This is a genomic window from Bradyrhizobium sp. URHC0002 (assembly GCF_054059515.1).
This window is the reverse complement of record NZ_JBSSCF010000001.1, coordinates 6961782-7018592: the sequence shown is the minus strand read 5'-3', so window position 1 is coordinate 7018592 and position 56811 is coordinate 6961782. Positions and strand designations below refer to the sequence as shown.

Here is a 56811-nt window from a genome sequence, read left to right as displayed (position 1 = left end):
AATGGGCGCAGTGGCTATCGCAGGTGTTTGCCGGTAACGGACCGCACAATTTCGATCTCACCATCGTCTCGCACGTCGAGCCGTTCGATCTCGTGAAGATAACCGAGGCCGACTACTATCTCGGCTATAACAACGAAGCCTTCAACGCGCTCTACAAGCAGATTACGGCAACGCCGGCCGAGGCCGAGCGCGCCAAGCTGCTCGGCGACGCGCAGCGCATGCTGGCGACCGACGCGGTGGCCGGCTTCCTGTTCCAGCCGCAATGGATCACCATTGCGAGCAAGAAGCTGAAAGGCGTGTGGAAGGAAGTCCCGCAATTCGAGAACGACTTCTCCGCCTGGTCTTGGGATTAACCGCCTGGGATTAGCGGCGGGTACGACGAGCCCGTCGCTGCTTTGGCCTCCATCGCACGGCTGGTGCCGTGCGGGTGAACCGTGGCACTGCACGAGTTCAGCTGGTCGGTGTCGTCGTGTCGCGGGCGCCGGCGCTGGATCGCAGTGGGCAGCCGCACCCTTGCACCATCCACTTGCACCATCGTCGCTGATCATCCCGACGGAACATGCGAGCAGGCACTGGATCGTGGCCTGCTCCCGCGCTTGTCGATCGGCACGTTGCAATTGTCGATCCTTTGCTCGTCCATCCACTTCCTGCCCATGCGTTCTTTCCCGGTCCGTGACGGCCCGCCGGCGGGCACGGCGATCCCGCCGTTTGGTGCGGTTTGGTCAGGCTGCCTGTCCTGCGCGAAGGCCGGCGAAGCCAGGCACACCGCGAAAAGAAAACTGATCAACCTTCGGTGAATCGGTTCCATGGGTTGTCCTCCAAAAAATCTGGCGGCAGATTAAAAGATTAAACATGTCAGGATTCGCGTAGCCACCCGGAACCTGCAGACAACGTGTCGGTTGCCTCTCATCGCGTCGCGCGTACTTCACGAGAACAGGAGAGACAGATGAAAATGAAACAGCTCATGATTGCTGGTTGCTCCATCTTGGTTTTGAGCACCGGCGCGGCGCTAGCAGGTCCCTGTGACACGAGCCGCGCCGCCAACCTGAAGGATGCAGGCTCGGGACCGGCCAAGACGGGTGACAGCCAGACAACGGGTATGGCCGGCAATACCGGTCAACATCCGCCGACCGGCGCGATGAATCAAAAGACCGGAGACACAGCAGCGTCTGCGCAAGATGCGCAGCGGCAGATGCAGGGCGAGCCGACGGCAGCACAGCAGGCCGAAGGCGCAAAGGCTGGCAGCAAGACCGCAGATAAGGATTGCTGAGGTGTGAAGCTGAGGCGGTGACGAGGTGTCGCCGCTTCGGCCGGTTCTCCGATATCCCGCCGAAGTCTCCATTTGCGACAGACGCTTCGGGAGGCTGACTGAATTCCTGAACCGTGACCGACGTGTCTCATGCGTCGATCCGTCGCTTTGGTCGTTTTGTCCAAGAGCGAAGTGGCCTTGCCCAAGAGGGAAGTTTCCGGCGTCAGATGTGTCGGTATGCCTTCAACGTTTGATGTTCCGTGCTTGCGCTATGTTCGAGGTCAACCTAGTTTTGGTGGCGGCACGAACGTCGTGCCAGCACTGCTTGGGAGAACCCTGATGAGTTGGAAAACTCCGAAGATTGTGGAAGTGCCGGTGGGCATGGAAATCAACATGTACGCCTGCGCGGCGCGTCAATAGACGCGTCGAAACGGTCTGCCCGGCTCCTGCAACAGCTCGTTGCTGTGGGTCGGGCAAGCTGTACGATCCCCTGAAAATTCTCCACTGCCTCCAACAAGAGCAAAGCGTGGATCCTGCCAGAGGGGACAGGAATAGACGGCCGCGGGAAGGCGGTCCGGTCCAGTTCCTCCTTGTCGAACCTGCATTCAAAGCGCTCCGATGGCTCGCCGATGGCCTAAGCATCATGCTAGGGTATGATCTCGGCCGACTCCGCCGGACTTGCCGGTTCAACCCCGTGACCCGCTGAATGCGAATGTCTACGCGCGCAAAGACTTTCCGGGCGGCGGTCATGTTTCTTGCTGCGCTGCTGCCGGCCTGCGTCCATGCCGAGGGCATCGATACCGAGCATCTGTTCGGCTTCATGATCGGCACCGATACCGGCAATGTCGGCGAGCGGGAGTTTCAAAGCGAGACGACCGGACGCTTCGGCAGGAACGGCGGCACTTATCGGGCCGTCGGCCAGGAGTTCGAACTGGAATTTGTGCCAGCCCGGAATTTTCGGGTTGAGATCGGAAGCACGTTTGCGTCGCATCTGATCAGTGGTGTGCCGGGCCTCGACGATCAGCGCCGGCTATCGTGGCAGGGCGGGTCGGTCGATTTTCGCTACCGCTTTCTGGATCGGGAAACGGCGCCATTTGGGCTTACTTTCGCGACAGAAGCGCACGCGCATCGGGTCGATGAGACAACGGCTGACAGGGTCCGGAGTTTCGGAACGGAGTTCAGGTTAGCGTTCGACCGGGAGCTCGTGCCGAACCGCGTCATCGCGGCGTTCAACCTGATCTACGAGCCGGAGTGGACGCGTTTTGTCGGCAGTGGCGTGACGGATCGGGAATCCACTGCAGGGGCGGCGCTTGGGCTCATGGCGCAGTTGCGTCCGGGTTTCCTGTTGGGCGGTGAAGCGCGTTACTTGCGGAAATATGAGGGGATCGGCCTGGAGGAACTTGCAGGGCAGGCGTTGTTTGTCGGTCCAACGGCATACTTCCAATTGTCGAAACGCTCGCGGCTGACCGCAAGCTGGAGCGTCCAGGCGTGGGGGCGCCCGGCGGGGTCAACTGCCAGCCTTGACCTCGTCAATTTCGAACGCCAGCAGGCCCGGCTGGTATTTGGCGTCAACTTTTAGGGCTGCCGGCGCGGCCGGGTTTCCGGCTTTTTCACGGGGTAGTGAAACTTTACGCCGCCCGTTACGGTAGCTTTTTGCGTTAATCTGTTCAGGACCATTCAAGGGATATCAGGGCATGACTCCAATAGATCTGATCGTGACCGTCTGTGCGGTGCTCTCGCCGGCCACCTGCGAGGAAACCCATCTGGTCTTTTCTTCAGACGTTTCGCTACGGCAATGCGTCATGGCTGCGCAGCCGTACATTGCGCAGTGGGTGGGCGAGCATCCAAAATGGACCGCGGTCAAATGGCGTTGCGAATATCCCCGCAACAACCAGAAGGCCTCCGGCGACGCAGTTTGGTCCGCGGGCTGAATAGTCGCCCGGCAGTAGCGGCTACTTGTTGCAGTCCTTCAAATCCTTGTCCGCGATCGAAAACACAGCGTCGGCCTTGATCTCGATGCCGCGAACGAAGCAGTGTTTCGAGCCGCGATAGCCGACCTTGGCGTCATAGCGTCCCGGCTCCACCCCTGTGATGCGCAGGCGCTCGTCGTGATCGACTTCCTTGTCCTTGTCGTTCAGGGTCTGGTTGGGACCCCAGTCGCTCTTTCCGGCCGGGGAAAGCTGAAACTCCGAAATGGTCGCGGTGGTCAGATTCCACAATCGGACGCCTTTCCCCTGCGCGGCCACCTCATTGGCGCTCGCTGACAAGAGTGCCACCAAAGCCAGGGTCCATCGCATCGGGGCAATCCTTTCATCGCGGAATGTTCAGAGCCGTCATTGCTTTATCAGACGTTCTAGATTTCTTGCTTTATCGAAGTTCTTCGCTCGGTCGAGGCCGATTGGGGCGATCAACCTGGCTGAATCGAGATCGGCACCTTCGAAATCGGTATCGATGACGGTGATACCGGTCAAGTCGGCTCCCCCGAGCTGGGCTCCCCTGAGAGAAGCGCCCGTGAGGTCGCCGCGCTTCAGCGTGGCAAACTCAAGATCGACGCGAGACAGGTCGGCGCCGCGTGCGTTCAGCCCTTCCAGATTGGCGGATTTCAGGATTGTGCGCATCAGGCCCATCGATTGGTTGCGCATGTCGGCGCCCAGATTTGCTCCTGCGATCGAAGCTCCGACGAGACTGGCGCCAGTGAGATCGGCAGCGATGCGCGCGCCTGAGAGATCAGCGCCGTCGAGGCGGGCGCGAACCATCTGCGAGGCGAACAGGTTTGCGCCCTTCAGGCTTGCGCCGGTCAGGTCCGCCTCGAGCAGCCATGCCTGGTCGAGGACGGCACGGTCGAGTCTGGCGCCGGCGAGCCTTGTCTTGTTGAGCCGCGCCGCGCGAAAAATTGCGCCGGACAAATCGAGAGCGGAAAGGTCAAGGCCGGACAATCGCTTTCCGGTGAAATCGGCGGGTGCCAAGATGGTTGCCTCGGCCAACACGGCCTCGACCTGTCCGCGCGACATTTCGGCCGACACCATATCGGGCGACGACAGGTCGACGTGACGCATCATGTCCTGCGCCGTTGCCGCCATGGTCGCAAGAAAAAGACCGAGCGCGGCTGTTCCGATCGAGCGTTTCATGGTCAACCTCGCCGATGACGTAACGTAGCACGCACCTCGAGCGCTGCCTACGAGGCGTATCGTGACGGCTTGCTTGTCGAATGGCTCAATTTTCTGCACCGCAACAGCCTGCGCGTTGCATTTCATGGTGCCTCTCACCTCATGGTGCCTCTCACCGCTTGCTAAATAGTCTCCTTTTCAGCGGCGCATTCATGGCATAGCTTCACGCCTGTTAGCGGGAGGAAGACGATGACGCTTGTCGGGTCGATAGGACGGACGGTGGCCGCGCTGGCCGCGCTGGTGACGGTGGCGCACGCCGAAGACGTCAACGACTATCCGACATCGGCGCGCGTCGAATATGTTTTCGGTTGCCTGAAGGCCAATGGCGAGACGCGGCAGGCGATCGAGCAATGCTCGTGCTCGATCGACATTGTCGCATCGCTCGTGCCCTATGCACGCTATGTGACGGCGGAAACCGTGCTCAGCATGTCGCAGGTCCGGGGAAATCTGGGCGGGCAGTTCCGCACATCGGAGCAGGCGGCAAGCGCGCTCAACGAACTCAGGCGGGCCCAGGCCGAAGCGGAAGTGCGCTGTTTCTGAGGCGCTGCACGCAGGCCGGCGTCAAATCCCGGAATCGTCGATCTTCCATTCGCGCTGGTAAACGTGTCCTTCGGTATCCTTTGCCTCGGCGCGGAAAGTTTTCGTGCCGTTCGACACGTAGGTGAACCTGATATTGGGATCTTCCGAAATTGAAATGCCGCCTTCCATCGTCAACACCAGGCTGTCATCCTGCCAAAGCCGCAGTTCATTGACGAAGAAGGCCGGCACATACAGTTGCGTGACCTGGTCCATCTGCAGGCCGGAATTGTTGGGATGCCCGATCATGATCTGGGCCTCGCGCGCGCCGCTGGCGGGGCCTTCACCGGCTTTTGCGAACTGCCGGTAGCGCATCTGGCCGAGCCTGCCTTTGGCCTCGTCGGCGTTCTTGGCGGCAGGCGCCGAACAGCCGCCGGACGCCTTCACATAGGTCTTGACCATGTAAAGCTTGCCGTCGCTGAGTTCGGCCACCGCATGAACATCGGTGTAATTGTTGACGCGGACGCGGGTGGAGATCTCAGACACTTTGGCGTCCGGTCCGAGCTGGAATTTGGCCGCCATCGGCGCGGGGTTCTGGTCGATGACCAGCGTAATGCTCAGCACCTGCCTGATGTCACCGGGCGACAGCTTCGTTCGCAAGGTCACCGGTACGATTGCGGCATCCTCGGCACGGGACGGCATTTCGATGCCGATCACGTCGCCGCCATCGTTCATCGGACGGTTGTTGAAGATGTCCTGAACCAGGCCGGGCCAGGGGTCAGGCGTTGCCGCGAACGTCAGCGGCGCGCCGAACAGCAGCAAGCCAGCGACGACGAACAGGCGGAGAAAATGTCCGGGCATGCACCACCTTCGTTGGGATGGAAGCAACCAACGCAATATAGGGTAATGCGCGCGCTATTCCCATTCAATTTCCGAAAATGCTGCGGTTGCGTTGCGGGTGTTGAAGTCGTCGAACAAGTCCCAGCGGGATCGCTCGGAGCCCGCGGCAGTGGGTGCCGCCGCAATCGGCTCGCCGCGGGCGACGAGCCCGCGTACGTCAGAGGCCAGGGACTGCAGATAGCGGCGCTCGTCGGCGAGGGCAGCCGGCCATCCGCTCACAGGACCGTGACCGGGAACCACGCGTTGCGCGGGGAGCATGCCGAGCTCGTCGAGTGCGCCCAGCCAGCCGCGGATGCTGCCGTCCAGCACGGGCGTGTGGACCAGAAACACCAGATCGCCCGCAAACAGGGTTCCGGTTTTTTCATCAAGCACCGTGAGATCGCAATCGCTATGCGCGGCGGGCCACGCCCGCAAGACGAGCGTTCGTGCACCCAGATCCAGATTGAGCGTGCCGCTGACGAGCAGTGTTGGCGGCACGATGCTGACCTCGTCGATCAGCTGATCGCCCATGGTACGGCGAAATGCGTCGAGATAGAATTGTCCGCGCGTGGCCAGCGCGCGCGGCAGATTCGTGTGGCCGACAAAGGTCGTTCCGTCCTGCACGAAGGCGGCGTTTCCAAAAACATGATCGGGATGGCCGTGCGTATTGATTACGTAGCGGATCGGCTTGCCGGTCCGGGCACGAATGGCCTCCATCAATTGTCGTCCCTCGCGGAGGCTCCCACCCGTATCGATCACGGCGACCGCGTCCTCGCCAACGATGAAACCGACATTGGCAATCGCGCCGTCGTTCTCCCGCGTCATCTGCGCGGTTTGGCCGTTGTGCACGAATACGCCATCCGCAACGGAGCTGACGGGCAACTGCTGTTGCTGCGCGCGCGAGGCTGTCGCCGGTGCGAGCATCGCGAGCGCGGCAAGGATCCATGCGGCATGAGCCATATTTCGGCCTCCGTCTCACCACGAGCGCTATCGGCAACTCCATGCTTCATCGCGGGCTGCGTTTGCATCGCAGCACAGGTAACGAGGCCGCCATGGGGATTATTCCTGTTGCAGGCTCCAATTGACAAGCTTAGCATTTTGCCGGTCTGCGGCTTCAACGGAACTTCATTCGTCCGGGTTGCCGATATTTTTCCGAAATTGGCAACCATGGTGGTCCGGAAGTGCAGCAGCTTTTGAAGACATATGCCGGGCCGAAACGCTGGCTGGCGGTTTCGATACTGACGGTCCTCGCCGTACTCATCGGGCGCGATGTCGCGCGCGCGCAGATCAACGAAACCGGCGATCTGTCGATCGAACTCGTCGATCCCAAGGTGCTGCGCGTCTGCGCCGATCCGCACAATCTGCCGTTCTCCAACGAAAAGGGCGAGGGATTCGAGAACAAGCTCGCCGAATTGTTCGCCGAGAAGCTGCAAAAGAAGCTGGACTACATGTACTTCCCGCAGGCGACCGGCTTCGTTCGGATGACCCTTGGGGCCCATCGTTGCGACGTCATCATGGGCTTCCCGCAAGGCGACGACATGGTTCAGGGCACCAACCCCTATTACCGCACCGCCTATGCGCTGGTCGCCAAGCAGGGCAGCGGCCTCGAAGACGTTGCGACACTGGAAGATGAGCGACTGAAAGGCAAGCATATCGGCATCGTGGCCGGCACGCCGCCCGCCACGAACATGGCGGTCAACGGCTTGATGATGAACGCCAAACCATATCAGTTGATGGTCGATACGCGCATCGACTCGTCGGCAGAGGCCATGATCGGCGACCTGGTGTCGGGCAAGATTGACGCCGGGATTCTGTGGGGACCGATGGCGGGCTTCTACGCGAAGAAGGCGAACCCGCCGCTTCACGTCACGCCTCTCGTGAAGGAAAAGACGGGCCCGCGATTGGCGTTCCGCATCGGCATGGGCGTGCGGGGGGCCGACCAGAACTGGAAGCGGCTGCTCAATCGGCTGATCCAGGAGAACCAGCCCGCCATCAACAAGATACTGCTCGACTTCGGCGTTCCCTTGCTCGACGAGAACGACCGGCCGATCGGCGCGGAGACGGCAACGAAAGTGCCATGAAGGAAACGCTCGCAGGCCTGATCCTTGCGGCATTCACATTCATTGTCTCGACATCGGCGCAGGAAAGGCCTTCTGAGCCCGATGGGTATCGCATGGAAGATTACCGTGCGCCGGTTCCCGCGACCCTTGCCGGCGTGCGTGTTCTGACGACCGAGGAGGCCAGCGCGATCTGGCGAGAAAAGACGGGTGTATTCATCGACGTGTTGCCCCGCGCGCCAAAGCCGCAAAATCTGCCGGAAGGCACGGTCTGGCGCGACAAGCCGCGGCTCAACATTCCCGGCAGCGTGTGGCTGCCCGACACCGGCTACGGAAAGTTGGCGGCTATAACGGAAGACTATTTGCGGCGCGGCCTCGTCCGCGCGACGGCGGGCAACACCGCCGCGCTGGTGGTGGTTTACTGTCAGGCCGATTGCTGGATGTCCTGGAATGCGGCAAAGCGAATCCTGACATACGGCTATTCCAATGTAGCGTGGTATCCCGAAGGAACAGATGGCTGGGAGCGGGCTGGCCTGGACCTCGCCGAGTCGCAGCCAGAACCGCGGGCAGGTGAGGAGACTTCGTCGCGGCGCTAGGGACTATTCTATCTCCTGCTGAATCGTTCGGCCGAGGGCGAACAGACGCTGGTCGATCGCGGTCGGCACCTCGCAGACGAATTTGATGACGCGCTGCCGGTCCTCGAAGATGCGGGTCTGCCAAACGAGCTGATTGCCGAGATCGTCGACCTTCGCCTGATCGGGCGGCGTTGCGCTCTGCAGCGCCTGCAGGGCAAGCGTGTCGGCGCGGATTCTATCGGCCGCCTCTCGCTGCTTGCGGGTGACACGCTCCAGCCCGTTCAGGACCTGGGTACGTTGGGCATTGAGGGAGTCGAACAGGCCGGCAAACAGCAGCTTTCCGCTTCCGGTCTTGTCGGCTGCACCGTTCAGATATTCGGTGATCGCCTTTTGCGCTTCCTCGAGCGGGGTCCGCCTTGCCGCCAGCTTCGTGACCAGCGCGCTGACCTTGGCGTCGTCCTTCCACTTGCCGGAGACGTCGTCGAGGGGAGGCCCTGCCCAGACCGCGGCAAGCGAAATCTCGGGCACCTTGGCCTGGGCGCACGGCCAGTCGGGATAGCGCGGATCGGCGGCATGGGCGAACCTGATCGTCGCCGCAACGGCCAGCCATACTGCGATCGCGGTCCGATATTTCATGTCTCGCCTCCGGCCGGCCCGCGGCGGATCAGGCCGCGCGATGGATCGTAAGCATAAATGGCGCCGACCATGAAGGCGATCGTGCAGCCGCCGACAACCGCGAGCGAGGTCCAGTTCACTTGTCCATACAGCGCAAAACGGATCAGCTCCACGGCATGCGTGAACGGATTGAACAGGCAGACATAGTAGAGCATCGGGCTGCTCTCCAGGATGCGCCACAGCGGATAGAGCGCTGAGGAAGCGAAGAACATCGGAAAGATGACAAAGTTCATCACGCCGGCAAAATTCTCAAGCTGCTTGATGCCGGAGGAGATCAGCATCCCCAACGCGCCGAGCATCAGGCCTGATAGCACCAGCGCCGGCAGCACCGTGAGATAGCCCGCCGGCGGCGGTGCGATATCCCAGAACCAGGCGATCAGCAGGAAGGCATACACCTGAAGCAGCGAGACCGCGGTTCCCGCCAGCAGCTTGCAGGACAAGAGAAACCATCGCGGCAGCGGACTGACCAGCAATGTCCGCATATTGCCCATCTCGCGGTCGTAGACCATGGAGAGCGAGGACTGCATGCCGTTGAAGAGCTGGATCATCGCCATCAGGCCGGGCGCGATGTAGACCTCATACAGGATGTAGGTTTCGTAGGGCGGGATGATGGAGAGGCCGAGCACCTGACGGAAGCCGGCGGCGAAGATGAACAGCCACACCAAAGGCCGCACCAGCGCGGAGATGAAGCGTTCGCGCTGATGGAGGAAGCGAAGCGCCTCGCGCCACACGATGCCGTTCAGGCAGGTGAGATATTCGGCGAACGAGAAGCCGCTACGAATTGGCCTTATGGTTGCGGATGTCACGTTGGGCTCCCGCTCTGTGCGGTGGAGCCGGTCAGCCGCATGAACGCCGTGTTGATGTCGCTGCCGCCGGCATCGGCGATGACCTGCGCGACTTTGCCCTGGGCCAGAACCTGGCCCTGATGCAGGACGACGAGATCATCGTTCGAACCGATCTCGTCGAACAGGTGCGTCGCCCACAACACGCTTATTCCCTGTTCGTTAACGAGCTGGCGGACGTGGTTGAGGATATCGGCGCGCGCCTTGACGTCGAGGCCGACGGTTGCCTCGTCGAGCAGCAGCAGGCGCGGGCGGTGCAGCAGCGCGCGGGCGATCTCCAATCGGCGCATCTGGCCGCCGGAGAGGTCGCGCACCTTGCTGCCGGTGCGGTCGGCAAGGCCGAGGCGCGCCAGCACCTCGCGGCTACGTTCGCGGGCGTCGCGCCTGGCGATGCCGTGCAAGGCGGCGTGATACAGCAGGTTCTGCGTCACCGAGAGGTCGAGATCGAGCGTGCGGGGCTGAAACACCACGCCGAGCAGCCGTAACGCTTCGCCGGGCGCCTGCGCGACATCATGGCCGAAAATGCCGATATGTCCGCGCTGGATTCCGAACAGCCGCGTGATCAGCGAGAACAGCGTGCTCTTGCCGGCGCCGTTCAGGCCAAGCAGCGCCGTGAAGCTTGCCGGTGCGACGGTGAAGCCGATGTCGATCAGCGCCTGTCGGACGCCATAGGAATGGCTGACGCCGTCGATCGACAACGCCGGCATCTCCACGGCTTCGGGCCGGGAAGAGATGTCCCGCTTATCGTGACCGGCGGAAAGTGCGTCAGCAGCCGTCATGGTTGTGCAATCGTGATCCCCCAGGGCAGCTCGCCGACCTGGATCGTCTTGATGACCTTTTGCGCGGCGACGTCGATCACCGAGACGTCGTTCGAAACGCCGTTGGTAACCATCAGATATTTCTCATCCGGGGTGAATGCCAGGTGCCACACCCGCTGCCCCACCAGCAGATACTTGGTGACCTTGTGGCTGGTGGCATCGACGACCGCGACGCGATTGGCAGGGCCGAGTGCGATGAAAGCGGTCTTGCCATCCTTGGTCATGCTGATGCCGACCGGCTGGATGGCTTCGCTCCGCAAGCCTGGAATGTTGAATGTAATCTTGTCGGTCACCACCCGCTTGACCGGATCGATCACCGAAACGGTGCCGCCGATCTCCGACGACACCCACACTTCGGAATTGTCCCGCTTGAACTCGGCGAAGCGCGGGCGCGCGTCGACCAAAACGTTGGCGACGATCTGGCGCGTCGTGGTGTCGATGAAATGCGCCATGTTGGTCGTCTCGGAAGTATTGATCAGGATCTTGCCGTCCGGGCTGATCGCCATGCCCTCTGGCTCGACGCCGACCTGGATGTCGCCGAGGCGGGCGCGCTTTTCGACGTCGATGATCGTCACCGTGTTGTCGTTTTCGTTGGCGACGTAGAGGATCTTGCCGGCCGCATCGAGGGCGAACAGTTCGGGATCCGGCCCCGAGGGCAGGGAATCGACCACCTCCTGTTTCGCAACATCGATCACCTGGATGCTGTCGTCATCGCCGACGGCGACGAACACGAATTTTCCATCCCTCGTGAACTCGATGCCGCGCGGCCGCTGGCCGACCTTGATGGTCTTGGTGACAGTCCAGCTGTTCGTATCGATGACGGTTACGGTGTTGCTCTTCTCGTTGGACACATAAGCGATGAAGGCCGAGGCGGGGACCGCGGTCGCGAGCAGGAAAGCCACTCCGGAAGCCAGGCAATGACGCCACATGCGCAATCCATCCTCCTTCATTGCAGCTTGCATTTGGTTTCGGGCCGATCGACGCCAAGCGTATCGAGCTCGGACACCTGGTGCAAAAATCCCTCCTGCGGCGAAACCGAGACCACCATGCGTCCATCGACCAGCAGGATCGGCTGACGAAGCTGCAGGTTCCAGTCCCGCAGCGTCAGCCGCCGGCCCTTGAACGCCGCAATGGAAAAATCGGGCCCCCTGAGGAAATCCGATACCGCCTTTGGGTTACCGGAATTCGTGCGCGACGCCGCTTCGCCGATCATGCGTGCTGCCGTCCATGCCTGCATGTCCAGCGCCGTCATGTGTCGCGAATTCAGTTTCGCAAACCGGTTCTGGATCTGGATCGCGCCCCACTGGTCCTGCGCGGCGTGCCAACTGGTCGGAACCAGCCCCGCCGAGCCGGCAACCGGCCGCGGATCCCAGGTGCGGTAGGGCAGGTAGGACGCGAACACCTCGCTTTCGTCGGCTGCGACGAGGACGTCGTAGGCCGGCGCCTGCTGGGTGAATACCGGTATTTGCCGCTGGATCAAGGTTACGCCGCTATCGGTACGGCGGGCGCCGCCGGTATCCTCGAAGGTTCGTTCCTGAACGATCTTGGCGCCGAAGCGTGTCGCTGCACGGCGCAAGGCGTCGGCGTACAGCCTGTCCTCGTCATGCGAACCGACGACGAACAGCCAGCGCTTCCATTGCTTCCACACCAGATACTGGGCGAGCGCATCCGCCAGCATCGAGCGCGTCGGCGCGACATGGATCACATTGGCGCGGCAGTCCTGCTCGCGCAACCGGTCGTCGAGGGCGCCGGCATTCAACAGCAGCGTGCCGCGATCGCGAAGCGCGTCGGCCGCCTTCAGCAACTCGTCCGCCGGAAGGTCGGCGATGATGAAGCCGGTGCGCTCGGCGAGTGCTGACGCGGCCTTCGCGACATCCTCACCGTCCTTCAGCCGGACTTCCTCCAGCGTGAAACGTTGATTGAGGAACTTGCCCGTGGTGTTGTTGTCCTCGATGGCAAGGCGCACGCCGGCAAGGCCGTCGTTCTCCGCCGGCACTTCGAGAAGTGACAATTTGGCCTTGACGCCGGCGCGACCGAGATAGCCGATGCCGATCTCGATCGGGTCGGCAGCGAACACGGGGCTGGCCGCGGCGCTCAAGCCGATCGCAACGACCAACCATCGGAACATGGGTTCTCCCTGACAGGTCCTCTCTTGGCCGTATGGCGGACCGTTTGACCTGAACCATGACCGAATTGTTTTGGCTTGCAACCCAATTCTCTGTGGGACGGCTCCACGCCGTTTCAAGCCTTCAGACGCTCCGCGTGCCAGCGCAGATGATCGGACATGAACGTGGAGATAAAATAGTAGCTGTGGTCATAGCCGGGCTGCCGGCGCAAGGTGAGGGGGATCCAGGCTTTCTCGCACGCGGCCTGCAGCAGCTCCGGGCGGAGCTGCTCGGTTAGAAACGGATCGGCATCACCGTAATCGACCAGCAGTTCGGACACTTTGGCACCGTCCTCGATCAACGCCACCGCATCGTGCTTGCGCCATGCTTGCCGCTCGTTGCCGAGATAGCCGCCGAGAGCCTTGATACCCCATGGCACCTGCGAGGGGGCGACAATCGGCGAGAACGCGCTCGCGGCGCGATAGCGATCAGGATGGCGCAGCGCGATCGTCAGCGCGCCGTGACCGCCCATGGAGTGACCAAGAATGGATTGTCGACTGGGGTCGACGGGAAAATTCTCGGCGACCAGTTTCGGCAATTCTTCCGTGACATAGCTCCACATGCGGTAATTGCGGGCGAACGGCTCCTGTGTCGCGTCGACATAGAAGCCGGCGCCAAGTCCGAAGTCGTAGGCATTGGTGGGATCGCCGGGCACGCCGTCACCGCGCGGGCTGGTGTCGGGCGCAACAAAGATCAATCCAAGTGCGGCGCACGCGCTGCGGAATTCGCCCTTTTCCGTCACGTTGGCGTGGGTGCAGGTCAGGCCGGAGAGATACCAGACCACCGGAAGCCTGGCGCCGTCGGCGTGCGGAGGGACAAAGACCGAGAAGGTCATGTCGGTGCGGGTCTCGCGGCTGGCGTGTCGATAGACACCCTGCGTTCCGCCGTATGACGTGTTAAGCGAAACGGTTTGCATGGTCATGATGTTGCTTGTCCTGCGCCGCGCAGCACGATCACGCCACGCCGCTCTCTATTGCGAATCGCACCAGTTCGGCGGACGTGCGTACGCCAAGCTTGTGGCGCATGATCGACGAGGTGTTGGCGACGGTTTTGTAGGAGGAGTGGACCAGCCACGCGATCTCGGAGAGGCTCTTGCCTGCACTGAGCAGGCGCAAGATCTCCATCTCGCGCGCGGTTAGTCGGGAAAGCGGATTTCGGGCGAACGAGGGTCTCGCGAATGCAATGCTTCGCGCCATCGCCGGCGGCAGATACACTCCACCCTTTGCAACTTCATGGATCGCCTCGACAAGATCCTCGGGATCCCCGGCTTTGGAAACATAACCCTTGGCGCCGGTTTCGATGGCACGCGCGGCGAATACCGGATCATCGTTCATGCTGAACATAATGATACGCGCCGCCGCGTCGCGCGCGAGGAGACGCCGTGCCAGTTCATATCCGGAAACCGTCGGAAGGTTAATGTCGAGTACACAGATATCCGGATGCCGTTCGCCGAACACGCGCTCGCCACTCTCCGCGTCGGAGGCCTCCAGTATGTCGATCTCGGGATCGTCCGCGAACAGGGCACGGCACCCCGAAGCAACGATTCGATGATCATCAACGATCAGAACGCGCATTGGCACTGGTCCCGAATACCCGCGTCACTCCCGTTGCACCGCATCAGGCGAAACACCGGCGCAGACTTCGGGGCGATACCTGCCGTCGATGGTCATGCAACCCGGGCAATGTTGCTATACGGTTCGATTAGATAGACGCCTGTTTTATCTGTCAACGCTCCCTCGATGGGGAACTGAAGACGATTTCGCTCCTAGACAAACGTGAGTTCTCTCCTGGACAAAGGCTATGTGGCAAAAACTTTCCTTGCGCGCCCGGATCAACTTGCTGCTCGCGCTCGTCCTCACGCTCGGTCTGGCCATCAATGTCGCGAGGCTTGTGCTCGAGGCCGGGCCTCGCGTCCAGGCCGAAGATCAAAGCGTCATACGGCTGGCGCGTGAGTTTATCGATACGATCGTTGCGGGACTGAATGAGGCGCCGGACGCGGAAGTGCGGCTGAACCAGATTGTTCACGACCTCAACCGGCTTCGGCACGTCAGTATCACGCGGCAGGGTGAAGCGGTCGAGAGATCGGGGGCTGTAGCCAATCCGGACGACAATACCGATTCACGCTCGCCGCCGGCGTGGTTTGTCAGGCTTGTCCACCCCGAAAAGACCACCGTGAACGTGCCGATCTCGATCAAGGGAAAGCAGGGTTCGCTGCTGATCACGTCGCATCCGAACGACGAGATGACCGAGATCTGGGATGGAATTGTCACTCAGCTCCAGGTCGGTACGGTGGTTGCGATCGTTCTCTTCCTCATTACGATCAGGGTCGTGAGCCGGGCGCTTGCGCCGATCCAGACGCTTTCGGAAGCAATGACGAAAATCGAAGCTGGTGGTTATGACACGCGCGTGAAGCCGGATGGCCCACCGGAGCTCGTTGCCATTTGCGACAAGTTGAATCACCTTGCGGCCACCCTGGGCAACGCGGTTGACGACAAGAGGCGTCTGGCGGCGCGCGTCGTCTCGCTGCAGGATGTCGAGCGCAAGGAAATTGCACGTGAGTTGCACGATGAGTTTGGGCCCTATCTCTTTGCTTTGCGAGCGCATGCCAGCGCGCTGACGCGGATCGCAGATCCGAGGGATCCGAACGTGGAGGCCACGCGAAAGCACGGCAGCGCCATACTGGAACAGGTAAATGCCTTGCAGAAATCCAATCGGCGGGTTCTTGAAAAGCTGCGGCCTGCGGGGCTGACGGAGCTCGGTCTTCGCGAAGCGCTTGGCGCGCTCCTGCGTCTATGGGGGGAGTCGCATCCCGACGTCGCCATCGAAACAGCGATCTCGCAGTCGCTGGGCGACACCGGCGAGACAGCCGATTTGACGATCTACCGCACCATTCAGGAAGCTCTGACCAATGTCTTTCGCCACGCTGGCGCCACCTGTGTCAACGTCACCGTTGAACCTGTCGAGCTGCCGTCGGGATTGCCAGGACGAGGCGGCGCATTGGTGCGGGTACGCGACAATGGCGGCGGATTGAGACCGGATCACAAGCTTGGCCTCGGACTCACGGGAATGCGCGAGCGCATTTTGGCGCTGGGTGGCTCGCTCACGATTGCTTCCGGAGATAATGGCGTAACTGTGGAGGCCGTCGTTCCGAGCGACGCGCGTTACTGAGCCGGGAATTTTTCCCGCTCTGTCCGGGACGTTTTGAATGGTGCGCGATCTGATTGACATTCTAAGATCATCCGCAACCAACCGGCGGGGACCAATGCGGCCGGTATGGAATGGGGGATGAAACGGAATGGGCGCTCGATTCCTGTTTATTGGGACACTATCGCTATGTCTCGTTCCCGGGAGTGACAGTGCCCAGGCCCAAACGGCGTCAAGCGATAGCGAGGTCTTGCCGGCCATCGAGGTAACGGCTCCAGCGACGTCAGCCAAAACAACGGCCCGACCAGCACGCGGCAGCACCGCCGCATCTCGAGCCACCCGAAATGTGCGACGGGTTTTTGTCTACCCGACCGCGCCGACACCGGTCGCCGGTACGGGAATTGATGTCGACAAGGTGCCGGCAGCGATCAATGCCGTTGGTGCCGCGCAGATTGCGCGAACCGACTCGCTGAACATTACCGACGCCCTGCAGCAACACGTGCCGGGCCTCATCGTCAGCGACACTACCGGAAATCCATTTATGCCGGGCATACAGTTTCGAGGTTTTGATTCGTCTCCGGTCGCCGGTACTCCTCAGGGACTGGCGGTTTACCAGAACGGCATGCGCATCAACGAAGCGTTCGGCGACACCGTCAACTGGGATTTGATCCCGACCACTGCGATCAAGTCGGTCACAGTCGTAACCAACAACCCCGCCTTCGGTCTCAATGCACTGGGTGGAGCCGCCAACGTGCAGATGAAGAATGGCTTCAATTATCAAGGAGCCGAAATCAACACGATGGGCGGTTCGTTCGGTCGCATCCAGAGTTCGGCACAATATGGCAAGCAGATCGACAATTGGTCGGTCTACGGTGCGCTCGAAGGCGTGCGCGACAACGGATATCGCAATTTTTCGGAATCGGCGATCCGACGCTTCTACGGTGATGTCGGGTACCGGACCGATAGCAGTGAATTCCACCTCAACGTCGGCGTCGCCAAGAACAATTTTGGCGCGTCGGCAGCCGTTCCGGTCGAACTGCTCCAGAAGTATTGGGGGGCCACCTACACGACGCCGCAGACCACCGACAACCGCGTGGCCTATGCCAATCTGACCGGAAAGGTCGAGGTGACGCCGACCTGGACGCTCGACGGTTCTGTGCGCGTTCGTGCCTTCCGGCAGAAGACGGTGGATGGAAACCCGACCGAAGCGGCGCCGTGCGACGGCGATGCGACGCTGCTTTGCTTCAACGAAGAGACCACGCCGGGAGCGCCGGCGAACGGGTTGAATGGAGTCCAGCTTGCAAACCCGTTCCCCACCGGCGCGGTGCTGGGCGAGATCGATCGGACAACCACCCGTTCGACCACGACCGGGGCGACGCTGCAGGCAACCAACACCGACCAGTTGTTCGGGCACAACAACCAGTTCATGGTCGGTACCAGCGTCGATTCCGGCGTCACCCGCTTCGGGGCGAGCGGGGAGCTGGGAACGATCGGCTCAAATTACGTTGTCAGCGGCAGCGGCATCTTCCTTGGACCGTCAGGTATCCCGATTTCAATCGGCCCGGTCTCGCTTCGCGCCACCAACCGCTACACCGGCCTCTATGCGCTCGACACATTCGACGTGACGGACCGCTTCTCAATCTCGGGTGGCGGCCGGTTCAACTATGCAAGCATCAACCTGCAAGACCAGATCGGTACCGATCTCAACGGCAGTCATACGTTCAGCCGCTTCAATCCGATGATTGGCGGTACTTACAAGGTTACGCCTGAAGTGACGGCTTATGCCGGATACTCAGAAGCCAATCGTGCGCCGACCCCGCTGGAGCTCGCATGCGCCGACCCTGCGCGCCCCTGTATCGTCGCGGCATTCCTCGTCGCCGACCCGCCGCTGAAGCAGGTGGTGTCCCGCACCGTCGAAGCGGGCTTCCGCGGCACCAAGGAGCTGAATATCGGCACGCTTGGCTGGAAGATCGGCGGGTTCCGCGCGACCAACGCCGATGACATCCAGGCGATACCAAGTCCAGAGGTGCAGGGTTTCGGATATTTCCAGAACGTCGGCAGAACGCGGCGGCAGGGCATCGAGGCACAGGTGAGCCTGACATCGAAGACGCTGCAACTCTACGCCAACTGGGCTCTCGTCGACGCGCGCTTCCTCGATCCCTTGACGCTCGACTCTCGCAGTCCGTTCGCGGTCGAAGACAAGATCCAGGTCGTGCCGGGCAACCGGATTCCGGCGATCCCGCGCAACCGGGTTAAATTCGGTATCGATTACTCCGTCACCGATGCCTTCAAAGTCGGCGGCGACGCGCTGTTCGTCGCAAGCCAGTATTTTGCCGGCGATGAATCCAATCAGGCAGCGAGGTTGCCCGGGTATTCGGTTTTCAACCTGCACGCCTCGTATCAGATCAACAAGACGTATCAGATCTACGGCCGCGTCGATAATATCCTCGACAACCGCTATGCGACCCACGGGACGTTCTTCAATACCGGGGACGTACCGAATTTCGCCAATGGCGGCGCGGACTTCACCGATCCTCGCACGGTCAGCCCGGCTCGGCCGCGCGCCTTCTACGCGGGCTTGAAAGCCACCTTTTAAGCTCGGATTTAACGCGGGGGAGTGTCTGGCAATGCGCGGCAGAAGCTTGCCGGACGCCCTCGTCCGTCAGGAAGCATCCGGCAACGGATCGGCGCAGTGCGCCTTGTGGATGGCGGAGGGAACGAACCCGAAATGCTTCCGGAACACGCGGCTGAAATGCGACGAGCTCGAAAAGCCCCACGAAAACGCGACATCCGTGATTGTCTTGCCGTGCTGCGTTTCCAGCTCCTGCCGGCAGTGCAGCAGTCTCGCCCGCCAGATGTAATCGCTGACGGTCATGCCCTTGTCGCTGAACAGCATGTGCAGGTAGCGCTTGGTGCAGCCCAAGGCCGCCGAGATCTGGTCGATGCTGAGATCCGGGTCGCGCAAATGTTCGCGAATGAAAGCCTGGGCCCGAATGTACATCGCCTCGGGACCGACGCGATCGAACATCGTGTCGGCCTCGCGCAGCGGCAACAGCAAGAGATCGATCAGCGAATCAGCGACGCCGATGGCGTTGTAGGGCGACAGCTTGTTCGCCTCGTCAAACGCGGTGTGAACGAAGTCGTAGGCGATCCGGCCGGTGCCGTTACGCGCGGAGAGCTTGCACGGCAACATCTTCGCCGTGCGGAAGCCGCGTTCGTGCAGCAATTCCTTCGGCACGATCACGACCTCGTGCCGTGTTAAAGAAGGGCTGACGATCGTATGCGGACAGGAGACGTCATACGCGAGGCAATCGCCGGGCATGATGTCGATGCGCCGGCCGCCCTGCTCGAAATGGGAGATGCCGTAAGTCTGGAACAAAATCTTGACGTAAGGATGTTCGCTCAGTTTTGTGCCGGAGACCGTGTGAGCGATGCGATGCTGGCTCGCCTCGATTTGACACAGCTTCAGCTGCGAGACGGTCGTGTAGTTTATCCGCGCCTCCAGCGAAGAGGCTTCCAGCGGGTCGATATCGAACTGGCCGCAGAGATCCGTCAGTGCATCTGACCAAGTTTGGATCTGCTTCTTTGGCGCCAACCCGGAAGTGCTGAGCGAGCGGACTGTATCGGACATGGTCCAACCACCGATTCGAGAACAGGCCGCGACCTCGGCATAAGCTTCGGTCACAGGACGCTACATTTGATTCAACCTTAGGCAGTCCCAGGGAAATCCCAAAGGAAGTCGCGCAGATTCTTCCCAATATCCCTTTGACAATCCTCCAACTTAGTTTCGGCTGCGTCAAGGGGAACCTAAACCTCGGGGCTCGCGGGTGCTTGTGGGAACAAGCCCACGATTGATGCTTCGCAGCATTCGAGGACGGCTCCCAACGGCTCAAAATTAAAGTTCATTGTGTTTCGCTTTTGAGCAAACGCGGTTCGCTCTTGGGCAAGTTTCCCGTTTCCGAACGGGATAGAAATAGGGACCAAGAATGGAAAATGGGCCGTCTCGGCGGAAACCCAAAACTCTTAATCTGGGAGGAACCACTATGCGCAAGGTGCTATCCGCTGCCTGTCTCGGCGCCATGGCGACATTCGCCGTCGGCGCAGCCTATGCCAACGAAGAGCTAAGCAAGATGGCGCAGAACCCGAAAGATTGGGTGATGCCGGCCGGCGACTACGCAAATACACGCTACTCGAAACTGAACCAGATCACCGCCGCCAATGTCGGCAAGATTCAGGTCGCCTGGACCTTCTCGACCGGCGTGCTGCGCGGCCACGAAGGCGGGCCGCTCATTGTCGGCAACATGATGTACGTCCATACGCCGTTCCCGAACAAGGTCTACGCTCTTGACCTTTCTCAGGAGAACAAGATCGTCTGGAAGTACGAGCCCAAGCAGGATCCGAACGTCATTCCGGTGATGTGCTGCGACACCGTCAATCGCGGCGTGGCCTATGGCGACGGCAAGATCTTCCTGCATCAGGCCGATACCACCCTGGTCGCGCTCGATGCCAAGACCGGGCAGGTGGCGTGGAGCACCAAGAACGGAGATCCGGGCAAGGGCGCCACGGGCACCTCCGCGCCGCTCGTGGTCAAGGACAAGGTCCTGATCGGCATTTCCGGCGGTGAGTTCGGCGTGCAATGTCACGTCACGGCCTATGATCTCAAGACCGGCAAGCAGGCCTGGCGCGCCTTCTCGGAAGGGCCGGACGACCAGATCTTGGTCGATCCCGTCAGCACCACCGAACACGGTAAGCCGGTCGGCAAGGATTCGAGCGTCAAGACCTGGCAGGGCGACCAGTGGAAGATTGGTGGCGGCTGCACATGGGGCTGGATCTCCTATGATCCCAGTTTGAACCTCGTCTACTACGGCTCCGGCAACCCCTCGACCTGGAACCCGAAGCAGCGCCCCGGCGACAACAAGTGGTCGATGACCATCTGGGCGCGTAATGCGGATACCGGCATGGCCAAGTGGGTCTATCAGATGACGCCCCACGACGAATGGGATTATGACGGCGTCAACGAAATGATCCTCAGTGATCAGCAGGTCAATGGCACGGATCGCAAGCTGTTGACCCATTTCGACCGCAACGGTTTGGCTTACACGATGGACCGTGCAACCGGCGAACTCCTGGTCGCCGAGAAGTACGATCCGAAGGTCAACTGGACCAGCGGCGTCGACATGAACAAGAGCTCGCCGACCTACGGCCGTCCCAAGGTGGTCGATCAATATTCGACCGAAAAGGGCGGCGAAGACAAAAACACCAAGGGCATCTGCCCGGCCGCGCTCGGGACCAAGGACGAGCAGCCGGCAGCCTATTCGCCCGATACGCAACTGTTCTACGTGCCGACCAACCACGTCTGCATGGATTACGAACCGTTCAAGGTGAGCTACACCGCGGGCCAGCCCTATGTCGGCGCGACGCTCTCGATGTATCCGCCCCAGGGTGAAAGCCACATGGGCAACTTCATCGCCTGGGACAACAAGACGGGCAAGATCGTCTGGTCGAACAAGGAGCAGTTCTCGGTGTGGTCGGGAGCGCTCGCGACGGCCGGCGGCGTGGTGTTCTACGGAACGCTCGAAGGCTATCTGAAGGCAGTCGATGCCAAGACCGGCAAGGAACTTTACAAGTTCAAGACCCCGTCAGGCATCATCGGCAACGTCACGACTTATGAGCAAGGCGGCAGGCAGTATGTGGCCGTGCTGTCCGGCGTCGGTGGCTGGGCGGGTATCGGCCTTGCCGCAGGTCTGACCGAACCGACCGAAGGTCTCGGCGCAGTCGGTGGCTATGCCGCGCTGAGCAACTACACCGCGCTCGGCGGCACGCTTACGGTGTTCGCGCTGCCGCAGTAAAGCAGGACCACCTCGTCCGGCGCGTGGCTCGTTCCACGCGCCGGTTGATCTAGACCGAACTCGAGGATGAGCTCTTGCGTAGAATATGGTTGATTACCGCCACTCTCGTGCTTGTGGCGCCGGGATTGGTTGCCCACGCTGCTGACGATCCCAAGGCTGTCAAGTCGGAGGATGGCAAGTATCTCGACAAGGAAGGAAACCCGACTTTCAACGTCGCGGCCGACGGGACGGTCGATTGGTACAGCTATTCCGGCTTTCGTCGCTATCACTCGGAATGCCACGTCTGTCATGGCCCCGATGGGATGGGGTCGACCTACGCGCCGGCATTGAAGGATTCGCTGAAGACCATGAGCTACGGCGATTTCCTCGGCGTGGTCGCCAGTGGTCGCAAGAACGTCAATACCGCGCAAGAGAGCGTCATGCCGGCGTTCGGCGATAATCCGAATGTCGCTTGCTACATGGACGACCTCTACGTCTATCTGCGCGCCCGCGCGCATGACGCGGTCGGGCGCGTGCGACCTCCCAAGCGTGAGGAAAAACCCGACGCCTACACTCAGGCGGAGGCAGCCTGCATGGGGACCAAATGATCATGCTGAGCATGCGAGGTGCGCGTCTCGGTAGGTCCGCGCGACTTGAAGAGCAAATTTGGAGTTTAAGATGAAGACCCGCGCCGCTGTCGCATTCGAGGCCAAGAAGCCTCTTGAAATCGTTGAGGTCGATCTGGAAGGCCCGAAGGCCGGTGAAGTCCTCGTCGAGATAAAGGCGACCGGAATCTGTCACACCGACGCCTACACGCTCGATGGCTTCGACAGCGAAGGCATCTTTCCGTCGATCCTCGGTCATGAGGGCGCCGGCATCGTCCGCGAGGTCGGTCCCGGCGTGACCTCGGTCAAGGCCGGCGATCACGTGATTCCGCTCTACACGCCGGAATGCCGCCAGTGCAAAAGCTGCCTGAGCCAGAAGACGAATCTCTGCACCGCCATCCGCGCCACCCAGGGCAAGGGGCTGATGCCCGACGGCACCTCGCGCTTCAGCCATAAAGGCAAGCCGATCTTCCACTACATGGGCTGCTCGACGTTTTCGAACTTTACCGTGCTGCCTGAAATCGCAGTGGCAAAGATTCGCGAGGACGCGCCCTTCGACAAGAGCTGCTACATCGGTTGCGGGGTGACGACGGGCGTTGGCGCGGTGGTCAATACCGCCAAGGTGACACCGGGTGCCAACGTCGTCGTGTTCGGTCTCGGCGGCATCGGGCTCAACGTCATCCAGGGCGCGAAGATGGTGGGCGCCGACAAGATCGTCGGCGTTGACATCAACGATTCCAAGGAGGATTGGGGCCGCCGTTTCGGCATGACGCATTTCGTCAACCCGACCAAAGTCAGCGACATCGTCCAGCATCTGGTCGGGCTCACCGACGGCGGCGCCGACTACACCTTCGACTGCACCGGCAACACCAATGTGATGCGGCAGGCGCTCGAAGCGTGCCACCGCGGCTGGGGCGTCTCGGTCATTATCGGGGTCGCGGAGTCCGGCAAGGAAATCGCCACCCGGCCGTTCCAGCTCGTGACCGGCCGCGTCTGGAAGGGCACGGCATTTGGCGGCGCGCGCGGCCGCACGGATGTGCCGAAAATCGTCGACTGGTACATGAACGGAAAGATCGAAATCGATCCGATGATCACCCACGTTCTCAAGCTGGAGGAGATCAACCAGGGATTCGATCTCATGCATCAAGGCAAGTCGATCCGTTCGGTTGTCGTGTTCTGAAATTAGAGAAACTTAAAACACAAGGAGGATAAGCCCATGCCTGCTCAAATCCATCCATCGGTCGATAGCGGCGTAAAGAAGGGGAGCGGCAGTTTTGCCGGCGGAACCCTTGTCTGCAAGTGCACGGACAGGCCGGTCAAGGTCGCCATCAAGGGCGATGTTGCCCATAACCACGCCTGCGGCTGCACCAAGTGCTGGAAGCCCTCTGGCGCGACCTTCTCCGTCGTCGCCGTGGTCCCGCGCGACAATGTGAAAGTGCTCGAGAACGGCGACAAGCTGCAGGTCGTCGACGCATCGGCGACGATCCAGCGCCATGCCTGCAAGGCCTGCGGTACGCATATGTACGGCCGGATCGAGAACACGGGGCATCCATTCTACGGCCTCGACTTCATCCATCCCGAACTGTTCCAGGAAGCTGGATCAGCAGCTCCGGGGTTTGCCGCGTTCGTGTCGTCCGTGCTGGAGTCCGGGGTTCAACCGGGCGAGATGGACGGAATCAGGGCTCGGCTGAAGGAACTCGGGCTCGAACCCTATGATTGCCTGTCGCCACCCTTGATGGATGCGATCTCGAGCCACGTGGCCAAGGCCAAGGCCAAAGCGGCTTGAACAAGGCGGCCTGAAACGGGTACCGGCCTGATCCTGCCCGATTTCGAACCCGCGCTGATGGCGATCGCCATCAGCGCAGCTGCGCGCCGAGAGCGCCCCGAGGTCGTGCAATTCCCTCATTGATGCCGGTGGGTGAAGCAGCCTGCCGGCTATCGGAGGTGATGTAACCATCCCGAGCCGGCGGCTCTCCGGAGCGACCGGCCCCGTTCACAATTCCCTGTATCGAAGCCCTGCGAGGTCTTTGCTCAATCGCCATGCCGTCCATGGCAGGTTGCGGCGCGTGCACCATCGGCTGCACTTGACCGATCGTCTGATTTTGTATGTTGCGGCGCGATGAACTCTGTCGTGGCAGCCGCAATGCTGAAGGCGGATGTCTTTCGAAGGTGTTGACCCATCGCGCGGTTCCCTTCTATGGACGATACTGACCTGACCGCACAGACGTGACCTCGCAAGGATTCCCACGATGCCGATCGCCACAGATGCCGCATTCATTCTACCTGACGATTTCGCCGGCGCCGCCCTGATGGGGCGGATCTGGCGTCCCGATCTTGCTGGTCCGTCGGTGGTCGCGATCCGCCAGGATGGCGTGTTCGACGTCACCGACGAATTTCCCACCGCCAGCCAGCTTGCCGCCGCCGCCGATCCGGCTCGGGCGCTGCGCGCCGCGCGTGGCGAGCGGGTAGGGACGCTGCAGGATCTGCTCAACAACACGCCGCCCGACACCCGCGATCCGACCAGGCCATGGCTGCTTGCTCCGATCGATCTGCAGGTAATCAAGGCTGCCGGCGTCACGTTCGCCGTATCGATGCTGGAACGGGTGATCGAGGAGCGCGCGCGCGGCAATCCGGATTCGGCGGAGGCGATCCGGGCCGAAGTGATACGGATCGTCGGCACCGACCTGTCGCGGTTGAAGCCGGGCTCGGCCGAAGCGCAGCATGTGAAGGACGTACTGGTTTCCCAGAATGCCTGGAGCCAGTATCTCGAAGTCGGCATCGGACCGGACGCGGAGGTGTTTACCAAGGCTCCGGTCCTGTCGGCGGTGGGCACCTGCGTCGATGCGGGCCTGCATCCGAAATCGACCTGGAACAATCCGGAGCCGGAGGTGGTGCTGGTGGTGACGCGCGATGGCCGTATCGTAGGTGCCACGCTTGGCAACGATGTCAATCTGCGCGACTTCGAGGGACGCTCGGCGCTGCTTTTGTCGAAGGCCAAGGACAACAACGCGTCCTGCGCCATCGGGCCGTTCGTGCGGTTCTTCGATGAAAGCTTCACGCTCGATGACGTCAGGAAGATGGATATCTCACTGGAGGTGAAGGGGCCGGAGGGTTTTGTCCTGCATGGCGCTTCCTCGCTGACCCAGATCAGCCGGGACCCCGCTGACATCGTCGGGCAGACGATCAATGAGAACCATCAATACCCTGATGGTTTCGTGTTGTTCCTGGGCACCATGTTCGCGCCGACCCAGGACCGTTCCGCGAAGGGGCAGGGGTTCACCCACATGGAGGGCGATCTGGTGACGGTCGCCACCCCGAAACTCGGCCGGCTGACCAACCGGATGCGCCATAGCGGCGATTGCGAACCCTGGAAATTCGGCCTGACCGAACTCTTCGCCGCGTTGATGCGCCGCCGGGGGGGCGGCCGAAGCGACAATTAGCCTCGAGCCGCGACAACCAGAAAGCACTTCCGAAATGGCGAAAATCAGGATCGGTCTGGCCGGCTGCGGCTTTGTGTCCGAGCTGCATATGCATGCCTACCGGCGTGTCTACGGCGTGGATGTCGAAGTCAGGGCCGTTGCGGCAAGAGGCGATCATGTCGTCGAGTTTGCCCGCCGCCACCAGATCCCGACGGCGTATCGCAGCTTTCGCGACCTGATCGCCGACGGAGATATCGATGTCGTCGACATCTGCACGCCGCCCAATTTGCACACTTCAATGATCGTCGAGGCGATGCAGGCCGGCAAGCACGTCATCTGCGAAAAGCCGTTCGCCGGCTATTTCGGCCGGGACGGCGACAAGGCGCCGATCGGCAAGCATGTGCCGAAGGCGTCGATGTATGCGCGCGTGCTGGAGGAAATGGAAAATACCCGCACGGCGATCAACCGGACGGGCCGGCTCTTCATGTATGCCGAGGACTGGATCTACGCGCCGGCGGTGACCAAGACCGTCGAGATCCTCAAGGCCACGAAAGACAAAATCCTGTTCATGAAGGGGGAGGAGAGCCACTCCGGCTCGCATGCTGCGCACGCCGCGCAATGGGCGATGACCGGCGGCGGCTCGCTGATCCGGATGGGATGCCATCCGCTTTCGGCGGTGCTCTATCTCAAGCAGGTCGAGGCGAAGGCCCGGGGCGAGGCGATCAGCGTGGCAAGCGTGACGTGCGACGTCGCCAATGTCACGGCGTGCCTGGGTCCGGACGAACGGGCCGTGCTCAAGGCCAATCCCGTCGACGTCGAGGATTGGGGCATGCTCACGGCCACTTTCTCCGACGGTACCAAGGCCACGGTTTTTTCCGGCGACATGATCCTCGGCGGCGTGCGCAACCTGATCGAAACCTATACCAGCAGCGGCTCGCTATTCGCCAACATCACGCCGAATACGCACATGATGAGCTATCAGACCAGCGAGGAGAAGCTGGCAGGCGTCTACATCACCGAAAAGGTCGACCGGAAGACCGGCTGGCAATATGTCTGCATCGAAGAGGAATGGACGCGCGGCTACGTGCAGGAAATCCAGGACTTCATGGAATGCGTCGCCACCGGCCGGCAGCCGCTCTCGGACCTGGCGCTGGCCTATGAGACCATCAAGGTCAACTACGCCGGCTATTGGGCCGCCGAAGAGGGGCGGCGCGTTTTGCTGTGAAGTTGGGTGACTGTTGAATAACACCCATCCGGGCCACATGGTTCGAGACGCGCGGCGTCGCCGCGCTCCTCACCATGAGGATCTGGCAGATTGCGCGATGCAAGACCTCATCCTGAGAAGCGGCGCCAGCCGCGTCTCGAAGGATGAAGCCCCGACAACGCTACACCGCGTAGACCGATGATTTCGGCAGCGGGAACACCGGGTCCTGCGTCCTTATGTTGGTCGGCCAAACCACCGAGATGTGCTCGCCCGCGTTCTGCATCACCACCGGCGTCGAACGCTCGTTCTGGCCGGAGAGCGGCGTACCGGGCCGATAGAATTTCACGCCATAGCCCTGGATCGTGCCGCCCGGCGGGATGTCGACGTCGAGCGCCGCCTTGCGAATGGCCTCGGGATCGAAACCGCCGTACTTCTCCTTGGCGACGGGAAGCACGTTGTTGAGCAGGATCCAGGTCTGGTTGAAGCCCATCGAGCAGTGCGGCGGAACGTCGGTCGCGCCGGTCTTGGCCTTGTAGCGCTCCACCATGATCTTGGTGAGATCGCCGATCCCGGGCGCGAGTTTCGAAGGATCGAGCAGTTGCGCGGGCACCGGATCGATGTTGCAGAAATTGTCGATGTCGGCGGCGAACGTCGCCCGCAACTTGTCGAGCTGGCTGTAGCCCGCGCCGGCACCGAACAGCATCTTGAACTTGAGGCCGCTCTCGCGCGCCTGGCGCAGGAACAGGGTGATATCAGGGTTGTATCCCGCATGTGAGATGACATCCGGCCGGGCTCGCTTGAGCTTGGTCACCAGCACCGAGAGATCGGGGGCGGACGCCGAATAGCCCTCCCTGAGCACGATCTGGAGGCCGGCCTCCTTGGAATATGCCTCGTCGGCGGCGGCGACCCCGACACCATAGGGGCCATCCTCGTGGATCAGCGCGATCTTGACGTCCTTGGGCTCCATCCCGAGTTTCGCCTTGGCATGTTCGGCGATGAAACCCGCGAATGCCTGGCCGTACTGGTCAGAATGGATCTGCGCGCGGAAGACGTATTGCAGGTTCTTGTCCTTGAACACGGCGGTCGAAACCGCGGTCGTAATCCAGAGGATCTTTTTCTGCTGCTCGACCTTGGCTGCGAGCGGGACCGCGTGCGCGCTCGCATAAACGCCGTTGATGATATCGATCTTTTCCTGGTCGATCAGGCGCACGGCCTCATTGATCGCCACGTCGGGCTTGCTCTGGGAATCGGCGGCGACAGAGGCGACCTTGTACTTGCCGCCGACGCCGCCCTTCTCGTTGACGAGATCGATGGCAATCTGCGCGCCGATCGAGGAGGCGACCGACCCGCCCGCAGCAAACGGCCCCGTCAAGTCGTAGATCAGGCCGATGCGCACCGTCTCGGCTTGTGCTTGCGCGCGTGTCCAATCGAGGCTGAATGCGGCGGCGGCTGCCGCAGAAGTCTTCAGCAGCGTTCTGCGTGAAGTCGGCATCGTATCCTCCCACTGAATTATTGTTATCGCCGGGACCGGTTTTTCCGGCTTTCAGGCAAGTATTTGGACAATGCCGAAAGAAGTCAACCTACGGACGCGCTCCATAGGGCGGCCGTGGCTGCCGAAACGTGTAGTCACGCGGGCGAGGGCGGCAGGGCTCACCGACTAAAGTCTGAGAGATTCCTTCGTCCGGCAACCGGCCGACATATCGCGCTATCGGCGCTTGCCGCGCGCCGAAGTGCGGGTGATCCTTATCCTGCCATGGGTTCGCGGCAGGAATTGCGCGCCGCGTACGCTGAGGAATTCCAGCATGGCGCGTGCCGGCGGCAGCAAAATCTTGTCCTTTCGGGAAAGGATGAACCATTGCCTGATAACGGGAAGGCCAACCACGTCGAGCGTGACCAGCCGCCGCTCGTCGAGTTCGGTAGCAACCGTGTGCGCCGAAAGAAATGCAATTCCGAGACCCGCGATCACGGCCTGTTTGATCGTCTCGTTGCTGCTCATGGCCATGCCGATTTTCGGCCGGATTCCCGACGTTTCGAACAGTTGCTCCATCAGGCCGCGCGTGCCCGAACCAGGCTCGCGCGTCAGGAATGTTTCGTCAGCAAGGTCGTTCAGCGCGATGCGGGATTTTCGCACCAGGCGATGACTGGTCGGCGCGATGATGACATGGGGGTGATCGCCGATCGGGTGGACGTCCATGTCGATGTCGGCCGGTGGGCGGCCCATGATCGCGAAATCGAGATCATAGCCGCGTAGCGCTGTGCCGATCTCCTGCCGGTTGCCGATCGAGAGCGTGACATCGATGTTCGGATGGCGTTTCGAAAATCCGGAGATCATGAACGGCACGAAGTATTTTGCGGTGCTGACGGCGCCGATCGAGATGCGGCCCGCGGTCTTTCCCGCCATCATCTCAAGCGAGGTCTCGCAGTCCGCAATCGCCGCTTCGATACGCTCGGACAGCGAGAGCACCTCCCGCCCGGCATCGGTCAACAGCATTCCGTCACTGGTGCGCTGAATCAGCGGCAACCCTGCAAGCTCCTGCAGATTACGGATCTGCAGCGTGACGGCCGGCTGCGTGAGATGCAGGTGTTTGGCGGCGGCAGTAACCGACCGATCGCGGTGAACGGCCGCGAGCGCGCGCAGCTGGCGAATGGTCAATTCCCGCGGAAACCTGCCTGCCATGGGCGCTCATCCAATATAAGAAAAACTTTGCCAAAGCCAAAGATAAGAAAATTTCACTAATTTTGCAAACTGGGTTGTTGTTAGGGCGCGGCGTGTCGAACGGCATGGCGCATTGGAGTGGCTCCGAAGAGGGCGCCAATCGGGGAACGGCCATGGACGCACGCATAACCCTATGCTCGCATCTCGATCATGCAGGGTCGGAGACGCCGACCGGCCCCGCTGTGGCCGCTGTGATCGAGGCGATTGCCGCTGCTGCGATCGGCCTTTCCGATCTCATCGCCGACGGACCGCTGGCCGGCATTACCGGACGAACCCATGGCGTTAATTCCGATGGCGACCATCAGAAGGATATCGACCTCGCCGCCGACGCGATGATGCGCGCAGCGTTACGTGCTACCCCGGTCGCCGCCGTGCTGTCCGAGGAATTGGACCTACCTGAAGTGCTCAACGCCGAGGCGTCGCTCTGCGTCGCGATCGATCCGCTCGACGGATCGGCCAACCTCGAAAACAATATCTCGGTCGGAACCATCTTTTCGATTCGTTCGCGCTGCAACGATATCATCTCCACTTTCTTCGAGCCTGGCACGGCGCAGTGCGCCGCAGGTTTCGTGGTCTACGGCCCCCAGACCACGCTGGTGCTGGCGTTCGACGAGCGGGTCGACATCTTCATTCTGGACAAGCGTAACAGGGAATTCCTGCTGATCGCGCGTCGCGTGAGGATTGCGCCGAACACGCCTGAGTTTGCCATCAACGCGTCGAACCAGCGGCACTGGCATGGGCCGGTGCGGGCCTATATCGACGATTGCCTCGCCGGCACGAGCGGCAACGGTTCGGTCGATTTCAATATGCGCTGGATCGGCTCGCTGGTCGCGGAGACGCTTCGTATTCTGGTTCGCGGCGGCGTGTTCCTGTATCCGGCGGATGCGCGCCCGGGATATCGCGACGGACGTCTTCGCCTGCTTTACGAAGCGCATCCGATGGCGCTCGTGATGGAGTGGGCGGGCGGGGCCGCCTCCACCGGCCGCCGGCGCATTCTCGAACTTTCGGCGAAAACACCACACCAGCGGGTGCCGTTGATCATGGGATCGATGCGCGGCGTTCGCGACGTTGCCGCGATTCACGAAGGGATCGAGCCGATGTTCGACAATAGCGACGCGCCGCTGTTTGCGCGGCGCGGCCTGTTTCGCTGATCGGAAACCAGATGTCACGCAGCTATCCCATCATATCGATCACGGGATCATCCGGCGCCGGCACGACCTCGGTGAAGAAGACGTTTGAAAACATCTTCCGCCGCGAAAAGGTCGCAGCCGCCTATGTCGAGGGCGACGCCTTCCACCGCCACAACCGCATGGAGATGCGTACAAAAATGGCTGAGGAGGCCGAGCGCGGCAACAAGCATTTCAGCCATTTCAGTCCGGAAACAAACCTGTTCGAGGAACTGGAGAAGTTGTTTCGCGACTACGGCGAGTCCGGGACCGGGACTACCCGGCACTATGTCCATGATCATGACGAGGCCAGGCTGTACGGCGCAGATCCGGGCACATTCACTGAATGGACGCCGTTGCCCGAAAATTCGGATCTGCTGTTCTATGAAGGTCTGCATGGCGCTGTCGTGACCGACAAGGTCAATATCGCGCAACATGCCGATCTCAAGATCGGGGTCGTTCCCGTCATCAATCTGGAGTGGATCCAGAAGCTGCATCGCGACCGCAGCGACCGCGGCTACACCGCCGAGGCGGTAACCGATACCATCCTGCGGCGGATGCCGGACTACATCAATTACATCTGCCCGCAATTCACCGAGACCGACATCAACTTCCAGCGTGTACCGACGGTCGATACGTCGAACCCGTTCATTGCGCGCTGGATACCGACGCCCGACGAATCGATGGTGGTGATCCGGCTGAAAAATCCGCGCGGCATCGACTTTCCCTATTTGCTGTCGATGATTCCGAACAGTTTCATGTCGCGAGCCAATTCGATCGTGATCCACGGATCGAAGCTCGATCTCGCGATGCAGCTCATCCTCACCCCGCTGATCCTGCAACTGATGGAACGCAAGAGGCGCATGCTATGACCGATCTCGCTCTGTCCCGTATCGCCACCCAGCCGGTCGTCTCGCATGCGGAAATGGCGAACGCGATCCGCTTTCTGGCCATCGACGCCGTCGAAAACGCGAAGTCGGGCCATCCCGGCATGCCGATGGGGATGGCCGATGTCGCCACCGTGCTGTTTTCGCGCTTCCTCAAATTCGACGCTTCCGATCCAGCGTGGCCGGACCGCGACCGGTTCGTCCTGTCGGCCGGTCACGGCTCGATGCTGCTGTATGCGTTGCTGCATCTGACCGGCTACGCCGGCGTGACGACGGACGAGCTGAAGGCGTTCAGGCAGTGGGGATCGAAAACCCCCGGCCATCCGGAACACGGGCATACGCCCGGCGTGGAGACGACCACGGGGCCGCTGGGGCAGGGGATCGCGACCGCCGTCGGCATGGCGCTGGCGGAGCGCTTGATGAATGCGCGCTTCGGCGACGAGCTTGTCGATCACTGCACCTATGTAATTGCCGGTGACGGCTGCCTGATGGAGGGCCTCAGCCAGGAAGCCATTTCGCTGGCGGGACATCTCAAGCTCGGCCGGTTGATCGTGCTGTATGACGACAATGAAATCTCGATCGACGGATCGACTTCACTGTCATGCTCGGACGACCAGATCGCGCGCTTCAAGGCCTCGGGCTGGTCGGCGACCCGGATCGATGGCCATGACCCCGAGGCGATTGCCGCGGCGATCCGGCATGCCCGGCACGACGGCCGGCCCTCCCTGATTGCCTGCCGCACGGTGATCGGTTTCGGCGCGCCCAACCGACAGGGGACGGAAAAGGCGCATGGCGCGCCGCTCGGTGCGGAGGAAATCGAGAAGACGCGCAGCGCGCTGGACTGGCCGCACGCGCCATTTCAGGTCCCGGGGACCATAACCGATGCCTGGCGCGAAATCGGCGCACAAGGGCATGCGGCACGGCGGGCATGGATCGAGCGCAGCAGACGCCACGGTTCGATGGGACGGTCGTCGTTTCATGACGCGCTGAATCGAAAGCTGCCCTGTGGATATGCCGACGTGATGGCAGAGATACGGACCCGGTTCGGTACTGAACGGCCGAAAATCGCCACCCGGCAAGCGTCGCAATTGGTGATCGACGTGATCGCGGAAGCGCTGCCCAATCTGCTTGGCGGTTCGGCGGACCTGACCCATTCGAACCTGACGCGCGCGAAGTCGCAGCAACCGGTGCGGCCCGATGACTTCGATGGCAGTTATATCCATTACGGCGTCCGCGAGCATGCCATGGCGGCTGCGATGAACGGTATCGCGCTGCATGGCGGCTTCATCCCATATGGCGGAACGTTTCTCAGCTTTGCTGATTACAGCCGCCCTGCGATCAGGCTGGCCGCGTTGATGGCGATCCGCGTCATCCATGTGATGACACATGACTCGATCGGATTAGGGGAGGACGGCCCGACGCATCAGCCGGTCGAGCATCTGGCGTCGCTGCGGGCTATCCCGAACCTGCTGGTATTCCGCCCAGGCGACGCGGTCGAGACGGCGGAGGCGTGGGATTGCGCGTTGCGGGCTGACACAAGTCCTTCGGTGCTGTGCCTGTCGCGACAGGCGCTCCAGACATTCCGCGAAGAGATCAGCGAAACCAATCTGGTCGCGTTCGGCGCCTATGTCGTCGTTGAACCGGAGGACGGCCGCGACGTCACCTTGATCGCAACCGGCTCCGAACTATCGATCGCGCTTGAGGCGGCCAAGCTGCTGGAGAAAGACAACGTCCGCGCCGCGGTCGTCTCGGCGCCGTGCTTCGAGCTGTTTCGCCGGCAATCCCGGGAATACCGCACCGCCGTTCTCGGACGCGTTCCGAGGGTCGGTGTCGAGGCCGCGATCGAGGGCGACTGGGCGCGCTGGCTTGGCGATGGCGGCGAATTCGTCGGCATGACCGGATTCGGCGCCTCCGCGCCAGCGGAAACGCTCTATCGCGAATTCGGTATCACCGCCGATGAGGTCGCAAAGGCCGCGCTGCGCTGCATCGCGCGCTCGCGGATGGCCGCGACCTACGCATGACACCCTTACGCCGATCAATGACACGGAGGCCCGGATGGCGCGAATTACCCTGAGGCAACTGCTGGATCATGCCGCCGAGCACGGCTACGGCGTGCCCGCATTCAACATCAACAATATGGAGCAGGGGCTTGCGATCATGGACGCGGCGGCGGCGGTCGATGCGCCCGTCATTATCCAGGCCTCGCGGGGCGCGCGCTCCTACGCCAACGATATCATGCTGGCGAAGATGATCGATGCGCTGGAGGAGATGCATCCGCATATTCCGCTATGCCTGCATCAGGACCACGGCAACGAGGAGTCGACCTGCGCCACTGCGCTGCAGCACGGCTTCACCTCCGTGATGATGGACGGTTCGCTGAAGGCCGATGCCAAGACCGCGGCAAGCTACGAATACAACGTCGACATCACCCGCCGGGTGGTCGATATGGCGCACTGGATCGGCGCCTCGGTGGAAGGCGAATTGGGCGTGCTCGGCTCGCTGGAACATGGCGGCGGCGAGCAGGAAGACGGCCACGGCGTCGAAGGTGAGGTCAGCCACGACCAGCTGCTGACCGATCCCGACCAGGCTGTTGATTTTGTCCGCGCCACCAAGGTCGATGCGCTGGCGATTGCGATGGGTACGTCGCACGGCGCGTATAAATTCTCACGCAAGCCGGATGGCGACATTCTGGCGATGCGGGTGGTGGAGGAAATCCATCGCCGATTGCCAAACACGCACCTGGTGATGCACGGCTCATCCTCGGTGCCGCAGCCGCTGCAGGATGCGTTCAATGCTTTCGGTGGCGAGATGCCGCAGACCTGGGGGGTGCCGGTCGAGGAAATCGTCCGTGGCATCAGGCATGGCGTCCGCAAGGTCAATATCGACACCGACTGCCGGTTGGCGATGACCGCGGCATTTCGCAAGGTGGCGGTGCAGGCGCGAGGTGAATTCGATCCGCGCAAATTCCTGAAACCGGCGATGGATAGCTTGCGCGACCTCTGCCGCGAGCGTTTCGAGCAGTTCGGCACGGCAGGTCATGCCTCGCAGATCAAGGTCATTCCGTTGGCCGAGATGGCAAAGCGCTACCGCTCGGGCGCGCTCGATCCACGCATGGGAGGAATCGCCGATGCCGCCGAATGAACTGGTGACCGCCTCGATCCCGACCAGTCGCCGCACACCAAAAGAGGAGACCACGATGAACATGCATTCAATGACCGTTCGCGGCAAGGATCGCTACAAGTCCGGCGTCCTCGAATACAAGAAGATGGGCTACTGGGAGCCCGACTACACGCCAAAGGACACCGACATTGTCGCGTTGTTCCGGGTGACGCCGCAGGATGGTGTCGATCCGATCGAGGCGTCCGCGGCAGTGGCCGGCGAATCCTCGACCGCGACATGGACGGTGGTCTGGACCGACCGGTTGACGGCGGCGGAGAAATATCGCGCAAAATGCTTCCGCGTCGATCCCGTGCCGAATTCGCCGGGGCAGTATTTCGCCTACATCGCCTACGATCTCGACCTGTTCGAGCCCGGTTCGATCGCCAATTTGTCGGCCTCGATCATCGGCAACGTGTTCGGCTTCAAGCCGCTGAAGGCGCTGCGCCTCGAGGACATGCGGTTGCCGGTGGCCTATGTGAAGACCTTCCAGGGACCGGCAACCGGCATCGTGGTCGAGCGCGAGCGGATGGACAAGTTCGGCCGCCCGCTGCTCGGCGCCACCGTGAAGCCAAAGCTCGGCCTCTCCGGCCGCAACTATGGACGCGTGGTCTATGAGGCGCTGAAGGGCGGGCTGGACTTCACCAAGGACGACGAGAACATCAACTCACAGCCGTTCATGCACTGGCGGGAGCGGTTCCTCTATTGCATGGAGGCCGTCAACAAGGCGCAGGCCGCTTCCGGCGAGATCAAGGGCACCTATCTCAACGTCACCGCCGGCACCATGGAGGACATGTACGAGCGCGCCGAATTTGCCAAGGAGCTCGGTTCGGTCATCATCATGATCGATCTCGTGATCGGCTACACCGCGATTCAGTCGATGGCCAAATGGGCGCGGCGCAACGACATGATCCTGCATCTGCATCGGGCAGGGCACTCGACCTATACGAGGCAGCGCAGCCACGGCGTCTCGTTCCGCGTCATCGCGAAATGGATGCGGCTCGCCGGTGTCGACCACATCCATGCCGGCACCGTGGTCGGCAAGCTGGAAGGCGATCCCGCGACCACGCGCGGCTATTACGACATTTGCCGCGAGGACTATAACCCGGCGCGGCTGGAGCACGGCGTGTTCTTCGAGCAACACTGGGCGAGCCTCAACAAATTGATGCCGGTGGCGTCGGGCGGCATTCATGCCGGCCAGATGCACCAGCTGCTCGATCATCTCGGCGAAGACGTGATCCTGCAGTTCGGCGGCGGCACCATCGGGCATCCCATGGGCATCCAGGCCGGCGCTACCGCCAACCGCGTGGCGCTGGAAGCGATGATCCTCGCCCGCAATGAAGGCCGCGACTATCTGCACGAAGGCCCCGAAATACTGGCCAAGGCGGCAGAGACCTGCACGCCGTTGAAGGCGGCACTCGAGGTCTGGAAGGACGTCACCTTCAACTATGAATCGACCGACATGCCGGACTACGTCCCGACGCCCTCGGTTGCGATGTAAGGAGAGCAAATCATGCGCATTACCCAAGGCTGCTTCTCGTTCCTGCCCGATCTCACCGACGAGCAGATTTCCCGCCAGGTCCAGTATTGCCTGGAGCAGGGCTGGGCGGTGAACATCGAATTCACCGATGACCCGCACCCCCGCAACAATTTCTGGGAGATGTGGGGCCTGCCGATGTTCGATCTCCGCGACGCCGCCGGCGTGATGATGGAGCTGAATGAATGCCGCAAGGTGTATGGCGAGCAGTATATTCGCCTGTCGGCATTCGATTCCAGCCACGGCTGGGAATCGGTGCGGCTGTCCTTCATCGTCAACCGGCCGAAGGAGGAGCCCGGCTTCCGCCTCGAACGGCATGAAATGGCCGGCCGCAATATCCGCTACACGACCCGATCATGCGCCGCCGATCGCCCCGAGGGCCGGCGCTACGGTTAGGTACGCGATCGATCCGGCAGACGCGTTCTCCCTGAACGTGCCTGCGTCTGCCGGATGCACTGCTCCGTCGCTGCGGACGCGGCGACGGAGTCTTTTCCGAAACAAACGCGTGCAGCGCATTGAGGTTTGGCAGATGGACGTGGATACCACCCCCATGATTGATGCGGTTAATCTGCGCGATGAACTCGAAGCCGTCGGCATCGAGGATATTCTCGCGCAGCTCGACCGCGAACTGATCGGCTTGAGGCCGGTAAAGACGCGTATCCGCGAGATCGCATCGCTCCTTCTGATCGAACGCATCCGCAAGCGCATGGGACTGGCATCGGACGCGCCGACGCTGCACATGTCATTTACGGGAAATCCCGGCACCGGAAAGACCACAGTGGCGCTGCGGATCGCCAGCATCCTGCACAGGCTCGGCTTCGTGCGCCGCGGCCAAGTGGTGTCGGTGACGCGCGACGAGCTGGTCGGGCAATATATCGGTCACACCGCGCCGAAGACCAAGGAAATTCTAAAGAAGGCGATGGGCGGCGTGCTGTTCATCGACGAGGCCTATTATCTGCACCGGCCAGACAACGAGCGCGACTATGGCCAGGAGGCGATCGAAATCCTGCTGCAGGTGATGGAATCGCAGCGTGAGGACCTGGTCGTGATCCTCGCCGGCTACGGCGACCGCATGGAGAAGTTTTTCGCAAGCAATCCCGGCTTCCGCTCGCGGATCGCACACCACATCGATTTTCCGGACTATGCCGGCGATGAGCTGCTCGCCATCGCAGAGCTGATGCTGCGCGACATGAACTATGGATTCACGAAGGAAGCGCGTGCGGAGTTCGTTCGCTACATCGCATTGCGCAAGAACCAGCCGCTGTTCTCCAACGCGCGCTCGATCCGCAACGCATTGGATCGTCTGCGGCTGCGCCAGGCCAATCGCCTCGTCGCCAATCTTGATCATGTCCTGACAGCGGACGACATCAGGTCGATCGAGGCGTCGGACGTGCTGGCGAGCCGCGTGTTCGGGAAGGGTGGAAAATCCACCGAAGCGGGTTAGCGTCAAAAAAGGCGGCAAACGAATGTTCACCGCCCTTTTGTTGCGCCTTGTCATTGCTCCTTGGCTGCCGACGCTTAGGCTACTTGCCTTTGGTGTCGACCTTCTGCTTTTCGTCCTCGTTCATTTTCTTCACCACGGGATCGCGACTGGCTTCGCCGGTGGTCTGAGTTGTGGTGGCCGCCGGGCTTTCGTTTGGCATGGAGGTTTGCCCGGGCGGCGTCGTTGCCGGCCGCGTTGCGGTCGCGCTCGGGGGCGACGTCGTCTGAGCGGTCGCCGCCTGAGCATTCAATAGCAGCACGCTCGACAGTAGCGACACCGCGAGCGCCGTTGCGTTGGGTTTCATCGGTCTGAACTCCTCTCAGACCAAGGAAACGGCCCGTTCGGCCTATCGTTCCCGTTACGCCTCCAATTGCTTGCCGATCGGCAGGGCGCGGATGCGCTTGCCGGTCGCGGCGAAGATCGCGTTGATCAGCGCCGGCGCAAAGGGCGGCACGCCCGGCTCGCCGACGCCGCTGGGCGGCGTGTCGGGGCCGGGAGGTACGATGTAGACGTTCGTCACGCCAGGGGACTCGTCGATCCGGATCACCGGGAAATCGTCGAAATTGCCCTGTTGCACCTTGCCGTCCTTGAAGGTGATCGCGCCATGTTTGGCAAGGCTCATGCCCATGATCGCAGCGCCCTCGATCTGCGACTGGATCCGCTCCGGATTGACGTAGGTTCCGCAATCTATGGCGGTATCGACCCGCGGCACGGTGAGCTTGCCCTTGTCGTCGACGGCCACCTCGACGATGGTCGCGATATAGCTGACGAAGCTGCGATGCGCGGCGATGCCGAGCCCGTGACCCTTGGGGACCGGCCGCCCCCAGCCGCCCTTGTCCGCGACCAGTTCGACGACCTTGCGAAGGCGCGCGGTATCGATCGGATAGCTGTCATAGGGCTCGCCGTAGTTCCAGAGGTCTTTCACGGAATCGAGCTTGACGATCCGCGGAGAGCCGATCAACTCCAGCAGCATGTCCTTTGGATCGCGTTTGGTCGCCAGTGCGAGTTCGGCCACCATCGACTGCACCGCGAAGGCGCGTGGGATGTTCGATACGGAGCGGAACCAGCCGATGCGGGTATGCGCAGCCGCTTCCGGATTCTCGCACTGGACGTTGGCGATCTCGAAGGGCATGTCGACAAGCCCCATGCCGAGTTCAAACGGCGCCTGATGCACCGTCTTGTCGGCAAATGTCGAGGCGATGCTCGGCGCGACGCTGCGATGGCGCCAGGCCGTCACCTTGCCGCTCTTGTCGAGACCGGCCTCGATGCGTTCCACCGAGACGGTGTGCAGGAAGCCGTTGCGAACATCGTCTTCCCGCGTCCATTGCACCTTTACGGGGGCGCCGAGCTCCTTTGAAAGCAGGGCGGCCTCGAGGGCGTAATCGCACTTCGACTTGCGACCGAAGCCGCCGCCGAGCAGGGTGACGTTGACGGTGACATTCTCCTCGGGAATGCCAAGCGTTTTGGCGACGTCCTCGCGCGTTCCACCCGCGCTTTGCACCGGTCCCCAGATCTCCGCCTTGTCGCCCTTGACGTCCGCGACCGCAGCCGGCGGCTCCATGGATACATGGGCCAGATGCGGCAGATAGTACTCACCGACGATCACCTTGTCGGCGCCCTTCAAGGCGGCCTCCACGTCACCTTCCTTGCGGACCACCAGGCCGGGCTTCCGTGCGGCGGCCTCCAGTTCGGCCCGGTAGGCGACCGAGTCGTACTTGCCGTTGGCGCCATCGTCCCAGACGATCTTCAGGGCGTCGCGGCCCTTGATCGCCGCGCCGGTGTTGCGTGCGATCACTGCGACGCCGCCGAGCGGCTGGAATTTTGAAGGCCACGGCCAGCCCTTGACCTCCATGACTTTCTCGACACCGGAAACTTTCATTGCCGCCGCCCCGTCAAACGACGCGACCTTGCCGCCGGTCACCGGCGGCCGCGCAATGACGGCGTATTTCATGCCGGGCAGGCGGACGTCGGCGCCGTAACGCGCGGTGCCAACCGTGATGTCACGCAGATCGACCATGCTGATCTGGCCTTTGCCCAGATAGCGGAAATCTTTTGGGTCTTTCAGCTTCAGACCTTCGACACTCGGCACCGACTCCTTGGCGGCATCGGCCGCCAGATCGCCAAAGCCAATGCGCCGTCCGCTTGCACTGTGGACGACCTCGTGATTGACCGCCTTCGCTTCGGTCGCCGGCACGCCCCAGCGTTTCGCCGCTGCACCTTCGAGCATCGTGCGGGCCGACGCGCCGATCTGGCGCATCGGCATCAGATAGTGCCGCGTGCTGCGCGATCCGTCGGTATCCTGGTTGCCGAATTTGACCTCGTCGCCATGCGCCTGCTGGACGCGAACGCGCGACCAGTCGGCCTCCATCTCTTCGGCAACGATCATCGGCAGGCTGGTGCGGACGCCGGTTCCCATCTCGGCGCGGTGGGCGACGATCGTGACAATGCCGTCCGGTGCGATCGCGACAAACACGCGCGGGTCCACCACGGTTCCGTGCGGCATCTCGCCCGCACCGGTCTTATACGCGGCGAGGCTGGGCCGTGACATCACGGGGGCGGCCAAAACAAAGCCGCCGGCCAGCCCGAGGCCCTTCAGGATGCTGCGGCGTGAAACGTTGTCGACCTTGACGTATCGCGCAAAGCCGCGGAGCTTTTTGGGATTGGTGAGAATGTTCATGGTCATACCCCCGTCGAAGCAAGGTGAACCGCATTCTCGATGCGCTGGTAACAGCCGCAGCGGCAGATGTTGCCCGCCATCGCCTCGCGTATCTGATCGTGGGTGGGTTTCGGATTTTCGATCAGCAACGCGGCCGCCTGCATGATCTGGCCGACCTGGCAAAAGCCGCATTGTGGGACATTGAGCTGGCGCCAGGCCTTCTGAACCGCGTGATCACCCGTCGGATGCAGACCTTCGATCGTCGTAACCTCCCGATCGACCACGTCGGAAACCGACGTGATGCAGGCGCGTATCGCCTGCTTGTCGACGATCACGGTGCAGGCGCCGCAAAGTGCCTGGCCGCAACCGTATTTCGTACCCGTCAGTCCGGCTTCATCGCGGAGAAACCAGAGTAGCGGAAGATCGGGATCGCCATCCCAGTTCTTTTGCTGGCCGTTAATCTTCAAAGTAATCATGATCGATCCTCGCTCTTCGTAAGCTGCTGATGGTAGCTTCGACGTGCGCGAAAAACGTTACGGCTGATCGCTCAACGCCGTCGCTTCGAAATTCCTTGCTGTCTGGCTGGGATTTCTTTGAGCACCCTCCTGATCATTATTATTGACTGTTGTTCAGTAGGCCGCGCTTGGCGGATTGGCCGCCACAAGGTGTTCTACATTTGCGTCCGCATGTTTGGCGAAAGCGGGGCGTCGGCAAAGAATTGCATTCGGTCAGTAACGCTGACGCAGTGCGTGGAAGCAAGAGCAATTCATTTAAATTTGAACACGTGCGATCCATTCCTGATCGCGCTGTTTCTGGTGCGCCAGATCCAATAGTCGCGCGCAACGGACACCGGCTCTGGTAGGCGCTTCGCACTCCCTCCCGTCATTCGTGATCTTACGTGTCAAACGTGCCCACGCGCGAATGACGAATCCTGTTTGACAATCATTTTTGACGGCGCATTGTTATTCAATCCCCAGCGGCGGGCATTTCTCATCCGTTAGAACCGGGGCATCTCAGGGAGGGCATCGATGAATCGTTATTTTATGGGAACGATGGCTACACTGACGCTGGCCGCATGGCCGGCGTTCGCCCAGCCGGCACCACCTGCGCCCAGCGCGCTCGAAACTCTGGGCGCGATGCGTCCTACCGGCAGCACCGCTGACTGGCCGGAGATTCCGCAGGGCGGCGCGAAGGCCGATCAGGTCAAGAAAAATCTCACCAAGATCAAGCTGCCGCCTGGCTTCCACATCTCGCTCTACGCGCTGGTTCCGGATGCCCGGCATATCGCCGTTGGGCCGCAAGGCGTTGCGACGTTTGTGGGCACCCGCAAGTCGAAAGCCTGGGTCGTGACCGATCGGGCGCGCGGCGGCGTTGGCGACGAGGTCAAGGAGTTCGCGCCGACCTTGCCGAAAAAGATTCCGAACGGCGGATGTTTCTCGAAGGACGGCTTCCTCTACATCGTCGAGCAGAACCGGGTGCTGGAATATCCAGCCGCTGAATTTTTCTACGAGAGCCCAGACGTCGTCGCCAGCGTCGTCGTTCCTGAAGGCGAGTTGATTCCGAAATCGGAGGAAAGCTACAACCATACGGCCCGCGTATGCCGCATCGGGCCCGACAACAAGCTCTACATCCAGCTCGGGCAGCCGTACAATGTGCCGGCCAAGGAGAAGTTCGACCTGTACCGCAAGCTCGGCATCGGCGGCATTATCCGCATGGACCGCGATGGCAAGAACCGTGAGGTCTATGCGGTCGGGCTGCGTAACCCGGTCGGCATGGACTTCAACCCGAAGGACAAATCGCTCTGGACCAACGACAATCAGGTCGACGGCATGGGCGACGAAATCCCGCCGGGTGAGTTGAACCGCATCGCCAGCGCCGGGCAGGATTTCGGTTTCCCCTGGTTCGGCGGTGGCAAGATCCGCACCAACGAGTACAAGAACGATACCCCGCCCGCCAACGTGGTGTTCCCGGAGGTCGAGCAGGTCGCGCATGCGGCTGACCTCGGCTTGGCGTTCTATACCGGCGACATGTTTCCCAAGAAGTATCACGGCGCGATCTTCACGACCCAGCATGGCTCGTGGAATCGCACCGTGCCGGTCGGCGCACGACTGATGGTGACGTTCCTGAAGGATGACGGCCATGTCGCCGGCAAGTCCGAACCATTCGCCGAGGGCTGGAACGACAACGGCTACTATCTCGGCCGTCCCGTCGACGTGGCCCAGCTGGCCGACGGCTCGCTGATCGTGTCGGACGATCTGGTCGGCGCGCTCTATCGCATCTGGTACGACGGCAAGTAAGCTCTGATGTCAGGGATGGTTCCCTCCGGGCCATCCCTTTCAGTCGTCGTTTGGGCGGCGCGAGGTTCTGGATGATTTCTGCGCTTTCACGAAGGGCAGTGTTGGCTGTCAACCTGCTCGCGCCGGCAGGCCTTCTGCTGGCGGGCGGCCACGCGGGCCACGCCGGCGACGCCAAAGCTGGTGCCGCCAAAGCGATGATGTGCCAAGCTTGTCATGGCCTTGACGGACTTTCCAAGGCCCCCGATTCACCGAACATTGCCGGCCAGATCGAGCCCTATCTCGTCGCGCAGTTGCAGGCGTTCAAAACCGGCATGCGAAAGAACGATGCGATGTCGGCCGTCACGCCCGCCTTGTCCGACAAGGACATTGAGGATCTCGCAGCTTATTTTTCGGCGATCGAAATCAGCATTGGCAAACTGCCAGAACGGTGATCACGCTACTGCCTCTGGACCATCCGAAGATATCGGCTTGACGCCTCGTCCCGGCGCTATCCGCTGCAGCGCAGCTAAGACGCATTGGCGACCGACGGCAAGTCCTGCAATTCTCGATCGTCGCATGCGCGATAACGCACCGCACATCACAGAAAGCTGAGCTGTTCTGCGAAATATGCATGATGGACCGAGCTGCAGTGATGATCGCACGACGCGCGATGGACGCTTACTATTGCTGGCTTTTCCGGGAATCGCTGATGCAACTGGAAGGAGAATTGCGCGAAAGACGAATTTGTCGGTCGCCATTGTTTTGACCGACTCCCTCCATCAGTTTGCGTGATGTGCAAAACCGATCAGCCGACAATTTCGATCACAAGCACAGACGCGGAACTCGCGACAGCGATGTGTCAGGACCCGACGCGGCGCGCGCTCATCCTGTCGGCTCTCGCCACGGGGGCTTGCCTGGCGTCGTCGAACCCCTCCGTTGCTGAGGAAGATTTGCCGGGCAGCAACGAGCGGCCTCAGAAAGCCGACGTGCTGGTCTTCGCCGAAGGGGAACATGCCGGCGAAGTGATCAAGCCGCAGGATCTGAAAGCCGGTGGACCGCCGGCGCGAGCCTGGCCAAAGGATCCCGCGACATCGGTCGTCCGCAAGGGCTCGCGCCTGAACGAGGTGCTCGTCGTGAAACTGGATCCGGCGGAACTGGATGAAGAGACGCGCTCCCGCGCTGCCGGCGGCGTCGTGGCCTATTCGGCCATCTGCGTCCACACAGGTTGTCCGATCACGGCATGGGTGAAGGCGGCAGGCGGCGACAAGGACGTGTTCAAATGCGTTTGCCATAATTCGGAATACGACCCCAGGCAAAGCGCGCAAGTTATCTTTGGACCGGCGCCCCGGCGTCTGCCGGCGCTCCCGCTGGTGGCAGAAGACGGTCCACTTACGGTGGCCGCAACATTTGTTGGAAAGGTAGGTGCGCAGCAGGGCAGGTGACGGCGGGCCGCCGTCGATCCACGACAATGCAAAAACACAATTCGTGAGATGAAAACAAAGGGGAGGTTGCGCTATGGCCTTGAAGCAATGGCTTTTGTCGGGTTTGCTCGCGTCCACATGCCTCGTTTCGATCGCTGCCGCAGGGCCGATCGAGAACTACAGCCCGGTAACTGCCGATCGACTCAAGAATCCGGAACCCGGCAACTGGATGCATTATCGCCGGACCTATGACGGCCAGGGATATAGCCCGCTCGACCAGATCAACACCTCGAACGTGAAAAGCCTGACGCCGGTGTGGACGTTCTCGACCGGTGTGGTCGAGGGACACGAGGCCCCACCGATCATCAACAATGGCGTGATGTTCGTCGCAACGCCGGCGGGGCAGGTGATTGCACTCAACGCCAAGACTGGCGACGAGTACTGGCGATACAAACGCCAGCTCCCCGAAGATCTCTTTCAGTTGCACCCGACCAACCGCGGCGTGGGGTTGTGGCAAGATAAACTATATCTGGCCACGACGGACGACCACGTGGTCGCGCTGGATGCCAAGACAGGAAAAGTAGTCTGGGATACCAAAGTCCAGGACTACAAGAAGGGTCAGTACCTGACGCTGATGCCCTTGGTCGTCGACGGGAAGGTGATCGTCGGCGGTTCCGGGGGCGAGCTAGGCGTCCGCGGTTACGTCGTTGCGTACGACGCCGAAACGGGCAAGGAACTGTGGCGGACGTTCACCATTCCCGGCGCGGGCGAGCCAGGTAACGAAACGTGGAAAGGCGACGACTGGAAAACGGGCGGTGGATCTGCCTGGATGACAGGCAACTACGATCCAGACACCAAGACAGTCTATTGGGGCACCGGCAACGCCGCGCCCTGGCCGGGCGACACTCATCCCGGAGACAATCTTTACACAAGTTCAGTGCTCGCGCTCGATCCCGATAGCGGCAAGCTGAAAACCTACTTCCAGTATCATCCAAACGATTCCTGGGATTGGGATGAGGTGGACGCACCCATGCTGGTCGACCTGCAAAGGGACGGCCGCACGATCAAGAGTCTTATCCATCCGGGACGCAACGCGATTTTCTGGGTACTGGAGCGCAAGCCGGACAGCATCAAATATGTGGCCGGCTGGCCCTTCGTTCATACCGACGTCTGGAAAGGCATTGAGCCCGAGAGTGGCAAGCCGATTGTCGACCCGGCTCGCAAGCCGGTGATTGGCAAGCGGGTTGAATTCTGTCCTTCGCTATGGGGCGGCAAGGATTGGCCGTCGGCGGCGTATAGTCAGAAGACCGGATTGGTCTACGTTCCGGCCAACGAGAATTTCTGCGGCGGCTTCACCGGCGAGAAGGTGCCGTTGGTTGCCGGCCAGCTTTGGCTTGGAACGAAGGCTGAGGATATCGGCTTGACGGTTCGTCCCGGCGCTACCCACTTTGGCGAACTGCAGGCGTGGGACCCGGCCACGGGCAAGAAGGCCTGGTCGCATAATTTTCCCAAGTCACACCTGTTCGGTTCGGTGACCGCGACCGCAGGCGACCTCATCCTTGTCGGCGGCACCAATGACCGGATGTTCCGCGCCTTCCATGCCAAGACCGGCGAACTGCTGTGGGAGCAAAAGACCAACTCCGGCATCATGGGCATGCCGATCGCCTATGAGGTGGATGGTACCCAGTATATCGCCGTCCAATCGGGCTGGGGCGTCGACGCGCAGCGCATCCAGGACGCATTGGCGACCGACGGCAAGGTCCCCGGCCTGGAGAACAACGTGCCGCAGGGCGGCGTCGTGTGGGTGTTCGCCGTCAAGAAGTGACCGCGAGAAGGCAGGGTCCGCCTGGCCGCTGCAGGCAGTGGCCAGGCGCAGTTGCGATCCAGGCAACGCGGACGGCCTCGGCCGGCGTGGGTGGGTGGCGTTCCGCCAACAATCTTACGATCTTGCACGCCGGCCTGTCGCCCCGCTTTGCCCGCGGTGAGAGCTAGACACTCGCATTGACGAGCAGTGGATCGGCGGAAGTCACGAGCTTCAGTGTCCGCAGCGAAAAGGTCGATCGCGTGTGCCGGATGCCTTGAATCCGGTAGAGCTTCTCCCGCAGAAAGCGCTCGTAGTGGGTGGTGTCGGCGACCGCTACCTTGACCAGATAGTCGTATTCGCCGGTGACGAGATTGGCCTCGATCACTTCCGGGATTCTTGCAAGGGCGTCGCCGAACCGGGAGAGCACCTTGTCGTCGTGCTTGTCCAGCGTGACTTCGATGAAGACGAGATCCTTCAGGCCGATGGCGACGTGGTCGATGACAGCCGAGTAATGCTTGATCACGCCGATCTCCTCCAGGTGCCTGACCCGCGACCAGCACGGCGAAGACGACAGTCCGACGCGATTGGCCAGTTCGTTGACGGTCAGTCGTCCCTCGTTGCGGAGGATCGAAAGAATCTTTCGATCGATCAGGTCGAGGTCTGCCTTGGTTCGTGGCTTGGCCGAGGAAGATGATTTCATCGTATATCCTCATAAACTCAGATGATTCTTCTGCAGATGACGAGTATCGCATAAAATATTGGGAAATTCACCTGCTGACCCGGCGATACAGTCCTGTTCGAGGAGACCAGCAAATGCCGTCCGCCGCCTGTCGCGCTTCGTCCGTCGTCTTCAGGGCCATTGCCACGGATTCGCTTGCCGCGGCGTCCCAGCTTCTCGCCGATGTGCAGCGCTTTGGGCTTCAGATGGTCGAATTCCGGATGATGGTTGATGTGGAAGGTGGGGCGGCCATCGACTTCGGCGTCGCCGCAAGGCCGGACCACGATCCCGCGGTTCTCTGCTCCCGCTTCGCACGACATCCCGCTCTCCGTTCGGTCGAGATCGTCGGACGATCGCCGGTCAAAACCGAAGGCACGGCGCCATGAACGCGCTGCCGCTCACCTTGCACGTTCCCGAGCCGCAGCCTTGCTTCGGCAGCGCTCCCGATTTCAGCCGCTTCCATCTGTCGGAAGCGGGACGGGTTCGCCGCCCGGCGATCGATGTCGAGGCGAGCGAGATCCGCGATCTGGCCTATGAGTTGATCCGGGTGCTTGATGCCGATGGAGGGGCGGTCGGCCCGTGGTCCGACGGATGTACCGTCGATCAGCTCCGCTCCGGCCTCCGCGCCATGCTCAAGACGCGGGCTTACGATGCCCGCATGACCATGATGCAGCGGCAGCGCAAGACGTCCTTCTATATGCAGTGCACCGGAGAGGAGGCGATCTCGTGCGGCTTTCAGCCGGCGCTGCAGGCAAAAGACATGAACTTCCCGACCTATCGCCAGCAGGGGCTGCTGATCGCGCAGGACTGGCCGGTTGTCGACATGATGTGTCAGGTCCTGTCGAACGAAAAGGACCGCATGAAAGGCCGCCAGCTTCCGGTGTTCTATTCGGCGCGTGAGGCCGGCTTTTTCTCGATCTCCGGCAATCTTGCCACCCAATATGTGCAGGCGGTGGGTTGGGCGATGGCATCGGCGATGCGCGGCGACAGCCGGGTTGCCGCCGCGTGGATCGGCGAGGGAGCTACCGCCGAAAACGACTTCCACGCCGCGCTGGTGTTTGCCTCGGTATACCGCCCGCCTGTCGTTCTCAACGTGGTCAACAATCAATGGGCGATCTCGACCGCGCAGTCGGTCGCCGGGGGCGAAAGCGCGACCTTTGCAGCCCGGGCGCATGGATACGGAATTCCCGCTCTCCGCGTCGATGGAAACGACTACCTCGCGGTGCACGCGGCGGCTTGCTGGGCGGTGGGGCGGGCCCGCCGGAATCTCGGGCCGACCCTGATCGAGTGGGTGACCTATCGGGCGGCGCCGCATTCGACCTCCGACGATCCGTCGAAATATCGCCCACAAAATGATCAGGCGGCCTGGCCGCTCGGCGATCCGATCGAGCGGTTGAAGGATCACCTGATCGGGCTTGGTGACTGGAGCGAGGCGCGTCATGTCCAGCTCAAAGCCGAACTCGACGACGAGATTAGTGTCGCGGCGAAGGAAGCGCAGGGCTTCGGAACGCTGGTCGAGGGGGCGAAATGCAGCCCGGCCTCGATGTTCGACGATGTCTACAAATCGATGCCGCCCCATTTGCGCGAACAGCGCCAGGAACTCGGTTTCTGACCATGCCGTCCTTGACGATGATCGAAGCGATCCGCGATGCCATGGACGTGATGATGGCGCGGGACGACCGCGTTGTCACGTTCGGTCAGGACGTCGGTCGCTTTGGCGGCGTTTTTCGATGCACGGACGGCCTGCAGCACAAATACGGGGCATCGCGCTGTTTCGATACGCCGATCTCGGAATGCGGCATCGTCGGTGTCGCCGTCGGCATGGGGGCGTACGGACTTAGACCGGTCGCTGAAATTCAGTTCGCCGACTACATGTACCCGGCTTACGACCAGATCGTGTCGGAGGCGGCGCGCTTGCGATTCCGCTCGGCCGGCGAGTTCAGCGCCCCGATCGTGGTGCGCATGCCCTGCGGCGGCGGCATCTTCGGCGCACAGACCCATAGCCAAAGTCCCGAAGCGCTGTTCACCCATGTGGCGGGGCTGAAGACGGTCATTCCATCGAACCCGCATGACGCGAAGGGACTGCTCATCGCCGCGATCGAGGACGACGATCCGGTGGTGTTTCTCGAGCCGAAGCGGATCTACAACGGCCCCTTCGATGGCTATCACGATCGGCCCGTGGTGCCGTGGTCGAAGCACGAATTGAGTGAAACGCCGGCGGGGCACTACACCGTGCCGATCGGCGAAGCGGTCGTTCGTCGCGAAGGAACTGACGTTTCGATCCTTGCCTATGGCACCATGGTCCATGTCGCCGAGGCGGCGTGTCGCTCCGTTGGCGTCGACGCCGAGATCATCGATCTGAGGTCGCTCATTCCGCTCGACCTCGACACTATCGTTCGCTCGGTCATCAAGACTGGCCGCTGCGCGATCGTGCACGAAGCGACCCGCACGTCGGGCTTCGGCGCCGAGCTCTCCGCGCTGATCCAGGAACGCTGCTTCTATCATCTCGAGGCGCCGGTCGTTCGGGTGACGGGGTGGGACACGCCATATCCCCACGCGCAGGAGTGGGACTATTTCCCGGGGCCGGATCGCGTCGGCCGCGCGCTGATCCGGCTGATGGAGACCTGAGATGCCCGTCGAGTTCGTCAAGCTCCCTGATGTCGGGGAGGGCGTGGCCGAGGCGGAGATCGTCGAATGGCATGTGACAGTAGGCGAGGCGGTCAAGGAGGATCAGATCCTGGCCGCTGTCATGACGGACAAGGCGACGGTTGAGATCCCTTCGCCAAGGGCCGGCGTGGTCGCCGAGCTGGGCGGCGAGCTGGGCGCGCGTCTTGCTGTTGGAAGTGCTCTGGTCGGCATCAGGTTTGGCGCAGATGATGACGGCGTCGCCAACGGGCACGAAGATACCGCGCTGATGACCGATTGCGCCGGGCCGGAAGGCATCCCGGTCGGTCTGGAAGTGACGTCCCCGACCGCAGCAGATCGACGCAATGATCTTCGTCCGCGCAATAACCATCATCCTGATGGTACAGCCAGCTTCAGGGCACGATCAGTGCCCGCGCGGCCGGTTGCGTCGCCGGCACTAAGGGCGCAGGCGCGCGAGGCGGGAATTGATCTCCGCCTGGTGTCGGGTTCCGGGGCCGCCGGCCGGATTACGCGTGACGACCTCGCTGACTATGTTGGAAACCGATCAAAGGGGACCGGCGGCTCCCGGACCACGCAACGCAACGATGCTGTCGAAGAGATCAAGGTCGTTGGCCTGCGTCGCAGGATCGCGGAGAGGATGGCGGAATCCACCCGGCGTGTGGCGCATTTTTCCTATATCGAGGAGATCGATGTCACGGCTCTCGACGAATGTCGCAAGCAGCTGAACGCGCGATTTGCCGACAGCCGGCCGAAATTGACCGTCTTGCCTTTTGTCGTCGCAGCGCTCGCTCTCGCGGTCCGTGATTTTCCCCAAATCAGCGGAACCTACGACGACGACAAGGAGGTCGTCAGCCGGCACGGTGCCGTTCATGTCGGTATCGCCACACAGACCCCGTCAGGACTGATGGTGCCCGTGCTCTTCCACGCCGAAACGCTCGATCTCTGGAGCTGTGCGGATGAGATCAAGCGGCTGTCCACGGCAGCACGGCAAGGCACTGCGCGGCGGGAAGAGTTGAGCGGCTCGACCATCACCATCACCAGTCTCGGTGATCTCGGCGGCGTTGCAACAACGCCCATCATCAACCGGCCGGAGCTCGCGATCATCGGCGTTAATCGAACGATGATCCGCCCGGTGTGGCGGGATGGTCAGTTCGTTCCTCGTGAGATGATGAACCTGTCGTCTTCATTCGATCACCGCATCATCGACGGCCACGAGGCCGCGCAATTCATCCGGCGCATGAAAGAGCTGCTCGAAGCGCCGGCGCTTCTTTTGGTTGGAATCTGACATGCAGGAGAGCGCCGCAGAGGTCGTGATTATCGGCGGAGGGCCCGGCGGCTATGTCGCTGCCATTCGTGCCGGGCAACTGGGATTGCGCACCGTCCTGATCGAGCGCGCCGCCCTGGGCGGTACCTGCCTGAATGTCGGCTGCATTCCTTCCAAGGCGCTGATCCATGCGGCGGATGCGTTCCATGCCGCCAATCGCCAGCGGGAAACGACAATGTTCGGCTTGAGCGTCGGACAGGTGGAGCTTGATTTCGTACGCACCGTTTCGTGGAAGGATACGATCGTGAACCGCCTGACAGGCGGGGTTGCCGGCCTCCTGAAGCGAAACGGCGTGTCGGTGATTTCAGGCACGGCCGAGATACTGGATGGCAAGACCGTCAGGGTCGAAACAACAGATACGACGATGCGCGTTCGTGCTGGGCATCTCGTTCTTGCAACAGGCTCAGTGCCGCAGGCCGTGACTACGCTGCCGTTCGGAGGCAATATCATCTCTTCGACAGAGTTGCTCTCGCTCCCGGAAAGACCCGGGCGGCTGGTTGTTGTTGGGGCAGGCTACATCGGCCTCGAACTCGGGATTGCCTTTGCAAAGCTCGGATCTGATGTGACCGTCGTCGAGGCCGACGAGCGGATTCTGCCAAGATGGGACGCGGCATTGACGCGACCCGTGGCGCGGCGGCTCGAAGAACTGAAGGTCGGCGTCATCACCTCGGCGTATGCTCAAGGGCTGACACGCGGTGGCGAGAGCCTGTTGATCGAGCAGCGCGGGCACGGGCCGCGCGAAATACCGGCGGACAAATTTCTGGTCGCGGTTGGGCGCGCGCCCTGCACTGAGGGCTTCGGGTTGGAGCGGCTCGATCTCGCGATGGATGGAAAGTTCGTCAGGATCAATGACCGCTCCGAGACATCGATGTCGAATGTCTGGGCGATCGGCGATCTCACCGGGGAGCCGATGCTGGCGCATCGCGCCATGGCACAAGGTGCGATGGTGGCGGAGATCATTGCGGGAAAACGCCGCGCCTTCGATGCCATCGCCATTCCGTCCGTCTGCTTTACTGATCCGGAAGTGGTTTCGGTCGGACGCTCGCCGGAGCAGGCCAGGGCGGACGGTAAGGCGGACGGTTACGATATCAAGGTCGCGACATTTCCCTTCGCCGCCAATGGCCGAGCTCTGACGCAGATGGATGACGAGGGTTTTGTGCGCATCGTCGCGCGGGCCGGCGATCACCTCGTGCTGGGCGCACAGGCGGTCGGGGCGGGAGTTTCGGAATTGACGTCGTCGCTGGCACTTGCCATTGAAATGGGGGCGGTGCTCGAGGACATCGCAGGCACCATCGGCGCACATCCGACACGGAGCGAAGCGATCCACGAGGCTGCGCTTGGCGCGTTGGGACGCGGCTTGCATTTCTGATGGACGTAAAAACAAATTTGGTGGAAACGAACTTGGTAGAAGCGTCCTGCACGACTTTCAGCAGGATCAAACTCTGGAGCGCATCGTGTCGAAATCCGAACGGACTTATCGCAACTACATCGCCGGCCGCTGGGTCGATGCCGCCGATGGACGTCGTCTCGAGATCCTGGATCCGTCGGACGGTTCGCATCTTGCCGACATTGCCCGCAGCGGCAGCGAGGACGTCGAGCGCGCGGTGCAGGCCGCCCGGGCGGCGCTGGCCGGAGATTGGGGACGCATGTCGGCGACCGATCGCGGCCGTATCCTGCATCGGATCGGCGAGGGGGTTCTGAAGAATATCGATCTGCTGACGGAGCTCGAAGCACGGGACGTCGGCAAGCCGCTCAAGCAGGCGCGGGCCGACGTCGAGGCGCTGGCGCGCTACTGCGAATTCTACGGCGCCGCCGCCGACAAGGTTCACGGTGACACCATCCCTTACCGGACGGGATTCACCGCCATCACGCTTTACGAGCCTCACGGCGTGACTGCCCACATCATTCCCTGGAACTATCCGATGCAGATCATCGGACGCAGCCTCGGTGCGGCCCTTGCCATGGGCAACGCCGCTGTCGTGAAACCGGCCGAGGAAGCCTGCCTCACGGTGATCGAGTTTACCCGCATCGCGGAGGAGGCGGGATTGCCGCACGGCGCGCTCAACCTTGTCACCGGGACCGGCGAGGAGGCCGGTGCGGCATTGTCCGGCCATCCCGGCATCAATCACATTTCCTTCACGGGTTCGGTCGCGACCGGCGCGCTGGTGCAGGCGGCAGCCGCGCGGAATGCGGTGCCGGTCACGCTGGAGCTTGGCGGTAAATCGCCCCAGCTGGTCTTTGCCGATGCCGATCTCGATCGGGCGTTGCCGTTTTTGGTGATGGCGGGCATTCAGAACGCAGGCCAGACCTGCTCCGCTTCGTCGCGGATTTTGGTCGAGCAATCGATCTATGAAGAGGTCGCAGCACGCATGGCCGATGCCTACCGAAAGCTCAGGGTTGGGCCGGCGCTGTCCGACCTGGATGTCGGCCCGATGGTCTCCCGCCGGCAGAAGGACATCGTCGAAGGCTACATCGCTCTGGCCGACCGTAGCGGCGCGCGTCTCGCCGCGCAGGGCACGATCGTGGCCGAAGCGCCTGCCGGCGGCGCCTATGTCACGCCGACGCTGATCCGCGACGTTTCGCCCAGCCACCGCCTCGTGCAGGAGGAGATCTTCGGGCCGGTCCAGGTCATCATGCCCTTCGACGGCGAGCAGCAGGCGATCGAGCTGGCGAACGGTACGCCCTATGGCCTGGTCTGTGGAATCTGGACCAGCGACGGCGGGCGGCAATTCCGCCTGGCGCGCGCCATTCAGTCGGGACAGGTCTTCATCAACAACTACGGCGCCGGCGGCGGAATCGAACTGCCGTTCGGCGGCGTCAAGCGTTCGGGGCACGGCCGCGAGAAGGGTTTTGAAGCCCTCTACGGCTTTGCAACGACCAAGACCATTTCGATCTATCACGGCTGACGACTGCGAATGCCGGCGGTGATCACGCCGCCGGCATTTGCCATATGATCGGTCGGCACGCGCGCTCGATTGGCTGAGATGGATGTGGCCGGCGTCGTTGCTGCCGGAGCCGGCCTGCTCATCACGCGCACTCGCGCAACCTCGTACAGAGAACTTCAGTGATCTCCTGAGAGCCGGCCGTCCCGCCGATGTCCCGGCTCAAGACCGATTTGTCGGCCAGAGCATAAGTTACGGCCGCCTCGATACGACCCGCTGCTTCGACCAGCCGCGGGTCGGCATGACGCCGGCCAAGCCAGTTCAGCATCAGGGCTGAGGTCAGCACCGTTCCGTAGGGATTGGCGATTCCCTTGCCGGCGATATCGGGAGCCGATCCATGCGACGCCTGAAAGAAGCCGTTGCCATCGCCGAGTTCGGCAGATGGTGACATGCCCATGCCGCCGATGGTCGCCGCGCCAAGATCGGAGATGATGTCGCCGAACATGTTCTCGGTGACGATGACGTCGTAGTGCGAGGGACGATTGATCAGGTGAACGGTCATGGCGTCGATCAGCACATGCTCGGCTTCGACATCAGGGTATTGCGCCGCAATCTCATCGAACACGCTTCGGAAGAAGGCATAGCTGCGTAGCACATTGGCCTTGTCGCAACAGGTGACCCGACGACGTCCATCGCGCGGAGCGCCGCCGCGCGAGCGCGCGAGTTCGAACGCGAAGTGCACGATCCGTTCGATGCCGCTGCGGGTCTGTACCAGGGGATCGACGGCGACCTCGCCGCGAAGCAGCGTTCCTGCTGCACGCGCGGCATAGAGGCCTTCACTGTTCTCTCGAACGATGACGTAATCGATGGCGCCGGCATCGCGCAGTGGCGATCGCACGCCGGGCAGCAACTTGATCGGCCGGACATTGGCGTAGAGGTCGAGTTTCGAGCGCAGCGTCAGGGTAAAATCGAGACCGGCCTCGGTGCCGTCGGGGTGGACGACGCCGGGCATGCCGGCGGCGCCGTGCAGGATGGCGTCGGCGGCGCGGCAAGCCTCGAATGTCTGCCGCGGGAAAGACTCACCGGTTTCCAGGAAGTGTTGCGCGCCCGCCGGATGCTCGCTGAAGTGAAGCGGCAAGGTTTCCCCAAACGCGGCCTCCAGCACCCGGACCGTTGCGCTGCCGACCTCCGGTCCAATGCCGTCGCCATGGACAACGCAGATTTCGTACGTGGGCTTCATGATAGGGGTCTCGCGTCAGATGCAGCGGCCGCCGTCGACTTCCATGGCGACCCCCGTGATCATGCTTGCCTCGTCGGAGCACAGGAAAGCCGCGGCGTTGCCCATGTCTTCAGGCGTGGAGAAGCGGCCGATTGGAATCGTCGACAGGAATTTTGCGCGGATCTCGGGCGTGTCCTGGCCCATGAAGGTCTTCAGGAGCGGCGTTTCGCCGGCGACGGGATTGATCGCGTTGACCCGGATGCCGAACGGCGCAAGCTCCACGGCCATGGCGCGCGTAGCGGTAATGACCCAGCCTTTCGAGGCATTGTACCAGGTCAGGTTCGGTCGCGGACTGACGCCGCCGGTGGACGCTATATTGAGCACGACGCCAGATTTCTGCTGCTTGAAGTGCGGCACGATGGCCTTGGCGCCGTAGTAGATGGACTTCATGTTGACGTTGGCGATCCTGTCGAACATTTCGTCTGTCACCGTTTCGAGCGGTTGCGGCGTGTGTCCGACGCCGGCATTGTTGACGAGGATGTCGAGCCCACCGAACTCCCGATGGGCTTTCTGCACGACGGCCACGAAGCCGGTTTCGTTGGAGATATCCGCAACGGCTGCAATGGCTTTGCCGTCGAACGCGCCGGCCACGCGCTCTGCGGCGGCCTGATCGCGATCGGCCACGACGACGCGGGCGCCTTCGGCGACGAATTTGCGGACGATGCCCTCGCCGAAGCCGGAGCCGCCGCCTGTCACGATCGCGATCTTGTCTTTCAGTCTCATGGCGGTCCTCGCTGCTGGAGAGTGTTCAACATTGGCTGGCATCAGCCGATAGGAGAGTAACTTGTCGGGAGAGGGCACTATTGGCGGAAAGGCTGCGATCGATCCGAATGCCGCGAGTCCGCCTTGCAGAAGGGGGCTGTTGGTCCGGGGCGCTGGCCTTCCTGATCAGGACGATTCGTCGAGAACGCTCGCGCTTTCCGCCTGCGCTGTGTTGTGCCTGTCACCCCAAACGCCGCGCGACCTTTCCAGGTGCCGTCGGATGGTCGCTTCGGCCCCGCTGCGGTCCTGCTTTGCGATGTAGTCGAGCAGTTTGAAATGTTCGTTTGCGGATTGCCTGAGAAAGTCTCGCGGCGACTCGCCGCTCGCGAAGCCCTGCAGCCGTACCCGGTCCCTGAGCGTCTCGACCAACTTGGCGAGGTGGTGATTGCCAAGCGTGGCGATCAGCTGAACGTGGAATTTGAGATCCGTATCAAGGAAGGCAATCAGATCGCCGGTATCCGCTGTTTGCCGCGTTGCCTCCGCCAGCTGACGAAGCTCGTCGAGCTGTTTGCCCGACAAACCGCCCTGGGCGATGTCGCCGACGCTCGGCACCTCCAGCAGCAGTCGGACGGCGAAAATATCGTTGAGTTCGGCCAGCGACAGCGACACCACGCGAAAGCCGCGATTGCGCTCTGCCTCGAGTAAACCTTCGCGCTCGAGATCGAGCAGGGCTTCCCGCACCGGCGTCGCCGACACGCCGAGTTCAGCCGCCAACCGCGGCACCGAATAGAGCTGATCCGGTTGCATCTGCCCGGTGATGACCAGCCCGCGGATCACCTGCCGCGCCTGCTCGCGCAAGCTTGGCGCCGAAACCAGACCGGCCGAACCCTTGTGCATCGTTTCCATGCGCTCCTTCTTACACGCCGCCATGCCAATTCGCAATGTGTGATATGTGATATATTATCGTTGACGTTCGAAATGTGATGTGTGATATTTTACTCAACAAAATATTAGG

At 61.9% G+C, this 56811-nt stretch carries 55 protein-coding genes (1 of these 55 cut by a window edge); 34 read left to right on the top strand and 21 right to left on the bottom strand.

Translation table 11 applies throughout. The features are described 5' to 3' along the window. From ACVWVY_RS34220 to ACVWVY_RS34195, 6 genes are all read left to right on the top strand, one after another. On the top strand, window positions 1-353 hold the 3' portion of the coding sequence (locus ACVWVY_RS34220) for an ABC transporter substrate-binding protein (protein ID WP_456630516.1). It extends 1144 nt beyond the left edge of the window; only the last 353 of its 1497 coding nucleotides appear in the window; the start codon falls outside the window, past its left edge; its stop codon occupies window positions 351-353. A gap of 81 nt (window positions 354-434) precedes the next feature. Next, entirely contained in the window at window positions 435-797 is a 363-nt protein-coding gene (locus tag ACVWVY_RS34215) for a hypothetical protein (protein ID WP_456630515.1), read from the top strand. Between the two features lie 149 nt (window positions 798-946). Beyond that, on the top strand, window positions 947-1270 hold the full coding sequence (locus tag ACVWVY_RS34210) for a hypothetical protein (protein WP_456630514.1): 324 nt from the start codon (window positions 947-949) through the stop codon (window positions 1268-1270). Between the two features lie 318 nt (window positions 1271-1588). Then, window positions 1589-1669: a pyrroloquinoline quinone precursor peptide PqqA gene (pqqA, locus tag ACVWVY_RS34205; RefSeq protein ID WP_108512900.1), complete on the top strand. Its 81-nt coding sequence runs from the start codon at window positions 1589-1591 to the stop codon at window positions 1667-1669. 292 nt (window positions 1670-1961) lie between these two features. After that, entirely contained in the window at window positions 1962-2828 is an 867-nt protein-coding gene (locus tag ACVWVY_RS34200) for a hypothetical protein (protein WP_456630513.1), read from the top strand. Window positions 2829-2943: 115 nt separating this feature from the next. Beyond that, complete coding sequence (locus ACVWVY_RS34195; protein ID WP_456630512.1) at window positions 2944-3180, top strand: hypothetical protein; 237 nt, start codon at window positions 2944-2946, stop codon at window positions 3178-3180. A 21-nt stretch (window positions 3181-3201) separates the two neighbouring features. Here the strand turns inward: ACVWVY_RS34195 and ACVWVY_RS34190 are convergent, their stop codons facing one another. Both ACVWVY_RS34190 and ACVWVY_RS34185 read right to left on the bottom strand, forming a co-directional pair. Beyond that, window positions 3202-3546 (bottom strand): hypothetical protein, encoded by a 345-nt coding sequence (locus ACVWVY_RS34190; protein ID WP_456630511.1) that lies wholly within the window; start codon window positions 3544-3546, stop codon window positions 3202-3204. 36 nt (window positions 3547-3582) lie between these two features. Further along, window positions 3583-4377 carry a pentapeptide repeat-containing protein gene (locus ACVWVY_RS34185; RefSeq protein ID WP_456630510.1) on the bottom strand — a complete coding sequence of 265 codons (795 nt, stop codon included), beginning with the start codon at window positions 4375-4377 and terminating at the stop codon, window positions 3583-3585. A gap of 228 nt (window positions 4378-4605) precedes the next feature. Here ACVWVY_RS34185 and ACVWVY_RS34180 point away from each other — a divergent pair, with 228 nt between their 5' ends. Further along, complete coding sequence (locus ACVWVY_RS34180) at window positions 4606-4956, top strand: hypothetical protein (protein ID WP_456630509.1); 351 nt, start codon at window positions 4606-4608, stop codon at window positions 4954-4956. A 21-nt stretch (window positions 4957-4977) separates the two neighbouring features. Here the strand turns inward: ACVWVY_RS34180 and ACVWVY_RS34175 are convergent, their stop codons facing one another. Both ACVWVY_RS34175 and ACVWVY_RS34170 read right to left on the bottom strand, forming a co-directional pair. Then, a complete protein-coding gene (locus ACVWVY_RS34175; protein WP_456630508.1) occupies window positions 4978-5793 on the bottom strand; it encodes a quinoprotein dehydrogenase-associated SoxYZ-like carrier in 816 nt (271 codons plus the stop codon). 54 nt (window positions 5794-5847) lie between these two features. After that, window positions 5848-6771: a quinoprotein relay system zinc metallohydrolase 2 gene (locus ACVWVY_RS34170; protein WP_456630507.1), complete on the bottom strand. Its 924-nt coding sequence runs from the start codon at window positions 6769-6771 to the stop codon at window positions 5848-5850. A gap of 278 nt (window positions 6772-7049) precedes the next feature. Here ACVWVY_RS34170 and ACVWVY_RS34165 point away from each other — a divergent pair, with 278 nt between their 5' ends. Both ACVWVY_RS34165 and ACVWVY_RS34160 read left to right on the top strand, forming a co-directional pair. Next, window positions 7050-7892: a substrate-binding domain-containing protein gene (locus ACVWVY_RS34165; RefSeq protein ID WP_456632380.1), complete on the top strand. Its 843-nt coding sequence runs from the start codon at window positions 7050-7052 to the stop codon at window positions 7890-7892. Then, on the top strand, window positions 7889-8464 hold the full coding sequence (locus ACVWVY_RS34160; RefSeq protein ID WP_456630506.1) for a PQQ-dependent catabolism-associated CXXCW motif protein: 576 nt from the start codon (window positions 7889-7891) through the stop codon (window positions 8462-8464). The genes ACVWVY_RS34165 and ACVWVY_RS34160 overlap by 4 nt, the downstream gene beginning before the upstream one ends. Window positions 8465-8467: 3 nt before the next feature. Here ACVWVY_RS34160 and ACVWVY_RS34155 read toward each other — a convergent pair whose 3' ends face one another. From ACVWVY_RS34155 to ACVWVY_RS34125, 7 genes are all read right to left on the bottom strand, one after another. Next, window positions 8468-9079, bottom strand: a complete 612-nt coding sequence (locus ACVWVY_RS34155; protein ID WP_456630505.1) for a hypothetical protein — start codon at window positions 9077-9079, stop codon at window positions 8468-8470. Next, complete coding sequence (locus ACVWVY_RS34150; protein WP_456630504.1) at window positions 9076-9924, bottom strand: ABC transporter permease; 849 nt, start codon at window positions 9922-9924, stop codon at window positions 9076-9078. Before ACVWVY_RS34150 ends, ACVWVY_RS34155 begins: the two co-directional genes overlap by 4 nt. Further along, a complete protein-coding gene (locus tag ACVWVY_RS34145) occupies window positions 9921-10667 on the bottom strand; it encodes an ABC transporter ATP-binding protein (RefSeq protein WP_456632379.1) in 747 nt (248 codons plus the stop codon). The genes ACVWVY_RS34150 and ACVWVY_RS34145 overlap by 4 nt, the downstream gene beginning before the upstream one ends. Window positions 10668-10735: 68 nt before the next feature. Next, window positions 10736-11707, bottom strand: coding sequence for a YVTN family beta-propeller repeat protein (locus ACVWVY_RS34140; protein WP_456630503.1), 972 nt, complete (start codon window positions 11705-11707; stop codon window positions 10736-10738). Between the two features lie 17 nt (window positions 11708-11724). Beyond that, a complete protein-coding gene (locus ACVWVY_RS34135; protein ID WP_456630502.1) occupies window positions 11725-12906 on the bottom strand; it encodes an ABC transporter substrate-binding protein in 1182 nt (393 codons plus the stop codon). A gap of 113 nt (window positions 12907-13019) precedes the next feature. Further along, window positions 13020-13865 carry an S-formylglutathione hydrolase gene (gene fghA / locus ACVWVY_RS34130; protein WP_456630501.1) on the bottom strand — a complete coding sequence of 282 codons (846 nt, stop codon included), beginning with the start codon at window positions 13863-13865 and terminating at the stop codon, window positions 13020-13022. 31 nt (window positions 13866-13896) lie between these two features. Then, entirely contained in the window at window positions 13897-14517 is a 621-nt protein-coding gene (locus ACVWVY_RS34125) for a response regulator transcription factor (protein WP_456630500.1), read from the bottom strand. 226 nt (window positions 14518-14743) lie between these two features. Here ACVWVY_RS34125 and ACVWVY_RS34120 point away from each other — a divergent pair, with 226 nt between their 5' ends. Together ACVWVY_RS34120 and ACVWVY_RS34115 are read left to right on the top strand one after the other, a co-directional pair. Next, the gene (locus ACVWVY_RS34120) at window positions 14744-16111 is read left to right on the top strand and encodes a histidine kinase (RefSeq protein WP_456630499.1); all 1368 of its coding nucleotides are present in this window, start codon (window positions 14744-14746) and stop codon (window positions 16109-16111) included. A gap of 127 nt (window positions 16112-16238) precedes the next feature. After that, window positions 16239-18683 (top strand): TonB-dependent receptor, encoded by a 2445-nt coding sequence (locus tag ACVWVY_RS34115; protein WP_456630498.1) that lies wholly within the window; start codon window positions 16239-16241, stop codon window positions 18681-18683. A 66-nt stretch (window positions 18684-18749) separates the two neighbouring features. Here ACVWVY_RS34115 and ACVWVY_RS34110 read toward each other — a convergent pair whose 3' ends face one another. Continuing rightward, entirely contained in the window at window positions 18750-19718 is a 969-nt protein-coding gene (locus ACVWVY_RS34110; protein ID WP_456630497.1) for a helix-turn-helix domain-containing protein, read from the bottom strand. A gap of 412 nt (window positions 19719-20130) precedes the next feature. Between ACVWVY_RS34110 and xoxF5 the strand changes: the two genes are divergently transcribed. The 6 genes from xoxF5 to ACVWVY_RS34080 all read left to right on the top strand — a co-directional run bounded on the left by xoxF5 (window position 20131) and on the right by ACVWVY_RS34080 (window position 27164). Continuing rightward, on the top strand, window positions 20131-21936 hold the full coding sequence (xoxF5, locus tag ACVWVY_RS34105) for a lanthanide-dependent methanol dehydrogenase XoxF5 (protein WP_456630496.1): 1806 nt from the start codon (window positions 20131-20133) through the stop codon (window positions 21934-21936). A gap of 107 nt (window positions 21937-22043) precedes the next feature. Beyond that, on the top strand, window positions 22044-22523 hold the full coding sequence (locus tag ACVWVY_RS34100; RefSeq protein ID WP_456632378.1) for a c-type cytochrome, methanol metabolism-related: 480 nt from the start codon (window positions 22044-22046) through the stop codon (window positions 22521-22523). A gap of 70 nt (window positions 22524-22593) precedes the next feature. After that, on the top strand, window positions 22594-23700 hold the full coding sequence (locus ACVWVY_RS34095) for an S-(hydroxymethyl)glutathione dehydrogenase/class III alcohol dehydrogenase (protein ID WP_456630495.1): 1107 nt from the start codon (window positions 22594-22596) through the stop codon (window positions 23698-23700). A 36-nt stretch (window positions 23701-23736) separates the two neighbouring features. After that, window positions 23737-24306, top strand: coding sequence for an S-(hydroxymethyl)glutathione synthase (gene gfa, locus ACVWVY_RS34090; protein ID WP_456630494.1), 570 nt, complete (start codon window positions 23737-23739; stop codon window positions 24304-24306). A gap of 463 nt (window positions 24307-24769) precedes the next feature. Then, window positions 24770-25960 carry a fumarylacetoacetate hydrolase family protein gene (locus ACVWVY_RS34085; protein WP_456630493.1) on the top strand — a complete coding sequence of 397 codons (1191 nt, stop codon included), beginning with the start codon at window positions 24770-24772 and terminating at the stop codon, window positions 25958-25960. Window positions 25961-25994: 34 nt separating this feature from the next. Then, on the top strand, window positions 25995-27164 hold the full coding sequence (locus tag ACVWVY_RS34080; protein ID WP_456630492.1) for a Gfo/Idh/MocA family protein: 1170 nt from the start codon (window positions 25995-25997) through the stop codon (window positions 27162-27164). A gap of 160 nt (window positions 27165-27324) precedes the next feature. Here the strand turns inward: ACVWVY_RS34080 and ACVWVY_RS34075 are convergent, their stop codons facing one another. Further along, a complete protein-coding gene (locus tag ACVWVY_RS34075; RefSeq protein ID WP_456630491.1) occupies window positions 27325-28635 on the bottom strand; it encodes an ABC transporter substrate-binding protein in 1311 nt (436 codons plus the stop codon). A gap of 213 nt (window positions 28636-28848) precedes the next feature. Beyond that, window positions 28849-29820, bottom strand: a complete 972-nt coding sequence (locus ACVWVY_RS34070) for a LysR family transcriptional regulator (protein WP_456630490.1) — start codon at window positions 29818-29820, stop codon at window positions 28849-28851. 152 nt (window positions 29821-29972) lie between these two features. Here ACVWVY_RS34070 and ACVWVY_RS34065 point away from each other — a divergent pair, with 152 nt between their 5' ends. From ACVWVY_RS34065 to cbbX, 7 genes are all read left to right on the top strand, one after another. Beyond that, on the top strand, window positions 29973-31010 hold the full coding sequence (locus ACVWVY_RS34065; protein WP_456630489.1) for a class 1 fructose-bisphosphatase: 1038 nt from the start codon (window positions 29973-29975) through the stop codon (window positions 31008-31010). An 11-nt stretch (window positions 31011-31021) separates the two neighbouring features. Next, window positions 31022-31897, top strand: a complete 876-nt coding sequence (locus tag ACVWVY_RS34060; RefSeq protein ID WP_456630488.1) for a phosphoribulokinase — start codon at window positions 31022-31024, stop codon at window positions 31895-31897. Next, window positions 31894-33933 carry a transketolase gene (gene tkt / locus ACVWVY_RS34055; RefSeq protein ID WP_456630487.1) on the top strand — a complete coding sequence of 680 codons (2040 nt, stop codon included), beginning with the start codon at window positions 31894-31896 and terminating at the stop codon, window positions 33931-33933. The genes ACVWVY_RS34060 and tkt overlap by 4 nt, the downstream gene beginning before the upstream one ends. Before the next feature lie 34 nt (window positions 33934-33967). Then, window positions 33968-35053 (top strand): class II fructose-bisphosphate aldolase, encoded by a 1086-nt coding sequence (gene fba, locus ACVWVY_RS34050; RefSeq protein WP_456630486.1) that lies wholly within the window; start codon window positions 33968-33970, stop codon window positions 35051-35053. A 55-nt stretch (window positions 35054-35108) separates the two neighbouring features. Further along, window positions 35109-36569 carry a form I ribulose bisphosphate carboxylase large subunit gene (locus ACVWVY_RS34045; protein ID WP_456630485.1) on the top strand — a complete coding sequence of 487 codons (1461 nt, stop codon included), beginning with the start codon at window positions 35109-35111 and terminating at the stop codon, window positions 36567-36569. Window positions 36570-36581: 12 nt separating this feature from the next. Next, window positions 36582-37001, top strand: a complete 420-nt coding sequence (locus tag ACVWVY_RS34040) for a ribulose bisphosphate carboxylase small subunit (RefSeq protein ID WP_456630484.1) — start codon at window positions 36582-36584, stop codon at window positions 36999-37001. A 154-nt stretch (window positions 37002-37155) separates the two neighbouring features. Then, on the top strand, window positions 37156-38049 hold the full coding sequence (gene cbbX / locus ACVWVY_RS34035) for a CbbX protein (protein WP_456630483.1): 894 nt from the start codon (window positions 37156-37158) through the stop codon (window positions 38047-38049). Between the two features lie 79 nt (window positions 38050-38128). Here the strand turns inward: cbbX and ACVWVY_RS34030 are convergent, their stop codons facing one another. From ACVWVY_RS34030 to ACVWVY_RS34020, 3 genes are read right to left on the bottom strand one after another with little or no spacing between them, the layout of a single operon-like run. Then, window positions 38129-38392, bottom strand: a complete 264-nt coding sequence (locus tag ACVWVY_RS34030; RefSeq protein WP_456630482.1) for a hypothetical protein — start codon at window positions 38390-38392, stop codon at window positions 38129-38131. Window positions 38393-38446: 54 nt separating this feature from the next. Continuing rightward, a complete protein-coding gene (locus ACVWVY_RS34025) occupies window positions 38447-40765 on the bottom strand; it encodes a molybdopterin cofactor-binding domain-containing protein (protein WP_456630481.1) in 2319 nt (772 codons plus the stop codon). Window positions 40766-40767: 2 nt separating this feature from the next. Next, entirely contained in the window at window positions 40768-41220 is a 453-nt protein-coding gene (locus ACVWVY_RS34020) for a (2Fe-2S)-binding protein (protein ID WP_108512864.1), read from the bottom strand. 552 nt (window positions 41221-41772) lie between these two features. Between ACVWVY_RS34020 and ACVWVY_RS34015 the strand changes: the two genes are divergently transcribed. From ACVWVY_RS34015 to ACVWVY_RS34000, 4 genes are all read left to right on the top strand, one after another. Then, the gene (locus tag ACVWVY_RS34015; protein WP_456630480.1) at window positions 41773-43041 is read left to right on the top strand and encodes a PQQ-dependent sugar dehydrogenase; all 1269 of its coding nucleotides are present in this window, start codon (window positions 41773-41775) and stop codon (window positions 43039-43041) included. Window positions 43042-43091: 50 nt separating this feature from the next. Beyond that, complete coding sequence (locus ACVWVY_RS34010; protein WP_456630479.1) at window positions 43092-43472, top strand: c-type cytochrome; 381 nt, start codon at window positions 43092-43094, stop codon at window positions 43470-43472. A 402-nt stretch (window positions 43473-43874) separates the two neighbouring features. After that, on the top strand, window positions 43875-44462 hold the full coding sequence (locus ACVWVY_RS34005; protein WP_456630478.1) for a QcrA and Rieske domain-containing protein: 588 nt from the start codon (window positions 43875-43877) through the stop codon (window positions 44460-44462). A gap of 73 nt (window positions 44463-44535) precedes the next feature. Continuing rightward, window positions 44536-46266, top strand: a complete 1731-nt coding sequence (locus ACVWVY_RS34000; RefSeq protein ID WP_456630477.1) for a methanol/ethanol family PQQ-dependent dehydrogenase — start codon at window positions 44536-44538, stop codon at window positions 46264-46266. 163 nt (window positions 46267-46429) lie between these two features. On the opposite strand, the gene ACVWVY_RS33995 is transcribed toward ACVWVY_RS34000, so the two are convergent. Further along, complete coding sequence (locus ACVWVY_RS33995) at window positions 46430-46945, bottom strand: Lrp/AsnC family transcriptional regulator (protein WP_456630476.1); 516 nt, start codon at window positions 46943-46945, stop codon at window positions 46430-46432. On the opposite strand from ACVWVY_RS33995, the gene ACVWVY_RS33990 reads away from it, so the two are divergent. The 6 genes from ACVWVY_RS33990 to ACVWVY_RS33965 all read left to right on the top strand — a co-directional run bounded on the left by ACVWVY_RS33990 (window position 46936) and on the right by ACVWVY_RS33965 (window position 53839). Next, on the top strand, window positions 46936-47349 hold the full coding sequence (locus ACVWVY_RS33990; protein ID WP_456630475.1) for a hypothetical protein: 414 nt from the start codon (window positions 46936-46938) through the stop codon (window positions 47347-47349). The two genes, ACVWVY_RS33995 and ACVWVY_RS33990, sit on opposite strands and share 10 nt — an antisense overlap. Beyond that, window positions 47346-48575 carry a thiamine pyrophosphate-dependent enzyme gene (locus tag ACVWVY_RS33985; protein WP_456630474.1) on the top strand — a complete coding sequence of 410 codons (1230 nt, stop codon included), beginning with the start codon at window positions 47346-47348 and terminating at the stop codon, window positions 48573-48575. The genes ACVWVY_RS33990 and ACVWVY_RS33985 overlap by 4 nt, the downstream gene beginning before the upstream one ends. 2 nt (window positions 48576-48577) lie before the next feature. Continuing rightward, window positions 48578-49591 (top strand): alpha-ketoacid dehydrogenase subunit beta, encoded by a 1014-nt coding sequence (locus ACVWVY_RS33980; protein WP_456630473.1) that lies wholly within the window; start codon window positions 48578-48580, stop codon window positions 49589-49591. Between the two features lies 1 nt (window position 49592). Further along, entirely contained in the window at window positions 49593-50894 is a 1302-nt protein-coding gene (locus ACVWVY_RS33975) for a dihydrolipoamide acetyltransferase family protein (RefSeq protein ID WP_456630472.1), read from the top strand. Between the two features lies 1 nt (window position 50895). Then, the gene (gene lpdA / locus ACVWVY_RS33970) at window positions 50896-52302 is read left to right on the top strand and encodes a dihydrolipoyl dehydrogenase (RefSeq protein ID WP_456630471.1); all 1407 of its coding nucleotides are present in this window, start codon (window positions 50896-50898) and stop codon (window positions 52300-52302) included. 85 nt (window positions 52303-52387) lie between these two features. Beyond that, window positions 52388-53839 carry an aldehyde dehydrogenase family protein gene (locus ACVWVY_RS33965; protein WP_456630470.1) on the top strand — a complete coding sequence of 484 codons (1452 nt, stop codon included), beginning with the start codon at window positions 52388-52390 and terminating at the stop codon, window positions 53837-53839. Between the two features lie 121 nt (window positions 53840-53960). On the opposite strand, the gene ACVWVY_RS33960 is transcribed toward ACVWVY_RS33965, so the two are convergent. The 3 genes from ACVWVY_RS33960 to ACVWVY_RS33950 form a co-directional block, all read right to left on the bottom strand. Then, a complete protein-coding gene (locus ACVWVY_RS33960; RefSeq protein WP_456630469.1) occupies window positions 53961-55055 on the bottom strand; it encodes an isocitrate/isopropylmalate dehydrogenase family protein in 1095 nt (364 codons plus the stop codon). A gap of 15 nt (window positions 55056-55070) precedes the next feature. Then, complete coding sequence (locus tag ACVWVY_RS33955; RefSeq protein WP_456630468.1) at window positions 55071-55817, bottom strand: glucose 1-dehydrogenase; 747 nt, start codon at window positions 55815-55817, stop codon at window positions 55071-55073. Window positions 55818-55982: 165 nt separating this feature from the next. Further along, window positions 55983-56654: a GntR family transcriptional regulator gene (locus ACVWVY_RS33950; protein WP_456630467.1), complete on the bottom strand. Its 672-nt coding sequence runs from the start codon at window positions 56652-56654 to the stop codon at window positions 55983-55985. Window positions 56655-56811 lie beyond the last annotated feature (157 nt).

Bases quoted from the DNA above. Each gene is read 5' to 3' on its own strand.
- ACVWVY_RS33990 (WP_456630475.1), top strand. From the start codon at position 46,936: ATGATTTCATCGTATATCCTCATAAACTCAGATGATTCTTCTGCAGAT.
- ACVWVY_RS34190 (WP_456630511.1), bottom strand. From the start codon at position 3,546: ATGCGATGGACCCTGGCTTTGGTGGCACTCTTGTCAGCGAGCGCCAAT.
- ACVWVY_RS34125 (WP_456630500.1), bottom strand. From the start codon at position 14,517: ATGCGCGTTCTGATCGTTGATGATCATCGAATCGTTGCTTCGGGGTGC.
- ACVWVY_RS34020 (WP_108512864.1), bottom strand. From the start codon at position 41,220: ATGATTACTTTGAAGATTAACGGCCAGCAAAAGAACTGGGATGGCGAT.
- ACVWVY_RS33960 (WP_456630469.1), bottom strand. From the start codon at position 55,055: ATGAAGCCCACGTACGAAATCTGCGTTGTCCATGGCGACGGCATTGGA.
- ACVWVY_RS33975 (WP_456630472.1), top strand. From the start codon at position 49,593: ATGCCCGTCGAGTTCGTCAAGCTCCCTGATGTCGGGGAGGGCGTGGCC.
- ACVWVY_RS34000 (WP_456630477.1), top strand. From the start codon at position 44,536: ATGGCCTTGAAGCAATGGCTTTTGTCGGGTTTGCTCGCGTCCACATGC.
- ACVWVY_RS34200 (WP_456630513.1), top strand. From the start codon at position 1,962: ATGTCTACGCGCGCAAAGACTTTCCGGGCGGCGGTCATGTTTCTTGCT.
- ACVWVY_RS34195 (WP_456630512.1), top strand. From the start codon at position 2,944: ATGACTCCAATAGATCTGATCGTGACCGTCTGTGCGGTGCTCTCGCCG.
- ACVWVY_RS34005 (WP_456630478.1), top strand. From the start codon at position 43,875: ATGTGTCAGGACCCGACGCGGCGCGCGCTCATCCTGTCGGCTCTCGCC.
- ACVWVY_RS34180 (WP_456630509.1), top strand. From the start codon at position 4,606: ATGACGCTTGTCGGGTCGATAGGACGGACGGTGGCCGCGCTGGCCGCG.
- ACVWVY_RS34115 (WP_456630498.1), top strand. From the start codon at position 16,239: ATGGGCGCTCGATTCCTGTTTATTGGGACACTATCGCTATGTCTCGTT.
- ACVWVY_RS33955 (WP_456630468.1), bottom strand. From the start codon at position 55,817: ATGAGACTGAAAGACAAGATCGCGATCGTGACAGGCGGCGGCTCCGGC.
- ACVWVY_RS34120 (WP_456630499.1), top strand. From the start codon at position 14,744: ATGTGGCAAAAACTTTCCTTGCGCGCCCGGATCAACTTGCTGCTCGCG.
- ACVWVY_RS34185 (WP_456630510.1), bottom strand. From the start codon at position 4,377: ATGAAACGCTCGATCGGAACAGCCGCGCTCGGTCTTTTTCTTGCGACC.
- ACVWVY_RS33995 (WP_456630476.1), bottom strand. From the start codon at position 46,945: ATGAAATCATCTTCCTCGGCCAAGCCACGAACCAAGGCAGACCTCGAC.
- ACVWVY_RS34070 (WP_456630490.1), bottom strand. From the start codon at position 29,820: ATGGCAGGCAGGTTTCCGCGGGAATTGACCATTCGCCAGCTGCGCGCG.
- ACVWVY_RS34040 (WP_456630484.1), top strand. From the start codon at position 36,582: ATGCGCATTACCCAAGGCTGCTTCTCGTTCCTGCCCGATCTCACCGAC.
- lpdA (WP_456630471.1), top strand. From the start codon at position 50,896: ATGCAGGAGAGCGCCGCAGAGGTCGTGATTATCGGCGGAGGGCCCGGC.
- ACVWVY_RS34145 (WP_456632379.1), bottom strand. From the start codon at position 10,667: ATGCCGGCGTTGTCGATCGACGGCGTCAGCCATTCCTATGGCGTCCGA.
- cbbX (WP_456630483.1), top strand. From the start codon at position 37,156: ATGATTGATGCGGTTAATCTGCGCGATGAACTCGAAGCCGTCGGCATC.
- ACVWVY_RS34170 (WP_456630507.1), bottom strand. From the start codon at position 6,771: ATGGCTCATGCCGCATGGATCCTTGCCGCGCTCGCGATGCTCGCACCG.
- ACVWVY_RS34015 (WP_456630480.1), top strand. From the start codon at position 41,773: ATGAATCGTTATTTTATGGGAACGATGGCTACACTGACGCTGGCCGCA.
- ACVWVY_RS34080 (WP_456630492.1), top strand. From the start codon at position 25,995: ATGGCGAAAATCAGGATCGGTCTGGCCGGCTGCGGCTTTGTGTCCGAG.
- xoxF5 (WP_456630496.1), top strand. From the start codon at position 20,131: ATGCGCAAGGTGCTATCCGCTGCCTGTCTCGGCGCCATGGCGACATTC.
- ACVWVY_RS34095 (WP_456630495.1), top strand. From the start codon at position 22,594: ATGAAGACCCGCGCCGCTGTCGCATTCGAGGCCAAGAAGCCTCTTGAA.
- ACVWVY_RS34110 (WP_456630497.1), bottom strand. From the start codon at position 19,718: ATGTCCGATACAGTCCGCTCGCTCAGCACTTCCGGGTTGGCGCCAAAG.
- fba (WP_456630486.1), top strand. From the start codon at position 33,968: ATGGCGCGAATTACCCTGAGGCAACTGCTGGATCATGCCGCCGAGCAC.
- ACVWVY_RS34175 (WP_456630508.1), bottom strand. From the start codon at position 5,793: ATGCCCGGACATTTTCTCCGCCTGTTCGTCGTCGCTGGCTTGCTGCTG.
- fghA (WP_456630501.1), bottom strand. From the start codon at position 13,865: ATGACCATGCAAACCGTTTCGCTTAACACGTCATACGGCGGAACGCAG.
- pqqA (WP_108512900.1), top strand. From the start codon at position 1,589: ATGAGTTGGAAAACTCCGAAGATTGTGGAAGTGCCGGTGGGCATGGAA.
- ACVWVY_RS34060 (WP_456630488.1), top strand. From the start codon at position 31,022: ATGTCACGCAGCTATCCCATCATATCGATCACGGGATCATCCGGCGCC.
- ACVWVY_RS33985 (WP_456630474.1), top strand. From the start codon at position 47,346: ATGAACGCGCTGCCGCTCACCTTGCACGTTCCCGAGCCGCAGCCTTGC.
- ACVWVY_RS34210 (WP_456630514.1), top strand. From the start codon at position 947: ATGAAAATGAAACAGCTCATGATTGCTGGTTGCTCCATCTTGGTTTTG.
- tkt (WP_456630487.1), top strand. From the start codon at position 31,894: ATGACCGATCTCGCTCTGTCCCGTATCGCCACCCAGCCGGTCGTCTCG.
- ACVWVY_RS34140 (WP_456630503.1), bottom strand. From the start codon at position 11,707: ATGTGGCGTCATTGCCTGGCTTCCGGAGTGGCTTTCCTGCTCGCGACC.
- ACVWVY_RS34045 (WP_456630485.1), top strand. From the start codon at position 35,109: ATGAACATGCATTCAATGACCGTTCGCGGCAAGGATCGCTACAAGTCC.
- ACVWVY_RS34160 (WP_456630506.1), top strand. From the start codon at position 7,889: ATGAAGGAAACGCTCGCAGGCCTGATCCTTGCGGCATTCACATTCATT.
- ACVWVY_RS33980 (WP_456630473.1), top strand. From the start codon at position 48,578: ATGCCGTCCTTGACGATGATCGAAGCGATCCGCGATGCCATGGACGTG.
- ACVWVY_RS34075 (WP_456630491.1), bottom strand. From the start codon at position 28,635: ATGCCGACTTCACGCAGAACGCTGCTGAAGACTTCTGCGGCAGCCGCC.
- ACVWVY_RS34085 (WP_456630493.1), top strand. From the start codon at position 24,770: ATGCCGATCGCCACAGATGCCGCATTCATTCTACCTGACGATTTCGCC.
- ACVWVY_RS34065 (WP_456630489.1), top strand. From the start codon at position 29,973: ATGGACGCACGCATAACCCTATGCTCGCATCTCGATCATGCAGGGTCG.
- ACVWVY_RS34030 (WP_456630482.1), bottom strand. From the start codon at position 38,392: ATGAAACCCAACGCAACGGCGCTCGCGGTGTCGCTACTGTCGAGCGTG.
- ACVWVY_RS34135 (WP_456630502.1), bottom strand. From the start codon at position 12,906: ATGTTCCGATGGTTGGTCGTTGCGATCGGCTTGAGCGCCGCGGCCAGC.
- ACVWVY_RS34025 (WP_456630481.1), bottom strand. From the start codon at position 40,765: ATGAACATTCTCACCAATCCCAAAAAGCTCCGCGGCTTTGCGCGATAC.
- ACVWVY_RS34155 (WP_456630505.1), bottom strand. From the start codon at position 9,079: ATGAAATATCGGACCGCGATCGCAGTATGGCTGGCCGTTGCGGCGACG.
- gfa (WP_456630494.1), top strand. From the start codon at position 23,737: ATGCCTGCTCAAATCCATCCATCGGTCGATAGCGGCGTAAAGAAGGGG.